42 protein-coding genes, 1 pseudogene and 2 riboswitches (1 of these 45 running past the window's edge) are annotated in these 57,671 nt (G+C 55.6%); of the genes and pseudogenes, 9 read left to right on the top strand and 34 right to left on the bottom strand.

All coding sequences use genetic code 11. From position 1 onward, the window contains the following. The 14 genes from PV407_RS09875 to PV407_RS09940 form a co-directional block, all read right to left on the bottom strand. Nucleotides 1-1,417, bottom strand: a 1,417-nt coding sequence (locus PV407_RS09875; protein ID WP_332089752.1) for an isopeptide-forming domain-containing fimbrial protein, incomplete at its 3' end; no start/stop codon positions are given. Nucleotides 1,418-1,862: 445 nt separating this feature from the next. After that, nucleotides 1,863-2,978: a M14 family zinc carboxypeptidase gene (locus PV407_RS09880; protein ID WP_332089753.1), complete on the bottom strand. Its 1,116-nt coding sequence runs from the start codon at nt 2,976-2,978 to the stop codon at nt 1,863-1,865. A 34-nt stretch (nt 2,979-3,012) separates the two neighbouring features. Continuing rightward, complete coding sequence (locus tag PV407_RS09885; RefSeq protein ID WP_332089754.1) at nt 3,013-5,325, bottom strand: hypothetical protein; 2,313 nt, start codon at nt 5,323-5,325, stop codon at nt 3,013-3,015. 150 nt (nt 5,326-5,475) lie between these two features. Next, nucleotides 5,476-6,492, bottom strand: a complete 1,017-nt coding sequence (locus tag PV407_RS09890) for a hypothetical protein (protein WP_332089755.1) — start codon at nt 6,490-6,492, stop codon at nt 5,476-5,478. 16 nt (nt 6,493-6,508) lie between these two features. Next, nucleotides 6,509-8,437: a COG1470 family protein gene (locus tag PV407_RS09895; protein WP_332089756.1), complete on the bottom strand. Its 1,929-nt coding sequence runs from the start codon at nt 8,435-8,437 to the stop codon at nt 6,509-6,511. Nucleotides 8,438-8,485: 48 nt separating this feature from the next. Beyond that, nucleotides 8,486-10,000, bottom strand: coding sequence for an extracellular solute-binding protein (locus PV407_RS09900; RefSeq protein ID WP_332089757.1), 1,515 nt, complete (start codon nt 9,998-10,000; stop codon nt 8,486-8,488). Between the two features lie 13 nt (nt 10,001-10,013). Then, a complete protein-coding gene (locus PV407_RS09905) occupies nt 10,014-10,874 on the bottom strand; it encodes a carbohydrate ABC transporter permease (RefSeq protein ID WP_332089758.1) in 861 nt (286 codons plus the stop codon). Beyond that, the gene (locus PV407_RS09910) at nt 10,868-11,785 is read right to left on the bottom strand and encodes an ABC transporter permease (RefSeq protein WP_332089759.1); all 918 of its coding nucleotides are present in this window, start codon (nt 11,783-11,785) and stop codon (nt 10,868-10,870) included. Before PV407_RS09910 ends, PV407_RS09905 begins: the two co-directional genes overlap by 7 nt. Before the next feature lie 96 nt (nt 11,786-11,881). Further along, nucleotides 11,882-13,366, bottom strand: coding sequence for a response regulator transcription factor (locus tag PV407_RS09915; protein ID WP_332089760.1), 1,485 nt, complete (start codon nt 13,364-13,366; stop codon nt 11,882-11,884). Continuing rightward, complete coding sequence (locus PV407_RS09920) at nt 13,338-15,140, bottom strand: sensor histidine kinase (RefSeq protein WP_332089761.1); 1,803 nt, start codon at nt 15,138-15,140, stop codon at nt 13,338-13,340. Before PV407_RS09920 ends, PV407_RS09915 begins: the two co-directional genes overlap by 29 nt. Nucleotides 15,141-15,641: 501 nt before the next feature. Further along, nucleotides 15,642-16,508, bottom strand: coding sequence for an amidohydrolase family protein (locus PV407_RS09925; RefSeq protein WP_332089762.1), 867 nt, complete (start codon nt 16,506-16,508; stop codon nt 15,642-15,644). Nucleotides 16,509-16,618: 110 nt separating this feature from the next. Next, nucleotides 16,619-17,947, bottom strand: a complete 1,329-nt coding sequence (locus PV407_RS09930; RefSeq protein ID WP_332089763.1) for an ABC transporter substrate-binding protein — start codon at nt 17,945-17,947, stop codon at nt 16,619-16,621. Between the two features lie 71 nt (nt 17,948-18,018). Then, the gene (locus PV407_RS09935) at nt 18,019-20,802 is read right to left on the bottom strand and encodes a hypothetical protein (protein ID WP_332089764.1); all 2,784 of its coding nucleotides are present in this window, start codon (nt 20,800-20,802) and stop codon (nt 18,019-18,021) included. A 28-nt stretch (nt 20,803-20,830) separates the two neighbouring features. Next, nucleotides 20,831-22,135 (bottom strand): extracellular solute-binding protein, encoded by a 1,305-nt coding sequence (locus PV407_RS09940; RefSeq protein ID WP_332089765.1) that lies wholly within the window; start codon nt 22,133-22,135, stop codon nt 20,831-20,833. A gap of 296 nt (nt 22,136-22,431) precedes the next feature. Here PV407_RS09940 and PV407_RS09945 point away from each other — a divergent pair, with 296 nt between their 5' ends. After that, nucleotides 22,432-23,334, top strand: a complete 903-nt coding sequence (locus tag PV407_RS09945) for a helix-turn-helix domain-containing protein (protein WP_332089766.1) — start codon at nt 22,432-22,434, stop codon at nt 23,332-23,334. Nucleotides 23,335-23,518: 184 nt separating this feature from the next. On the opposite strand, the gene PV407_RS09950 is transcribed toward PV407_RS09945, so the two are convergent. The 3 genes from PV407_RS09950 to PV407_RS09960 form a co-directional block, all read right to left on the bottom strand. Next, complete coding sequence (locus PV407_RS09950) at nt 23,519-24,703, bottom strand: pyridoxal phosphate-dependent aminotransferase (RefSeq protein ID WP_332089767.1); 1,185 nt, start codon at nt 24,701-24,703, stop codon at nt 23,519-23,521. Nucleotides 24,704-24,712: 9 nt separating this feature from the next. After that, complete coding sequence (locus tag PV407_RS09955) at nt 24,713-26,170, bottom strand: aminotransferase-like domain-containing protein (protein WP_332089768.1); 1,458 nt, start codon at nt 26,168-26,170, stop codon at nt 24,713-24,715. A gap of 291 nt (nt 26,171-26,461) precedes the next feature. Further along, a complete protein-coding gene (locus tag PV407_RS09960; protein WP_332089769.1) occupies nt 26,462-27,748 on the bottom strand; it encodes a hypothetical protein in 1,287 nt (428 codons plus the stop codon). 131 nt (nt 27,749-27,879) lie between these two features. Between PV407_RS09960 and PV407_RS09965 the strand changes: the two genes are divergently transcribed. Continuing rightward, entirely contained in the window at nt 27,880-29,460 is a 1,581-nt protein-coding gene (locus PV407_RS09965) for a DUF5050 domain-containing protein (RefSeq protein WP_332089770.1), read from the top strand. A gap of 267 nt (nt 29,461-29,727) precedes the next feature. Then, nucleotides 29,728-30,318, top strand: a pseudogene (locus PV407_RS09970) (transposase); the annotation flags it as partial. 210 nt (nt 30,319-30,528) lie between these two features. Here the strand turns inward: PV407_RS09970 and PV407_RS09975 are convergent. The 6 genes from PV407_RS09975 to PV407_RS10000 all read right to left on the bottom strand — a co-directional run bounded on the left by PV407_RS09975 (nt 30,529) and on the right by PV407_RS10000 (nt 37,125). Then, complete coding sequence (locus PV407_RS09975; protein ID WP_332089771.1) at nt 30,529-30,984, bottom strand: VOC family protein; 456 nt, start codon at nt 30,982-30,984, stop codon at nt 30,529-30,531. 151 nt (nt 30,985-31,135) lie between these two features. Beyond that, a complete protein-coding gene (locus PV407_RS09980) occupies nt 31,136-31,759 on the bottom strand; it encodes a hypothetical protein (RefSeq protein WP_332089772.1) in 624 nt (207 codons plus the stop codon). 159 nt (nt 31,760-31,918) lie between these two features. Further along, entirely contained in the window at nt 31,919-32,527 is a 609-nt protein-coding gene (locus PV407_RS09985) for a DJ-1/PfpI family protein (RefSeq protein ID WP_332089773.1), read from the bottom strand. Between the two features lie 58 nt (nt 32,528-32,585). After that, a riboswitch (ZMP/ZTP riboswitch) is annotated at nt 32,586-32,663 on the bottom strand. Between the two features lie 255 nt (nt 32,664-32,918). Next, nucleotides 32,919-33,512: a GNAT family N-acetyltransferase gene (locus tag PV407_RS09990; RefSeq protein ID WP_332089774.1), complete on the bottom strand. Its 594-nt coding sequence runs from the start codon at nt 33,510-33,512 to the stop codon at nt 32,919-32,921. Between the two features lie 6 nt (nt 33,513-33,518). After that, nucleotides 33,519-34,130, bottom strand: a complete 612-nt coding sequence (locus PV407_RS09995) for a TetR/AcrR family transcriptional regulator (protein ID WP_332089775.1) — start codon at nt 34,128-34,130, stop codon at nt 33,519-33,521. A 466-nt stretch (nt 34,131-34,596) separates the two neighbouring features. Further along, nucleotides 34,597-37,125 (bottom strand): adenosylcobalamin-dependent ribonucleoside-diphosphate reductase, encoded by a 2,529-nt coding sequence (locus PV407_RS10000; protein WP_442951641.1) that lies wholly within the window; start codon nt 37,123-37,125, stop codon nt 34,597-34,599. A 502-nt stretch (nt 37,126-37,627) separates the two neighbouring features. Between PV407_RS10000 and dat the strand changes: the two genes are divergently transcribed. Continuing rightward, a complete protein-coding gene (dat, locus tag PV407_RS10005) occupies nt 37,628-38,488 on the top strand; it encodes a D-amino-acid transaminase (RefSeq protein ID WP_332089777.1) in 861 nt (286 codons plus the stop codon). After that, nucleotides 38,485-38,847: an MmcQ/YjbR family DNA-binding protein gene (locus tag PV407_RS10010; RefSeq protein ID WP_332089778.1), complete on the top strand. Its 363-nt coding sequence runs from the start codon at nt 38,485-38,487 to the stop codon at nt 38,845-38,847. The genes dat and PV407_RS10010 overlap by 4 nt, the downstream gene beginning before the upstream one ends. A 146-nt stretch (nt 38,848-38,993) precedes the next feature. Here PV407_RS10010 and PV407_RS10015 read toward each other — a convergent pair whose 3' ends face one another. From PV407_RS10015 to PV407_RS10025, 3 genes are all read right to left on the bottom strand, one after another. Next, nucleotides 38,994-39,893, bottom strand: a complete 900-nt coding sequence (locus PV407_RS10015; RefSeq protein ID WP_332089779.1) for an amidohydrolase family protein — start codon at nt 39,891-39,893, stop codon at nt 38,994-38,996. 128 nt (nt 39,894-40,021) lie between these two features. Further along, nucleotides 40,022-41,347 carry an ABC transporter substrate-binding protein gene (locus PV407_RS10020; RefSeq protein WP_332089780.1) on the bottom strand — a complete coding sequence of 442 codons (1,326 nt, stop codon included), beginning with the start codon at nt 41,345-41,347 and terminating at the stop codon, nt 40,022-40,024. A gap of 155 nt (nt 41,348-41,502) precedes the next feature. After that, nucleotides 41,503-43,956 carry a glycosyl hydrolase family 95 catalytic domain-containing protein gene (locus tag PV407_RS10025; RefSeq protein WP_332089781.1) on the bottom strand — a complete coding sequence of 818 codons (2,454 nt, stop codon included), beginning with the start codon at nt 43,954-43,956 and terminating at the stop codon, nt 41,503-41,505. A gap of 200 nt (nt 43,957-44,156) precedes the next feature. On the opposite strand from PV407_RS10025, the gene PV407_RS10030 reads away from it, so the two are divergent. Then, nucleotides 44,157-45,158: a LacI family DNA-binding transcriptional regulator gene (locus PV407_RS10030; RefSeq protein WP_332089782.1), complete on the top strand. Its 1,002-nt coding sequence runs from the start codon at nt 44,157-44,159 to the stop codon at nt 45,156-45,158. A gap of 183 nt (nt 45,159-45,341) precedes the next feature. Here PV407_RS10030 and PV407_RS10035 read toward each other — a convergent pair whose 3' ends face one another. From PV407_RS10035 to gcvT, 6 genes are all read right to left on the bottom strand, one after another. After that, nucleotides 45,342-45,770: a hypothetical protein gene (locus PV407_RS10035; protein WP_332089783.1), complete on the bottom strand. Its 429-nt coding sequence runs from the start codon at nt 45,768-45,770 to the stop codon at nt 45,342-45,344. 147 nt (nt 45,771-45,917) lie between these two features. Beyond that, the gene (locus PV407_RS10040; RefSeq protein WP_332089784.1) at nt 45,918-46,769 is read right to left on the bottom strand and encodes a lipoate--protein ligase family protein; all 852 of its coding nucleotides are present in this window, start codon (nt 46,767-46,769) and stop codon (nt 45,918-45,920) included. Between the two features lie 328 nt (nt 46,770-47,097). After that, entirely contained in the window at nt 47,098-47,703 is a 606-nt protein-coding gene (locus tag PV407_RS10045; protein WP_332089785.1) for a pentapeptide repeat-containing protein, read from the bottom strand. Between the two features lie 154 nt (nt 47,704-47,857). Beyond that, the gene (gene gcvPB / locus PV407_RS10050; RefSeq protein WP_332089806.1) at nt 47,858-49,345 is read right to left on the bottom strand and encodes an aminomethyl-transferring glycine dehydrogenase subunit GcvPB; all 1,488 of its coding nucleotides are present in this window, start codon (nt 49,343-49,345) and stop codon (nt 47,858-47,860) included. A gap of 44 nt (nt 49,346-49,389) precedes the next feature. Next, nucleotides 49,390-50,742, bottom strand: a complete 1,353-nt coding sequence (gene gcvPA, locus PV407_RS10055; protein ID WP_332089786.1) for an aminomethyl-transferring glycine dehydrogenase subunit GcvPA — start codon at nt 50,740-50,742, stop codon at nt 49,390-49,392. Between the two features lie 356 nt (nt 50,743-51,098). After that, a complete protein-coding gene (gcvT, locus tag PV407_RS10060; protein WP_332089787.1) occupies nt 51,099-52,205 on the bottom strand; it encodes a glycine cleavage system aminomethyltransferase GcvT in 1,107 nt (368 codons plus the stop codon). 315 nt (nt 52,206-52,520) lie between these two features. Further along, nucleotides 52,521-52,649: riboswitch (glycine riboswitch) on the bottom strand. Between the two features lie 289 nt (nt 52,650-52,938). Between gcvT and PV407_RS10065 the strand changes: the two genes are divergently transcribed. The 3 genes from PV407_RS10065 to PV407_RS10075 all read left to right on the top strand — a co-directional run bounded on the left by PV407_RS10065 (nt 52,939) and on the right by PV407_RS10075 (nt 56,896). Further along, a complete protein-coding gene (locus tag PV407_RS10065) occupies nt 52,939-54,735 on the top strand; it encodes a DEAD/DEAH box helicase (protein WP_332089788.1) in 1,797 nt (598 codons plus the stop codon). Continuing rightward, nucleotides 54,732-55,742 (top strand): YqhG family protein, encoded by a 1,011-nt coding sequence (locus PV407_RS10070; protein ID WP_332089789.1) that lies wholly within the window; start codon nt 54,732-54,734, stop codon nt 55,740-55,742. Before PV407_RS10065 ends, PV407_RS10070 begins: the two co-directional genes overlap by 4 nt. A gap of 161 nt (nt 55,743-55,903) precedes the next feature. Then, nucleotides 55,904-56,896 carry a hypothetical protein gene (locus PV407_RS10075; protein WP_332089790.1) on the top strand — a complete coding sequence of 331 codons (993 nt, stop codon included), beginning with the start codon at nt 55,904-55,906 and terminating at the stop codon, nt 56,894-56,896. 51 nt (nt 56,897-56,947) lie between these two features. Here the strand turns inward: PV407_RS10075 and PV407_RS10080 are convergent, their stop codons facing one another. Together PV407_RS10080 and PV407_RS10085 are read right to left on the bottom strand one after the other, a co-directional pair. Beyond that, a complete protein-coding gene (locus PV407_RS10080) occupies nt 56,948-57,157 on the bottom strand; it encodes a YqzE family protein (protein WP_332089791.1) in 210 nt (69 codons plus the stop codon). 238 nt (nt 57,158-57,395) lie between these two features. Beyond that, on the bottom strand, nt 57,396-57,671 hold the final stretch of the coding sequence (locus PV407_RS10085; RefSeq protein WP_332089792.1) for an ABC transporter ATP-binding protein. The gene runs 1,941 nt beyond the window's last position; the window shows 276 of its 2,217 coding nt (coding positions 1,942-2,217); its start codon lies off the right edge, out of view — the gene reads right to left on this strand; its stop codon occupies nt 57,396-57,398.

The raw sequence follows: 57,671 nt of genomic DNA on the forward strand, positions 1-57,671 counted from the left end.
CGCTTTTTACAGTAGCAGCATTCTTAATGGTATTGCCCGCTTGAGTATCCAAAATTTTGGCTTCAAACGTAACGGTACGTTCGTCAGTGTCGGATACATGGCCGAAATTCGCCATGATTTTTCCGTTACTATATTCGGGAACGGCATGATGACTAGCCTTTAAAGTTCCTTCTGCAATTTGCAGCCCTTCGGGTACGTCATCCTCTATTTTTACATTCTTCGCCACGGTCTCATTTACTGTATTTTTAGTCACAATCGAATAGACAACCGTGTCACCGACTTCATAATAAGGCTTGCCTTCTTTATTTTTTACACTCTTGCTAATCTCTAAATTAGGAGGAATGACTTCTAACGCTACCCCCCAAAAATGTGGTTCGTATCCATCTACGCTGCCATTATCGTTTACGGGTTGTACTTTGAAAGTTTGATCGATACGATCTAACCCGGCGGGGAAATACGGAGAACCGGTAAAATCAAAGTTATAGATATCCGTATTGGCCGGAGTCCGATCGGGATTTCTTGTACTTACATTTTGTCCGTTTTTTGTAATGCTTCCATTCCAAAAATTATTTTGGTCTCTAGTACTATCACTCATAAATGAGTCAATAAGAACTTGATTGTTCTTATACGCGGTAATTCTATATTGATCGTTGTTTATATTTTGATTTCCGCCATATACGCTTGCCACCATACTCCCCTTTAAACTGCCGGCTTGCTTCGTCAAAAAAGGCTGGTCGGATAACGTTGCCGTAAAATTTGGATAGGTCCCGGTATGAATGCCGCTATAATAATTTAATTTTGTCATCATTGGTGGTAAATTTTCATTTTTTTCGACAAATACGATATCCCAATTTGCTAAAGCATCGTTGCCCCAAGGAATAGCCAATGGATTTTGCAGCCACAAGTTTTTCCCCCAGTAATGTCCAGCGCCTTCTTTTTTAATAAACTCTGTAACATCATATACACCATCAATGCTTTTATCAAAATAGAACCTTCCGTCTTTTGGTCCTTGGATAAAAGTTTCAGTCGAACTTTTTATATTATCAGGGGAAACAAAAAGAAACGCTGCTTCAACTTCTCCATTAGGCACATATTCCATTGAGCTGCTACTGAAAGTTGATGGATCATTGTCTGCATCAATGTATCTGCCTTTTATTTTGGGGTCATTTGATACGTCATAGCCGTATACATTACTACCGCCTATAGCTTGAAGATGATAGAATCCTATTTTATTGAATACTGTAATTTCATTTTCTCCATTAAAAGAATAGGATGGGACTTGGCTTGAAAACATAACTCCTTCTGCTTTTGCAACGCGGGTCATTGAAGGGAATATACCGCTGGACACTGCTAGCACTACCATAAAGCATGTGAATATGTAATTAATCCTTTCCCTCATTTTTCTTTTTAACTTCAAGTTTTTTCCTCCTCTTTTTTTTACTGATCTTTAGCCCCGTTTTAATCACCTCCTATTCCCACCGTTTGACAATTTTCTGCACGATATGAGAAATCCCTTCGTATTTCGATTAAAATAATCTATTAATACCAATTATTCGCAACTAAGTAACTAGAAATGAAACTGCAAATCGTACATACAGTAAAATAGAATGAAGAACATTACAATTTTCGACTTTCGCGGCTGCCTTTTCGATAAGTTCCCATATAAAAATGCAAGCATGTATCTCCCTGAACGGGAACATGCTTGCATGTTCAATTTGGCGTCAAGCTTTGCGTTTTCTTCTCAGAAGAACCCAGTCCGCGAACAAAGCGGCCAATCCTGCAATATTAAAAATTGGAGGCCCTAGCGTTGCCCGCGCGCAACAGCGGCAGTCGACATGGAGCCGACCCTGTTACTTGACGTTTCACCCCTGCGCGCCTGTAGCATCGTTCTGGATATGGGCCTGCAGTGCCATAGCCAAAACGCCTCCAAACCGGCGAAGAGAGTCGGCGGTAACCCGCATCCCGCTCACGCCGAAATACGGAATTTCCATGGAGAAGGCCATGGGAACGCGCTGACCGAGCATAAAGGCAGCGCAGGTGGGATTGGGCTGGTTCCAGTCCTCTCCTTTTTCGATATTATGTTTGGGATCGTGGACGATGCCCCCGGCTTCTTGCGAATGCCTCTGCAGGAGCAGGCTGAGTCGTTCGATTCTCCGATCGGCCTCCGTACCGGTCTTTACGATAAAAACATGGTCGTTCCGGTCCCCCCATTTGTAAGGACAATGGAAATCGACAGCGATGTCCGGCCGCAAAGCGCTCGCGTACTGCATAATCGCCCCGGTCGAGGCGTAAATCGGTTTATCGATATAATCCCGGTTATGATCGTGCGGCGCCCGGCCCTTGCCCTGATCTCCGTTCTCCACGCCGTCGATATCCGCAAACGGGACAACATGAATGCACCACTCATGAAGCCATTCGGCCGAAGCGGTATGTCCGAGCCACTCCTCCAGCAAGCCTTCCAGTACATAGCTGGCGGCAGCCTCGCAAGCATGATGGCGCGAGGAGAAGAACATATGGCGTCGAGCGGTGTCCGGGCTGCCGAGCAAGAGCAGAGGCACTTCCCTCTGCTGCTCGGAGAGGCACAAGGTTTCCAACCGTACGAACGGACGGGTGCCGATTCGGCCGATCCAATGCTCGAAATGGGAGAGCTGGTAAGGAAGCGCAAAGGCGAAATAGACTTCGGGACGGTCCGCCCCGAAGCGATAAACAAACGATTGCCGCCCCCGCATGCTTTGCTCTCCAAGCCACGTCCAGTTCAATCCGTCAAAGCTGCACGCCGGCCCCCACGGACCGATCACTTCTCCGTTCGTAAATTCGAAAACGACCTCCCGTCCCTCCTCGCAGCGGGCGCAAAAATTCCAGTAAAACCACCATCCCGCGGAATCCCGCATATCCTGCTCCAGCTTTACGACGGATCCTTCATAGGCGGAGGCCGCTTTTATATTTCCGCCTGGGTAGTCCGAGCGAATGCCGATCATATCGATCCCTCCGAATTTTTCGCTTGCGATCGTTTCACGTTGCGGAACTTCCCTCTGCCCGTCTATCCCCGCATCCATCCGAGTCCGGATTTCGGATAGCCGCGCCGATGACGGACCGGTAACGGACTATGCACCCGTACAGCTCGCCGGAAGCGACGCAGAGCCAATCGTCTTCGGGCGAGTACGCCAGGCAAGAGATATAGTGGATGTTGGCCCATTCCGTATCGATGTCGCGAAGCCGGTCGTTATCCTTGATGACCCTCGGTCGTCCCAAATCGACGAAGCCGGCTTCTCTGGAAAAATGGAACGCATGCCCCGCATCCTTGGTCCCGCCGTAGATCCCCCATACGTCATTTCCGTTTCGATGGATAAAATTTCGCAGCTCCCCGCTGGAATACAGCCGGCCGTAAGTCGTCGTTCGCAGCAGATCCGGCGACACGCTGAACAGCAGGCCGTCCTGCGTGCCGGCGACGATGGTGCCGTCGGACAGAACGGCGCCTCCCGTGACAGCCGACTTGAACGCTCTCCCCCGGATCGACGGAGTGCGGATGTCCAGCTTGCGGGACCGCCCTTCGGCCATATGGTAGATCACGAGCTCATCGTTCTTGCCGGACAGGAGCAGCCGGTTCTCGTCCAGTTTGACGATAACGGAATCCTCCGTCTCGACACGTATGTTTTCCAACGCCCGGAACGTTCCTCCGCCCAAATCGCAAGCATACACATCGCCTTCGCCGGTGCTTGCCAGCACGATTCCCGGCTTCAGCATACCATGGAGCTTATGAAGCCTCGCGGAAGACGGAGCGGAAATGATCGCAGCGCACCGGCCTTCCTCCAGATCGACCGTGACGATTTTGTTGTCCGAAGCAAGCATCGCTACCGTGCTATCGCCCATATCCAGACAAGCGACGGGGGCGCCCGCGGCATACACCTCCCGGATACGCAGCGGTGCATCCTCCGAATGAGAAGTCTCGGTCAAGTATGCGCTCGTATTCCCGCTTATCGCATACAGCTTGCCTTTTTCCGCACGCATGTGCCGGACCGCCGTATGCTTCCAGTCCATATACCGGTGCAGCGGCAGCGTCCGGATGAGCTCCGCCTCGATATGCATAAAGGCAGGTGCACCGACGCCGTTGTAGTCCGGCTCCGTATAGGGGTGCAGCTCCGCTGCCGGAGCTCGTTCGTCGGGAGGTTGCAGCCGCTTGACATCGACGGCCAAAATGTAAGGAGAGAACTGTCCGCAGACGTCCGCCATGTGCAGCCGCCCGTTGTCGTCGAAAATCATTTCGCAAACATACTGGGAGTCCTTCCCCCCGGGGCTTACGAGGCCGAGGTTTTCGGGCTCCCCGCCGTTCAGAATATCCCAGCGAACGAGCCGGATGGGGCTATATTCTTCGCCATATGTCTTCAAACCGTAGTAAATGACGAAGTTCTCATCCGCAGCCAAGCCCCCGATCCCGTACGTCCCCGAGGGCACATTGTCGCGGAGGCGGATCGGGCCGTGACGAGTCACCTCGAGCGTTTCCGGGTGAAGCTCGATCATTTCGCCGTCCATATTGTCGCACATCAGGATCGTGTTCCGAGGCGTGTGAAGCGCGAAAATAAACTGCCTTCGGTGCTTCGTCCCGTTCGGCGATTCGAATTGAAGTTTCAAATCCTCGACTTCTTCCTTCTCCGGGTCAAATCTCCAGATGCTGCCGGTGTAGGAGCTTCCGTAAAATCGTCCCTTCGCATCTTTCACCAGCCGGCAGGACGAGAATTCGGACACCTTGCCGTAATCCCTCACTTCATTCGTCTCCAGATCGAGCCGGTACAAGTGCCCTCTCATGTACCCGAGAAAAAAGTAGTACCGCGGGTCGTTGCCCAGCATCCCGCCATAGATGCTCTCTCTCGGCACGGGAATGCCTTTGACCTGAACCGCATTCGTGTCGGGATCGACGATCATCAGGATGGATCCGGGGTACCCTTCCCACGGGTGCTCGTAATGCTGTTCGTACATCCACTGCTTATGGCTCCGCGCGGGAGCGGTGTTGTGGGTCGCCATGATCAGCTTCCCGTCAGGCAAAAAGTCGATGCTCGTATGAATTTTGCTCGGCGGCATCTGCTCCGGATGGACGATCCAGATGTCGGCCACGTCGAACATGAGCCGCAGATTCCCTGTTTCCGGATCGTATTCATAGAGCAGGGCGGTCAGCGGCTTTTCATTTTCCCCGCATACGCTGATAAAAAAACGGCCGTTCGGCGAACGGACAAAATCCCATACCGCGTTATGACCGTTTTCGTTAGGCAGCTGCACGAATTTCACGAGATGCTCCGGTATTCCGGCAAGCAAATTCGGCCGTGTTGACAAGGTGTTTTGCTCCCTTCTTCCGCCAGTAAGCGATAGCAAGCTCAGGCTTCTCCGGTTTTTTCCATAATTGCGAAAATCCATGGCACGGCAGATGCCGCAATACCGGGAAAGCCTTCGGGATTGCGGCATCCGTGAACCTGAACCATCAGGTTAGTCTATGCTCTCCGCCATCAGCATTTTTTTGACATAGATCAAGCGCTTATCGTCGACGTTGTAGCGAAGCTCCATCCAATCCGGTACATTCCGGTACATGCTCCCGGTCTCGGTCTCATCCATCCGATCCAGCTTATGCATTTGCGTCCCGGGCACCGAGCCTTTGGCGATCAGAGGAAGGACGTGGCGCGTATAGAAACGGATGTCCCGGGTCGCCGGATCTTGAAGCCAATGCTCGGTCAGTTCCGCGGACACCGATTGGAACTTGCTCCACGCTTTGCCCAGCAAATATTTCTGGATGGCCATGCGCTGCTTCGGAGTCGGCTGCCGGAAGCGAAGCAGATTGAATTTCCCCGGCTGGTGTACCTGGCCTCCCCAAGTCTGGGCGTCCGACGGCGACCAACGGATGAGGTTGAACTGCCAATACCCGCCGTCAAGCGGAATGCTGTCGTACACAGCTTCCCACGGGATTACAACCAAGGTCCCCCAGGCACCCGGTATTGCGGCCGACTCCACCCTGACGCTTCCTTTCAACGGCCGGTGATCGCGGTGTTCGGTCTGCCACTCGTGATATTCGATGTCCGTGCCGGAGGTCGGCACAATCAATTGCGAATAAGGGATGTCGCCTTCGCCGGCCGCCACAAACAGCTCCAGCGAGCTTTGCAGGGGCTTGCCGTCGGCGCCGGTTTCCGGCTCGTTGGACTGGAGGAACAAATATACGCCGTCCTCCCGATAAACCATATAGAAAGACGTCTCGCGCGTGCCGCCCGGCGGAATCGGGGCGCCGTTGTTGTAATTCTCAAAGCGCGTCTCCTTAAACTGCGGGTTATTGAAGTAGGTGCTCCCCGCCCATTTCATCGGCGTAGACAAATCTTCGTCTGTCCAGGTGACCTCGTATACCTTCTTGGCTTCTTCGGCGGCAGCCGCGGAGTCCTCGGCCAGAGCCCGGCCGGAGCCCGAAGCGGCAATCGCAAGCGTCAGCAGCAATGCAAAGTATCGCATAACGGCTTTCAACAGCTTGACCCCCTTCCTATTGTTTATTCTCGAGTTCGAGCAAGAGCATAATATGGCGAATCATCTCAAGTCTCAGCAAATCCTGGTTTACGGAGCGTTCGTCGACCTGCTCCAGCCAGACGAGCGCCTGATTCGCGGCAGCCGCTCTGTCGCGCCGACCGGAGGCGATGGCGTCGGCCGCTGCTTGCTTGAGCTTCGTGGCGTATCGGATATCGTCGATTCCCTCGCGAAAGCCTTCCCATGCGATCGTATCGATCAAATCCGTTCGGGTCGGGTAAACCAGGTTAAACGCACGGTAGTACGGAGACACGTTGTCGTTCCAAATGTTCTTCGGGCTCTCGTAAAAAATATAGTTGTAGGTCGCATCATAATTGGCCTTGTAGAGCCACATTCCGTGCCGCTGACGGATCAGGTCCGGGTTTTCCGGACCGGTATGCGGGTACGCATAGCTGGTTATGATCCTATCGGGGCCGAGCGCATGCCACTGGTCGGCTTTCTCGCGAGTCGGCTCCCCGGCCCAGTTCAGGAAGTTTTCTTTCGTTTCCAGCTCCAGGTGGGTTCCGTTGCCGGTGGCGTACACTTTCGCCCCCAGGCGGTTCTGAACGTACCGCCAAATTTCCTGCTGAAACCGGAGCATGCCCATGCCCGCTTCATCCCAGCCGTCAAAATAAAAATTCGTGTGGCCGATTTTACCCGAGGCGATCCGATACGCTTCGTCGAGTGTCGGCAAATAATCGTCGATGCCCTTGCGCCATGCGTTGTAGGAAGTATCCATAATTTGCTTGTTGGCATCCGTCGGATTCTTTTCGTACGCTTCTTTCGCTTTCAGGTAGTTATTGTACTGCACGTAGTAGCTGTAGTTCGGGAACGTTTGTTTGACGCCGAAGAGCGGATTCAGATCGAGTCCGGCCTGCTGCATCAACTCAAGCTGGCGAAGGAAGGTTGCCTTGTCGTTCGTCGAATAATACGGACCGGGAATGTTGACCGCATTGTGTTCGGCCATGTTGCGGTATTCGTTCAGAAGCTTTTTCTCGACCAGTTCGACGTTGCCTTTGGCTGCCGCAAGGGATTCCTTTAACCGGCTTTGATTGTAAAGCATGACGTAAAAATCTTTATTGAGGTCGTAGTAGGTCTTCGGGGCCGGCAGCTCGAAAGGCAGCACCCGCACATTCATCCGGATTTGCCCGGCCGGGGCGCCGTCCGCCCGGATATCGATCATCCCGGCATACGTCCCGGCGGGAGCATCGCTTGGCACCTTCAGAGTCAGCCACAATTGCTTGCTCTCCCCGAGCCTGAGGGAAACGGGAAGCAGCGTGTCGCTATCCTCGACCGGTTCGGCGAAATGATCGAAGACGGCGGCCGGCGTACCGGAAATATCCACGTATCTCGACCCGCTTGGGTAATCGATCCGAAGCGAGTTCGTCTTCGTCACGGGATCGACCTTTATCAGATTTTCATCGTGCAGAAGCAGCTCCGGAACGAGCACCTTTTTGAAAGGGTCGGCAAAATAGCTGTACCATCCCGTCCCTCCTTGATACCAATTTTTTACGACGCGCAGGTCTACGCTGCCGGCGGGTATCGTTCCGCCGTCGCCGACGAGATCGTAAACCTCGAACGTAACGGAATTCACGTCGGCCTTCGGGTAAAGGACGAAGGAGGCGGCCTCGAACTCACCCTTCGCCGCAATGATCGAGAGCCGATCGCTGATCGTTCCGTCTTCCGGAATAGCGGAAGGGTCTCGCCGGATCGGGCTCAGCGCAGGTACGTCGTACACGATAAACGGGGAATCGGCCCAAAGACCGTCCGCGTCGCCCGGCTTTTTGCCCGTCGCCCGCTCCGGCTCTTGGGTTGCATCCATATCGGCCGGCATGGCGATCCCCGGCAAAGACGTCATCAGCAATGTGGAGAGCATGAGAACGACTGACAAGAAGCGCCGTTTCAACATATCGATGATCACTCCCGTTTTCGAATAATGGTGTAACCGTTTGCAACCTTATTTGGCAATCCCGAGCTCTTTGAGCTGCTTTTCCGCCGAGTCGATCATCAGTTTATATTTAAACGTGGTTTGCAGCCTTTCCAGGAAATGATCGTACTCGCTTAAAGGCCGCTTTCCGTAAGCGAATTTGGCGATCTCCTCTTCCATGAAGCGATAGGCGTCCGCCGGATTGTACCCGTCCGGCAAATACAGATATCCGTTATAGATGTCTATGCGGGGAGTTTTGGCGGAAAACTCGATCGCGGCTTTCGGATACCCGGATTCCAGATATTCCATTTCTTCCCTTCCGAGCAGCTGATACATGAACGCATGCTCTTTGGCCCGCAATTCGGTGCGGACAATTTTGCCGTTTTCCCGATTCCAGTGCCTTCCTTCTTCTCCATGAGCGACAAGCGTATTTCCTTCCGGGCTGGCCACGTAATTCAGAAGGTCGAATATCCGCTGCAGCTTCACCGGATCTTTCTCGACGGCCTTCGGAATCGCGTGCATCCCCGGGGCCGTTCCGACATCCCAGCTTCCCGCGAACTGCCCGCCCGGACCTTTCAAGGCAGGCACCTGCACCCATTCCGCGTTAGGATTAACCGCTTTATACTCATTTACGGCCGTCGGGGACGTCATTCGCGGAAAGCCGTGCCAGATCATGCCGGCTTTGCCCTGGAAAGCTTTCTTCTCATGCTGCGTACCGGTATTCGCCAATATATCCGGATCGACCACTCCGGCGTCGATCATTCCCTTTATGAAGGCCAGAGCCTCCTTCATGCCGGGGTCGACGAGGGAGTTCATAACCTTCCCGTTCTTTAAGTAGAAGGAGTCGGGCACCCCTACGCCATAAGCGCTCAGAATCGGATCGAAGGTGCTCAATTTTTGTCCCGTGATCCCGTACGTATCCGCTTTCCCGTTGCCGTCCGGGTCTTTTTCCGTAAAGGCTTTCGCTACGGCGAGCAGCTCGTCTAACGTGGCGGGGATTTGCAGGCCCAGTTTGTCCAGCCAATCCTTCCTGATCCATAGGTTGTAGAACGAGATGGACGGCTTTTTGGCGAGCGCATAAATTTTGCCGTCGACGGTTCCCTTCCTCAAGCTGTCTTCCCCGATAAATGTTCGGGCTTGCTCCAGCTTGCCCATATACGGAGTCAGATCCAGCAGGAGCCCTTTCTTGACGTATTCCTGCATTTGCAATCGGCTTACCGCGATCAGATCCGGGTAATCGGCCGACGCCATGCGCAGGTTGAGCTGGTTGCCGCCGTCCCCGCCGAGAAGCGTCATTTGAATATCCGTATTCAGTTTTTCGTCCAGCTTGATTTTAACCCGGTTGTTCTCGCCTTCCGGAAGCTTCGAACCGCCGCTGTCGGTCATGATCTCGATCTTGACTTTCTCCGCAGGTTTATCCGTCGGTTGTACGGGGGGAATGCCGCTGTCGCCCGCAGCCGGATTGCCGCCTCCTCCGCAGCCGGCCAAAACCGCGCCAAGCGATATCGTGATGGATCCAACGGTCAATAATAGCTTTTTGTTCACGACGATCTTCCTCTCAGCCTTTAATGGAACCGATCAGCATGCCCTTTGTAAAATGCTTCTGTACGAAAGGATAAACGGCGATAACGGGAAAGCACGCCACGACGACCGCCGCCATTTGCACGGCTTCCGTGGGAACGGGCACATCGATGTTTTCCACGGGATTTTGCGCCATTGTTAGAACATTTCGGACGATTACTTGGATCGGATGAAGCTTCGGATCGGTGATAAACATTATTGCGCTGAAGAACGAATTCCAGTGCCCGACGGTGTAGAACAAGCCGATCGTGATCATCACGGGCAGAGAAAGAGGGATGACGATATGCAGCAAAATGCGCCACTCCTTCGCCCCGTCGATCCGGACCGACTCGATGAGCTCCTCCGGAATGTTCTCGAAGAAGCTTTTCATGACCAGCACGTTAAAAGCTCCGATGGCCCCGGGAATAATCATCGCCCAGACCGAATTCAACAATCCGGTCGCCTTTACCGTTAAATAAAGCGGAATCAGCCCCCCGCTGAACAGCATGGAGAATAGGATGAGCAGCAGAAAAAAGCTTCGTCCCGGCAGCGATTTCCGGCTGAGCGGATAAGCCATAAGGAGCGTGAGCGCCATGTTGATCGCCGTCCCCACAACCGTTATAAACAGAGTGACCATGAACGCCCGCGGAATGGCCGGGTCGCCCAGCAGCTCCCGGTACGCCGTAAAGGAGATTCTGCTCGGAAAGACGATGTATCCCCCGTTTTTCAACACTTCGGCCATCGGAGTAACGGATACGGACAGCACGAAGAAAAGAGGGAAGAGGACGGTAAGCCCTACGAGAGCCAGAATGGTGTAATTGATCGCATTGAAAATCGTATCCTCGGTTCCCCTTACCAAATGCCTTCCCCCCATTTCTTCGCGATCTTGTTCGCTCCCAGGACGAGCACGAGCCCTACGACGGATTTAAACAAGCCGACCGCCGAAGCCAGGCTGAAGTTCATTTGCTGCAGCCCGGTGCGGAACACCCAGGTGTCGATAATATCGGCTACGGGATAAACCTGAATGTTGTATAGGATGTAGATTTGATCGAAGCCTGCGTCCAGCATATAGCCGAGTCTTACTATAAGCAGCAGGACAATGACGCTGCGTATGCCGGGCAGCGTGATGTGCCAGATCATGCGCAGCCGGCTTGCTCCGTCTACCCGGGCGGCCTCGTACTGCGTAGGGTCGATCCCCGCCATCGCGGCCAAATAAATGATCGCGCTCCACCCGGCGTTTTGCCAAATGTCCGAGCCGACCAATATGCTGCGAAACCAGTCCGTCGATTGCAGGAAAGGAATCGCCTCTCCCCCCGCGTCGACCAGCCATCGGTTTAGAAGTCCGGTGGATTGGGAGAGGAACGCGAGCAGAATCCCGTAAATAATAACCCACGACAGAAAATGCGGCATGTAGCTTATCGTCTGGATGACATGTTTGAACCAGCGCGACCGGCATTCGCCCAGCATGATGGCCATCAGGATCGGCGGAACCGTGCCGAACGCCATTTTATAGAAGCTGATGATGAACGTATTGCGGAGAAGCTCGGTGAAATAAGGCGAATCGTAAAAAAATTGAAAATGCTTATACCACGGATCCGCCCATGGACTTGCCAGTATTCCCCCTAACATGTCGTAATCTTTGAACGCAATTACGGCCCCGTACATCGGAACGTATCTGTAAATGACAAACCAGGTTACGCCGGGAAGCAGCATCAAGTAAAAAACGCGATGCCTCCATACGTTTCTGACAACGGGACGGCCGCCATGCATGTACTCGCCTCCTGCTTTTGATTGACCTACATGCCGATTGTATCACCGCGGCCGTTCGGGTTTGATTCACATCGGTTTGATCTTCATAGAACGATATTAAGGGGTTTCGTCTTCTTTCGAGCCCCTGTACATTTTCGGCGTCATATTGACGAAGCGCTTGAAAATTTTGATAAAGTAGTTGTCATTCGGGAAGCCGACCCTTCTCCCCACCTCGGAGACGGTCAGCTCCGAGCCATCCAGCAACTGTTTGGCCCGCTCGATTCGGACCGCGTGCAAATAATCGATGAAATTGGAGCCTGTTTTTTTCTTGAACAGGCTGCTTAAATAATGTTCCTCCAAAGCGGCGTGCCGGGCCATCGTTTTCAGCGAAATGTTTTGGTCGTAATGCTCGTGAACGAATTCCAGCACTTTGTTGATCTCGTCGTGGTCGGTCAGCAATTCCCGGGCTTTCGGGCCGTTACCGATTCCCCGCCTCAGCCGGGACAGCAGCATGTCCAACAGCTCCCGATGATGGGCGCAGTCCAGGAGATTGTCCGATTCCCGGACCGGATAATCGGAGATGCGGTGCAGCAATTGGTCAAACCGATTCGCGGTGTACTTGACCGCAGGCATGGGGAATCCATCTCGCTCCATTCGGTTCCACAGGTCATGGAGCCAGGCTACGCATTCGTTCGTCTGGGCACGCTCGACGTATCGCACCCATTGGCGCTCCGCTTTCCATGACACCGTGGGATAATGCCTATCCATCCGTTCCCCGATGTGGGAAAATTGAAGCGCCTTCAACCCGCTGTACCATGCTTCGTCGAGCTTCCTCAATGCGCTTCTCCACGCTTCAACCCATCGAGAGCCCGGCACCGGGGAGCAGGCGGCCATAGGAAACGGCGTTTCCTTGCCGTGGAGCGGATTTACCTGAATCTCCTTGCCGCTCCAGTAGAAAACGGTCGTTTGCCCCAAACCTGGAAAGAGATGAATGACGGCATGGTTATCCGGCGGTATCAACCGCATCGACATCAAATCATCCGCCGAAAAAGGCGCCTTCCCGTTCAGTACGGAGCACACCCATACATGCGGCATCATTTCCACTCCCGGATGCTCGAAAGGCTCCGCTGCTCCGTCCCGGCTCGCATCGGTAAGTCTGGCCCATACTTTTTCGTAGAGCGGCTGATAGTCGAACAGCCGCTGAAGCGATGCCTGCTTCGCCCTTCTCCGCAGCTCCTCGTCGACTTTCCGTAACGCATCGCGCAGTATGGACGCGTCCATGGACAGCTTCAACATGTAATCGAATGCGCCGTTCTTCAAAGCCGCTCGCGCGTATTCAAATTCGTTCATGCACGTCAGCATGACAAAAACGCTCTGCAGGCCCGCTTCCTTCGCCTCCTTAAGCAGATCGATTCCGTTCATGATCGGCATGGCGATATCGCACAGGACGAGATCCGGTTGATTGGTTTTCATAAATTCCAGCGCAGCCCGGCCGTTGCTCGCCTCGCCGATCACTTCGAAGCCGCTCTCGTTCCAGCCGACATTTTTCCTTAAATACTTTCTGACATAAGCTTCATCTTCCACGATCAGAATGCTCCACATGACCGAACCCTCCCAGCCCATACGGAATGGAAACCAGCAACGGAAACGACAGCTTGACTTTCGTGCCCGGATCGAGCGGAATTAGATGCATTTCCGCCTCCTCTCGGAACAAGAGGCGATACCTTTCACGCAGGTTTTCGAGCCCGATGCCCTTGCGGCTGCGCCTGGTAAGGAATTGCTTCGAACGTTCGATTCCGATTCCGTTATCGATGACTTCCAGATGCAGCGTCTTGTGTTCCGCATAGGCACGTATGATGATTTTCCCCCCGGATTCCATCTGCGAGAAACCGTGATGGATCGCGTTTTCGACGAGCGTTTGAAGGCCCAGCTTGGGGACGAGGGCATAATCGTACGCCTGATCGATCTCGTACGCGATGTCAAAGAGCTGATCGTAGCGATAGTTTTGTATATAGACATAGGCGCGAATCAATTCGATCTCCTCTTTCAGATGAATCAGCTCGACCTCCGAATTAAGACCGGATTCCAGCAATTTTCCGAGAGAAACGCATATTTGCGCGATCTCTTCGTTTTGTTGATCCAGAGCGATCCATTTGATCGAATTCAACGTGTTTAACAAAAAATGAGGATTGATTTGATTAAGCAGCATCTGGAAATGAAGCGCCTCCTTTTGCCGTTCCTCCAGTTTCAATCGGCGCACCAAATGATGAATATCCAGAACCATCCGATTGAACGCCTGATTGAGGCCGAGTATTTCTCCTTTATAGCCGTCCACCGGAATGGATGTTTTTAAATTTTGTTCGACCATTCCCGCCATCTTCCTTTGAAGCCGCTGCAAGGGACGGGTGATGGAGTCTGATATAAGCAGGGTGACGGCCGTGAAGATGCCGAGCGTGATATACAGCGTCACCAGAACTTGATCCTGAGTGGCTTTCAGATCCCCCAGAAACACATCCATCGGAAAAAGATCGAAAATGTACCAATCCAGGGAGGGGGCATACCGGATGTTGATCAAGGAGTTGGTGGAATTGTCGATGGTATAGACCGGCGAGCCGTTATCCGCTTGCCTGGAAATAAGCTCTTGAACGATACCGGGCCGAAGGGAGATGCCGCTCTTGGTCTGCGCGATCACTTTGCCCGCAGCGTCGGAAATAAAGTACAGCTGGCCTGTGGATATTTCCTTGGCGACGGATTTGAACCACTCCCGGAAATCGACGCGGATTCGCAGACGGCCTATCGGCTCGTTATTCGAATCTTTGACTACCGAGTATAAAGTGAAGAGGGGGGAATGATTCCACAGCTCGTCGCTGTCCGTTTCGCCGAGAAGCAATTTGTACGAAACATCGCCGTTCAGCAGACTGGCCAGCCCCTTTTCCGGGATAATGCTGCCGCCGGTTTCCTCCGACTTGAATGACCGGTACTGGTTTCCGTAATGATCGGTTAAGGAATATTGCACATACGAGCTGTAGGTGTACGTTTGCAGCGTTTGGAATCTTACCTCGAGGAGGGCGGATCTTTCCGATCGTTCGTATCGATCCGGATTTTGCAAAATCGAGATGACGCTCGGGTCTTTCTCCAAGGTCAGCATAGACATAACGATTTTGGATTTCATCTCTTCCAGCGATTGCGCGACCTGCTCCAGCTGGTTATGGTTCACTTCGCTGATCCGGTATTCGATAATCGTTTTAATCCTGCTGTACTGGTACATTTGGATAGCCGCAATCGGAATCAGCACGAACAGAATAAAGGCGAAAAAGAAACGGTATTTTAACTTGGCGGGGGTTATCCGATTCATGAGCTGCTTGGCAAGCTTCATAGTTTCACCCGATTTTATTAAAATTGGACTGCAGCTTCGTTATAACCGACTTCGCGGACGGCCGCTTCTCCATCTGCGGAAAAGCCGCTTCCCTATAGGGAAGCGGCTCCTCTCATGGAATGGCCCCAAATAGGCGCATCGATATCCAGGGTCTGGTCTCCGATCCGTTTCACGGTTGGCCAAGCTCAAGATTTCCCGTCACTCTCCCTTGAGCGGTCTCACCTTTTCATTGTATTACACCTTCCTGTCCGTTCAAGAGTCACATCGGTTTGATCTTCGTAGAACAAAATTATGAAATTCCGGCGGAAAGAAAGGGGCGGTCCCGATCGTTAACGACCGGCTTTTCGCATTTTTTTCCATTGACACAAACATACCTAAAAAATGGGAAAGTTAAAAGGGCATTTTAAGAAAAGGAATCGGCGCGGGTCTGGACGATCCGTGGTTGAGCGGAACAAAAAAAGCCCGGGCGCATGCCCGAGCGATAGGGGTTTCCGTATTGCTTCAGGATAACGGAACGAGCTTCAAGGCGTTGCCCGAGTATAGTTTGGCAAGAACATCGTCCGGCAGACGAAGCGATCCCAGCACTTCCTGGTGAACGTTATCGAAATAGTCGCGGCCGTACAAGATGCGGTCCTGGAATTCGAGTATGAACTCTCTCGCGAATTCCGGGTCGCGGCTGAACGCTCTCGCTCCCGAGCCTGCGGATATATCGCAGTACAGGTTCCGGTATTTGCGCAGCATTTCGCCAACCTTGCCGCCTGGCCGGACTTTTCCTGTCGGATAGGCGACTTTGTCGTACTGGTCGTCTCCGGATAGATGTGCCCAGAAACCGGGAGCATGACCGAGGAAATACGTGTCCGGACAAGCTTTGACAGCACGCTCGAAGGCTTCGATGCCGCCGCCGTACCACCAGTTCGGACGGGGATACGCCGACCCTGTAGCGAACTCGTAGTCGATATGTACCGTAACCGGCAGCCCTTTCTCCCCGCAGAAACGGAATAGCCGGATCGCATCCGGATTGTCGTACATCATGCGCAGCTTGATCTCGCCATACACGCGGACGCCGTACAGCCGGATCGCATGATCGAGCTTGTCGATCGCATCGGGACGGCGCGGATCGGGCGCGTAGCCTAAAATGAATTTGTCCGGATACCGCTCCGCATACCGGACGCAGCGGCGGAACGAGATCGGGCCGTCCGGCAGCGATGCGTCGGGGACGATTTTTTTGTACGACGGGTTGTATTCGTCATCCGGGCATTCCCAGCTAAGCAGCCACGTTTTGTCGATATTGTATTGCTTCATGTTGTCCAAATACCGTTCGATATTGTACCCATACCAGTCCGGATGATTATGGCAGTCGATAATCATGGATCGTAACCTCGCTTTATCGGTGTTGGTGTTCCTTACCCACAAGATGCGGTACCGTGAGAGAAGCGCGCTGACGCTTTTGACCGCTCGCTTCCCCTTATTTGGCTGGCCTACTTTTGCTGTGCTTCGATAAATTTGTTTACTTCTTCCTCGGCGGAACGCAATGCGGAATTGATGTCCGTTTGGCCCAAAGCCACGTTATGGATATGCTTCGGTATGATCGTTGCGGATGCCTGATGCGTGTACAGATCATAGGCGGCCGCCGGAGCGTATTTTGCCGGGCTCATGGCCCTTACGTTTTTGCCTCGGAACAAATCGGAGTCTTGGCCGAACGCCGCCTTGATCTGGCTGTTTTTCAGAGGCGTGGTCCAGCCTTTCTTGGAAAGCTCCAGCTGGAACGAATCCGATGTAAAGAAATCCATCGTCAGCACGGCTAGCTCCTTATGCTTGCTTATACGGGACAAGTACATATAATCCGGATAAGGCTGTACGCTGACGTCCCCTCGTTCGGGCAATATCGGGATCGGCGCCAAATCCCACTCCAGACCCTTATACCGTTCCGGCGTATTGTAAGCGGAGCCGAGCCCCATCCACATCGCCAAAGTCCGGTCTTCGAAAAACAGTTTATCCCCGTACGGAGTAAGTCCTTTCGTGTCCGAAAGCTCATATTGCCGAAGGAATATCCCGGATACGGTCTTGCCCAGATCGCTGTTGAACTGTACTTTGTGTGTGGTCGGATGGACAAATTCCAGCGAATGCGGATTTCTTCTGAAGAAGGTAGGATGGATCCGCACACCGTAATAGAAGGTGTCTCCGTCCATACGAGTCAGCTTTTGGGCGACTGTAAACATTTCATCCCAAGTCCACCGGTCATGGGGCGGATAAGGAACGCCCATTTTATCGAAGATCGACTTGTTGTACAGCACTTGTGTCGGACTGTCCTGCAGAGGAAGACCTATCAGCTTCCCTCCGCCCAAGCTTCTGTTCAGATCGAGAAATTCCGGGACGAATCGATTCAAATCCACCTGCGCCTGTTTGAGATACGGCTCGATATCCTCGGATAAGCCGTAAGGCTGCACTAATGAGAGGTAGCTATAATTGGCCGCAAGAATGACGTCCATCGGCTGCTTCGTCGCGATAAGTCCTTCCATCTCTTTGGCATTCATTGCCGTAAGCTTCACGGTTTTGGGGACGATGTTGGGGAATTTTTTCTTGAGCGGTTCACCGAAGTCCCTCATAAACGCCTCTTCATCCCACCAGTAGTTGCTCGTACTCAGAAAATACAGCTCTGTCGGCTCCGTAGGAATTGGCCGCTGCTTCTCCGGCGTCGCCTCCGGTCCTTCATTCGGCTTGCCGCCCTGACATCCACCCAGCAGTGCCATACCGATCGCGGCAGCGGTACAACCGAACACAAGCGGCTTCCCGACTCTTTTGTCCATTGTGTTGCCCCCCTTTATATATCACGTAAAGATTCGTTCGAGCGGAAAAGTTCCAGTTCAACTAAAACAGATTAAACAATTTTTAAAGACAATATTGCGTTTGTTACCGTAATCTCAGAGTCGGTCAGGTTTTGATGATAAACCCTGACACTTCCGGTAGATATTACTTCCGCCCAAACTCTTGAGCTTACCCCAAGCGGCGGTGAAACAGCTGCATGCACAGGCGCACCGAGATAAGCGTGATCCATTGTCGTGTCCGTTGCGGCTATAGAATTCGCAGGAATTGTCTTGGTATACGATATTGATCTTCTAGCATAACCGTTTACGTCTCTAAACGCAGGGGATTGCATATAACCGACTGGAACGGTAACCGAACCGGCGGCAATGCTGGCAGAAGCATGTGAAACGATTAGCTTTTTAGAGTAGCTCCCATTCTCAAATACGCGCCCAACAACCGCAAATGTATTCGTAGATCCTTGAGTTAGCGAGAGATGACTACCGACACCAACACGCGAAATCACAGATGACGTTGACGTATCTATCACGTTAGTGTCTGCAGCAGTTAGCGTTGCTTGACTGGCAATCGTATAGCGGCTCGTGTGTGTTCTGCCTGCTGCTGTTATGTATCCATCTGACGCAAAAGTACCGTTAGCATCATATAATGCTCGAAATACGTCATGAAGTGCAAACGTGCCGCCCGTCACATTGGAAAGGTACGATGTATTGATCCACTCTGTGTTAAGGGCGTTAATTCGCGGCTCGTAGTCGGCATACTGCGGCATCATGGGCACACCGCCTGCGTAAGCTCCAATGTGCTCGATTTCGACTTGTGAATGTGCGGGGATCGAAATGGTTACGTTGCCTTCTCTTGCATGTTCCGATATAACTTCACAAGCCGCCATTTTCCAGCCGTTACCGTAATCGTACATCGACTCGCCCAACGATATGCGATCGTTAGAAGAGTTAACCCATACGTTTGATTTCAATTTGGCATAATCGAAAGAACCTGCTATGGTTCTGTATAGCATACAGACTTTTGCTTGTACCGTTTGCGTATTGATCGGAAGAATGATATCGATCTGGGAATCCGTCGGATTGATGAAGCGAATCCCGTACTTGGTTGTAAATCCCGTATGCACAGATTCGAACCGTTTCACATCATAGATTAAATCATTGCTTGCTGTGTAAGCTCCGTACATACCAAACTTAAAATCATACTGGGGGCAAAATGTAAAGAAGTTCGTGATAAGACTTGCACCCGCGCCAAATTCAAACCCCGTATGATTTAAATACTCGTTATGTTGCCTGCCGTTTTCAAAATGTCTGCTCGGTGTGCGAATGCCGGTAGCGGGGTCGTAAGTGCTGTAAGTATCCGCAATAAATCTTACGCAAGTATCTTGAGGTCTTTTAAACAAGTGACTTGCGTCAAACTTGAATCCGTCAAAACGTTTTTGCATTTCCAATTCAAATAACGTATTAAACCATTCCGAGTAACCGCCGCCATAATACGAACCGTGACAAGCATCATAAATCAAAGCTTTTGACGACCCTTGATCCGATGCCGGGGCAATATTAAAACCATTGAAGCTGCAGCCGGCACCTGTGTTGATCAATAGGTAGTCGAATTTATTGGCATATCGTTTATCTACTACTGTGCCGCCTCCTATAGTTAAGTTTGTTGCTTGTAACGCATTGGATGTGTTGTAAAATCCCTGTATGCATTCATGAATGGCTACACCATCCACAACGTTCTCGTAGAAATTTCCGATGCGTTTTCCATTTGTCCAAGCTGACGTATCCAGCCCGTAAAGCGAAATACCGTTATGAAACCGTTCAATAAGCAAATTCTCCAGTCGCCACTTGTACGCATTCGCGCCATCGATACATTTTCGTGCATGAACGGTCGATGTTCGCGTTACATTTCCAAGAAGCACCAAATTTGAAATTGCAACCATGGAAATAGTTTGCGTATTCCAACCTGTACTCAACTGATAAGCCGCTGCCATTTCGTCGCGCGGCGTACTAAACATATCGATAGCTGTCGGCGGGTCAAAGAATAGCGTCGAATTATTCCCCTCAATCTTCGTATTCGTTCTAATCGGCAGCGTGTCTGTGATGTAATAAGAGCCGTGCGGTATTTCAAACGTATACTTGCTGTAAACTTGTGATGAAATTGCTTTGCTGATATTGGTATGGATGACATACTTGTTCATATTCAGCATGTCTTTAAATGCTTGAGTATCATCATGCCCGGATGCGTAATCAAGCACCTCCGGAATCGTGAATACCAAATCGCCATACGCTCCAAACATGAACGGATTTAACACATTGTTTTGCAATTGACGTACCCATCCGTTTAATACGACACCGCGATCGTTTACGGATGCTTTTGTCGAGTCATAAACAAAGTGTCCGCCACCTTTGTTTAAACCGGCGTGATACGATTTTACAAATACTCGGCTGCCGTTTTGCGGATTTGCAATCGAAAGCAGATCAGCCACGCTCTCTAAACCATGATCCTCCGTCAAAAAATCGGGCTGCCCCTTGCGGCCGTATACTTCCCCGCTCACCGGTCCCCCGGCCGCGAACGACGTGCCTACCGTCCCTCCGATCACGCTGCCCGCGGCCAAGGCCGCCCCGGCTATGCCGAGCGACGACAGCATCGCCCTTCTCGTGAGCAAGGTCGGCTTGCCGCCGGCATCCAAACCTTTATTTTCTTGCATTTCATCCATTTCCCGCCGTTCCATCCAGTATGCCGCCTCCCGCTTCAATTGGATTTTGCATGCAGTTTCGATCCCCGAACCGGAGCGCACCGCGATCCCTTCGGGCATGCTTGCTTTCGCTTTCCGTTCCAACCTTTTCCGCCGGCCTTCAGCTCCGCGGCTACTTGTTTTTATCCGCCTCGATCGCCTTCTTGACCGCTTCCTCGGCATTCCGCAGCGCCGTATTGACGTCCTTGCCCTCGTACAAAATGCCGCGCAAGGCGTTCGTCAGCTGCGCCGTCGCCGCCGAGTAATATTTGCTCTGGGGCGACGGCTTCGCCATATTTTTCAGCGGGATCGCGGCGACATTGCGCCCTTTGTACAGCGGGGCGTCCTGGCCGAACACTTTCGGAATGTTCGGGCTGCTCAGCGCCGGGATGAACGTCGCCGCCTTCGCCTTCTCCGTCAGAAACGTCTCGGTGGACAAAAAGTCCATCACCTGGTACGCGTCGTCCTTGTATTTGCTGCCGACGTTCAGGAACATGAAGACCGGATAAGGCTGCGGCCCGAAGCCGTTCATCGTCGGGTACGAGACGATATCCCAATTGAGCGGGGCCAGGTCTTTCTCGACGTGCAGACCGGCCACCGGCGTCCACATCGCCGACACTTGATCCTGGAAAAACATTTTGACCAAGCTGTCCATCTTTGCCTTATCCGGATTGAAGCCGGGAATTTGGTAAAAGCGGGCGATGTTGTCCATGAGGCTTTTGACGCTGTCGTTCGTCAGCGACACCTGCAGCGTTTGCGGATCGACGAAGTTGAGCGACATTTGGTTGCGCAAAAAGTAATGGTTCGGCGAAATCGTGAAGCCGTAATATTGGACGTCGCCTTCCTTGCGCGTCAGCTTGACCGACAAGCTGTACAGCTCGTCCCAGGTGATGCCGTCCTTCGGGTAGGCGACGCCGAACTTGTCGAACAAGTTTTTGTTGTAGTAAATGACGGAAGCTGCGGTGTCGAACGGCAGCGCGTACAGCTTGCCGCCGCTCATTTGCCGGATCATCTCGAGCGTCTGCGGCTCGAAGCGGCTTAGATCGGTCTTGTATTTTTTGACGAGCGGTTCGATATCGTACTGCGTGTTGTTCAGAAAGACGCTGTTGTAGGCGAGGCCGACCGAGCCGAAAATGACGTCGATCGGCTGGCCCGACGCGATCTGCTTGTCGAGCGCCCCGCTCGTGGTAGGGATCAACACCGGAGTAATGTGCGGGAATTTCTCCTTGATCGCCTTGCCGAACTTTTCTTCGAAGTAGCCTTCGGCGTCGAAGTTGGCGCCGACGTTGTAAAAGTAAAGCGTGATCGGCTCTTTTTTCTCGGGCTGGGCCGGAGCCTCCCCCGCCCCTTTGCCGACATCCGGCGTGCCCGCCCCGGAACAGGCGGCGAGTACGAGCAGCAGTCCCGCCGCTCCGATCGTAATGGATGGCTTCAACATGAATGACCCCCTCTTTGTTATTTGGTTTAAACGCACTTCAAGTTCGGTAATCGCATCTGTACCGGTTTGCGAAATGTATGCGATTACAGTCATAATTACCGAATCCCAGTAAAGGGCGTTTGCCTTCATCATAAGCCGGATTTGCGCCCTGGACCATGCGCAAAGCGTCCGTTTTTTTTAGCATTTGTGCCACTACCGTTAGGGATGTTCCAAATATGATAATATGAAAAAAAGGAAACAAGCACGGCCTGCAGCACCGACCGAAGGGACTGTCTCCAGTAGAACGGAGGAAGCGAATGGATATCGAGGTGATCTTTCCGAGTATGACCAGCACGCTGCAAATCAGGGGATGCGGATTTTTCGTCAAGCCGCCGGGTTGGTCGTATCCGCCGCATCATCATCATTTGTTTGAAATATTGCACTGCTTCAGCGGCGAAGTTGTGCAGTTGGTGGGAGCAAGCGAACGGACGATGCGCGCGGGAGACTGGATGCTGCTGAAAGCCGGGGTGCGCCATCGGCTGGAGAACCTCGCCGCCGAGCCGTATTCGTTTTTGAACATCCACTTTGATGTGGACGATCCTGGCTTGCGCAGGCGGCTCATCGCCGCCGACTGCTTTCTGCTGAAAGGCGCCGATGCGGCTGCGGGCGGACTGGCGGAAATCGTTGCGCGCATTGAGCGGCTGATGTCGCTGAGCCTGACGGACGACCCCTCCTCCGGTCCGTCCGCCAAGCTCGTGACTCTGGATATCGATCCGCTGCGCAAGCTTGAACTGCAAGCCGCGATTTTACAGATCGTCGCTTCGTTGACTGCGCAATTCGCCGCTTCTCAAGCGCCCGCCAGGAAAGCCCGGCCTTCCGTCGCTTCCTTTCTGGAAATCGAAACGGCGCATGCGATCGAAGAACGGCTTCGGCGGATGGTAACGGCCGATTCCGACGAATCCGTCGCCCGGATCGCCCGAGACTTGCACTTAAGCCGCAGCCAATGCTCGAAGCTGTTCACCAAAGTATACGGCGTCTCGCCGCGCCGCTACGTCAGCGAGCTGGTCCTTAAACGGGCAAAACGGCTGCTGGTGACAACCAACCGTCCGATCGAGGACATTGCCCTGGAGCTCGGCTTCCAATCGCTCAGCCACTTTTCCAGCCAGTTCCGTCGATGGACCGGCGTATCGCCCATGCAGTACCGGCCGAAGTATGAGTGAGCGCCTTCTCTCAGGCCCGCTGCCGTATGCAACGTTTGCCGGTCAGGTCCGACGAGAATCTTGATGGCAGCGTCGGATGTGCTCAACAACGGGCTGGTCGAGAGGTTCGCGCTGGATCTGGAGGTTTCCGGCGAGAGGCTTGTCGTGGCCGGGGATGAGAAACTGCTGCTGCGCGCCGCGGCCGTCACCCCGGCAGCTCGCAGCCGGTCTTCAGCTGCGCGTTGACAAACCGGTCCAACCGCTCCAACGCCTCCGTCAGACGGCTCTCCGACACGGCGTAGGAGCAGCGGACATGCCCTTCGCCTCCGGAGCCGAAGACGTGGCCGGGTACGGCGGCGACCCCGCCCTCCTGCAGCAGCCGATGCGCGAACCGTTCGGCGCTCAGCCCCGTATGCGCGACGGAAGGAAACGCATAGAAAGCTCCATCCGGTTCGCGGCACGGCAGTCCGATTTCCCGCAATCCTTGCACGACGAGATGTCTGCGCCGGGCGAACGCCGACTTCATCTCCTCCATCGCCTCCATGCCGTGACGAAGCGACTCGATTGCGGCAATTTGGCCAAGGACGGGCGCGCACATCGCCGTATATTGATGAATTTTGAGCATTCCGGAAATCAGTTCCCGGTCGCCGCAAGCATAGCCGATGCGCCAGCCTGTCATGGCGAACGCTTTGGAGAAGCTGTTGATGACGATCGTCCGTTCCTTCATCCCCGGCAGCGAAGCCGGGCTGACATGCCGCCGGCCGTACGTCAGCTCGGCGTACACTTCGTCGGAGACGACAATCAGATCGTGGGCGACCGCCAATTCGGCTATCGGCCGCCAGTCGTTCTCGGTCATGATCGCCCCGGTCGGGTTGCACGGGTAATTGACCATCAGCACTTTGGAGCGGGGAGACAGTTTTTTCCGCAGCGCTTCGGCCGTCAGCTTGAAGTTTTGCTCGGCCGTCGTCTCCACTTCCGTTACGCGGCCTCCGTGAAGATACGCGATGGGCGCATAGGCGATATAGCTCGGAGCCGGAATGAGCACTTCGTCGCCGGGGTCGATGGAGGCGCGCAGCGCCAGATCGACCGCCTCGCTGCTGCCGACGGTTACCAGAATTTCCTGGGACGGCTCGTAACCCAGCCCGAAACGCTCCCATTGATAGCGCGCGATCTCCTCCCGCAGTTCGGGCAGACCGGCGTTGGACGTATAGCGGGTTTGGCCTTCGCGAAGCGCCTGAACGCATGACTCCCGTATAGGTTCCGGCGTGACAAAATCCGGCTCCCCCACGCCAAGCGAAATAACGTCGCGACTGCCTGCCGCAATATCGAAAAAAGCCCGAATGCCCGAGGGAGGAATTTCCCTCACCCGTTTAGACAAATAGTTCCTCATCCGCACACCTCAGTTCGTCAATTGTTTGGCGGTTTCGCCGATAATCCGGATCCCTTTGCCGATCTCCTCGTCATTCACCCGCGAGAAGCCGATCCGCATCGTATGCCGACCCTCGCCTTCCCCGGTGTAAAACATTTCTCCCGGGGTAAAAATAACGCCCTGACGCGAACAAGCGGCCAGCAGTTCCCGCGTATCGAAGCCCTCTTCAAAAGCGACGAACAAATGCAAGCCTCCGTCGCCCGTCATCCGCACGTACGGCACGTGCGCCTCGATGCATTGTTTCGTCCATTCATACTTCCGCTTGTATTCCGCGCGGGCTTTCTTCAAATATTTCTCCAAGTTGCCGTTATGCAAATATTGATACAACAGCGACTGATCCAACGTTGACGTATGGATCGTCCGCGCCCGCTTGATGCTCTCCAAATAGTCGATCAACTCCCGGTCCGCCAACACCCAGCCGACCCGCAAGCCGGGAAACAGCACTTTTGAAAAGCTGCCCAGATAAATAACGCCGTTGCCGTCCCCCGCCGTCGCCATGAGCGGCGCCACATGGGACCCCGAATAGCGCAGCTCTTCGTTGAAGCCGTCCTCGATGATGGGAATTCGCCGTTCGGCCATCCGTTTCATCAGCGCCAGTCGCTTCTCCGGCGACGTTACGATGCCGGTCGGGTTATGGTACGACGGTACGAAATAAGCGCAATCGTACGTCCGCTCCGCCAGCGCGCGATCCAGTTCGTGCAGGTCGATACCGTCGCGCTCCATCGGAATGCCTTTGACCTCGAACCCGTGCAGCTTCAGCAGCTTGAGCGCCGTGTTATGCGTCGGATTCTCGCACAGCACCGCGCCGTCCGGGCGGCGCAACGCCGACAGCACCATATCGAGCCCTTCGGTAAAGCCGTTCGTAATAAGCATGTCTTTGCCTTTTATATTGACGCCTTTATGGTCCATGTAGCGCAGCAAATAATCGATCAACGGCTTATAGCCTTTCGCGTAACCGTAATTCAGCAGCACGTTGCCTTCAATCGCCATCCGGTCGAGGAAAGCCCGCCGGACGTTGTCGAGATCGAACAGCTTCTCGTCGGGCGCGATGCTGGTAAACGAGATCGTCCCCCGCTCCGCAAGGATGCCGCGTTTCATCCGGTCAAGCTTGACGGCCGACTTTGCATGCCCGTTCGTGCGCGCGTGCCAATCCGGCTGCCAGGAAGGAGCCGTTGTACTGCCGCCGCCGGAAATCGCAGCGACGTAGCTGCCTTTGCCCCGAACCGTATAAGATAACCCGTCGTCTTCCAGCCCTTCGTAGGCGGCAATGATGGCGTTGCGGCTCACGTTCAGCAGCAGGCTGAGCTCGCGCGTGGACGGAAGCTTCTGATCCGCCTGCAGCGCGCCTTTAATAATCAACCGTTTCATATGGTCCTTCACCTGAACGGCTACCGGACGGTCATCCGTAAGCTTGAAATCGTGAAACATCCCATCGCCCCCACACTCATTGTGGCACAGTCGGACGAACAACAAAAGAACCACATCACGGGATTTTTCATCCCTTCGTGGTTCTGCCAGGCACCTATGGAGCCCGCCGGACCGGCTGTAAAGCCCGCACCGCTTGTTGACCCGGCGGCGGCACTATTACGGCTGCGCGGGTTATCGTCTTCGGCTGCATACGGCGAAAAAGCGCCCCTCTCAAGGGCGCTTTTATTCCGGACAAATGGGCTGCTCCCACACATCGGCAAGGGGAATTTTTCCTACAATCTTTTCGCTTGCTTACGGCTCGAAGGCGGACTCGACATATTCTACACCAAATCGCCAAGGGTGTCTTGTGTCCGTTCGAACCTGGTAGGTTTGCGCCTCCATGTCGCCTTCCCTAGTAAACGATATCGTATCCGGCCGAGAAAGCTGTAAGATGTAACGTCCTGCGGGAAGAGGCTGTCGGTCGCCATCGCTTTGTTTCCATGGAACCGTTAACGAGTAGCCCGTTTTCGTCTCGATCGTCCCGCGAATTACGGGCAATTTGTAGCTGTAAACCAGGTCTAGCTGCTCATTTTGCTCATTCGACCGATAAACGTTGAATTCCATCTCGATCGGTTCCACGGTTAACGTTTTTTGGGAAGTGTTGTACAGCGATACGGTAAAAGGATGAAAGTCGCCGATCGATAACTTGCCCGAAAACCCGGAGGGGGGGCCGAAAGTGAGACTGATCGGATCGCCGTACATCGTTCGGATATAATCATCGTAACGGATTTCCCGAAACAGCTCCTCGATAACGACACGGTAGCCCGCCGTCTTCTCGATTACGGATAGATCGGTCTCAAAGCTGCGGATATCCCCGGGCTCGGGCGGAGCCGTATCCTGATCGGCAATAAAAACAAAGCGTGATGTGCCGACTGTTTTCCCGTCCTGTCCGATCGCCAAAAGCCGTATCGACTTGCCGGCGATGTCTTTATGGATTTGAACGACGCCGCTCTTGATGCGCACGTTTCCATGGATGGCCGACTTCTCCTCTTGCAGATCCGATACGGTCACGTATCCGTCTTCGTCCTGTTCGATAAGCGGCTTCTCGGCCGATTCGATCGGATACCGGGCCAATACCCACTTCTCTCCGAGCCATGTGTTGATTTTCATCCATGGACCCAGCACGGCAACGACGTCAACCGTTTGCGGGCCTATATAGGCGCCGGTCGGATACCCGGCCAACGGATATTGGTATAAATCCAAATCGTAGTGAGTTGTGATCTTTGTCGAGACCGCCGTTTCTTCGCCGGGATAAGCAACCTTGGGCCGGATCCACTTATCCCCGAGCCAGGTGCCGATACGAACCCAGGGATGGTCCTTCATGATCCATCCCGGCTCCATCCCGGTGACAAATACCGTTTGCGGCGATATCGTTGCTACGGGTCCGGACCTTTCATCAGCCTTGTCGTATAGGTCGGTGTCTTCGAATAAGGTCAGCGCTTTAGGTGCCGAATCGTACGAGTTGGCCGAAGCCGGGTGAACGTAAATAACGAAAAACAGGATAAAGGTCAGAAGCGACAAACAAACCTGTTTGATCAAATCCTTCTCTACTCCTCTACATTTATTTACAGTGATAGACGCCGATTCCCATAATTTAGTTGCGCCGCATCGCAATTAGCAACTTTTCCCAACCGCTCACGTTTAATTCAAAGAGAGGGGATGACAAAACGATGAGGAAAACATGGATCGGATATATGGTCGTTCTTTCATTTTGCTTTAGCTTGTTAGCGCCTGCCGGGCACAGTCGAGCCGCAGATGCGAGCGTAAAGGTTACGCTGCCGGATTTTACCGTGAAGCTGAACGGCCACTCGGTCGATAACCGGTACCGCGATTACCCGCTTCTGGTTTACCGGGATATCACCTATTTTCCGATGACGTGGTACGACAGCAGATTGCTCGGTTTGGAGGCGACTTGGTCGCCGGACGACGGTTTGTCTATCAACCAACATTCTGTAACCTCCTCGTATGTCCCATACAAAACCGAGCGTCGCAATGCATCCGCCTACGCGGCGAAAATTCTCGGATCGGCCGTCACGATCAACGGCAGAACGATCGACAATACAAACGAAGAGTACCCGTTGTTAAACTTCCGGGACGTCACGTATTTCCCATTGACATGGCGGTTTGCGCACGACGCGTTCGGATGGGATTACGAATGGAGCGATACTGACGGTCTTCGCATCACGTCCCGTAATCCACGGCTGCAAACGGTCGACCTTCCAGCATATGCCGGGGAGAACGACATCGCCCTTTTTAACGGGTACTATTACTTCGTCGAAACGATAGACACGACGAACCATGTTTATCGAGCTCCCGTGCAGCAGCCGTCCGACAAGGAAGAGATTTATTCCTACAACGTCAAAACCCCATACGGACTACAAAACCGGCTGTCTTTTCAAATCCGCGACAACTCGCTGTGGTTTACCTATTACTTGGGGGGAGCCACTATGGGGCGCGACGGGTTTGTGAAAATCGGCGGCGACGGCAAGGCGGAGCTATTCCATCAAGGGAAGCTGGACTTCCGTGAAACCCCTTACGGCACGTTGATCATCCATTTCGGTGTTCCCCCTAGAAGCGGCAACCTTTATTTGTCGCCACCGGGGCAGGAGGGGACAACCCGCAAAGCTGTTGGCGATCCGGACCTGATGTATGGCTGGCATGCCGCATACGGCAACGGTTTCGGGGCGGGCCGCGACGATTCCTCTATTGCCGTCATCGGGGATGATGTTTATGTATTGGCCTCGCGAGGCCAAACCGATCCGAATAAAATCTACAAAATCAACCTGAAGACGGGTGAAACCGGCATGATCGTGAATGCCGAAGTAAGCCGGTTTCGAATCATCGACAACGCGCTTTATTATGTCAAAGATGCCGACAACGCACTGTACGCATCCGATCTGGACGGAAAGGGCGAAACGAAACGGTCCGACCATGCCGTGTCATGGTTTGACGGCATCGACGGACACGTATTTTATACAACCAAGAAGGAGACGGACCGATTCGAGCTGTACCGGGCCGATCCGAACGGGGAAGATCCGCTCGTCTGGAAAGCGCCGGTCGTCGGCGTTCAAGTGTCGAACAATCGGCTCGTATGCCGGCTTGGCGAAAACGATGATTACGGCGCCGTACTGCTGGACGGTTCCGGCCGCCTGCTGCTGCAAGTGGCCGATCCGATCTCCCGCGTGCTTACGTCCGACGATGGGATTTTACTCCAATCTGCCCGAGACTCCTCGGTCGTACTCGTTCGTTGAACGAAATGCATGTCTCCGTTAAAGGGCTGCCGAATGGCAGCCCCGTGTTTTGATCGGGGAAATCAGAGCACATTTCCCCATTCGAACACAAAAGCCGCCGATCATCCGCCGGCAGCCTCGTCGTTATCCGTTAGCCCTCCATGCCCTGCCGGTTACCACAGATAATGAAAATTGGGGCTTTGCGTTCTATACTGATCCAGATGGCCGACTGGATCAAACGTCAACGTTGCACCCACGTCGCGATGGAAAGCACCGGCGTCTACTGGAAAGGACGACCTTGAGCGTGCGTTACGGGGCCTGATCGGTTCGCATCAGAAGCTCATGCTTGAGGCACAGTTGAAGCATAGTGACTTCCTCGACGAACAAATCGCCAAACTGGACGAAGAAGTAAAGGACCGTATGCTCCCTTTTGAGAAAGACCTGGAGCGCTTGGATACGATTCCCGGTATCGGCCGACGAAATGCAGAGCAAATCTTGGCGGAAATCGGTACCGACGCGAAGAATCAATTCCATCTGCTGCCCATTTGTGTTCGTGGGCGGGGATGTCTCCAGGTAACCACGAAAGCGCCGGAAAACGAAAGTCCGGACAAACACCAGTATCGTCGGATTGCCGCTCGGAGAGGAGCCAATCGCGCGGCGGTTGCCGTCGGTCATACCATTCTCACGATCATTTATCATCTTTTAACTCGGGAACAAGACGATATTGAACTGGGAGCCGATTTTTACGACCAACGTCGAAAAGATTTTGTCATCAAACAGTCGATCAAACGATTAGAGTCTCTAGGGATCAAGAATAAATATGCGGTGAAATACTTCACCGTCGAAGTAATCGACGGCCTAGCTGGTGATTTTTCTTGATAATTCTTTCCAGCAAACCAACAGCTATCTTGTTCATCATCCGGTGTAAAAGTGTAATTACATGCTGTGGGGCAAGTTGCAAGTCAGCCACTCCTGAGATGGGGGCTATTAATTTGCATCCAAGATTTTTTTCATACCATTCTACTGACATTACCCCCGTAATATGGATTAATTGTCCTGGCAGCCGATCGACTCGCCGACTGCTTTTTTTTATGGCTGCCATACTTCCCACATATTCCCGTCAGGATCATAAAACTGAAGGTTTGGTCCACATGTTATCCGAATGTCCCCTTCGATGTTCACTCCGTTTTCCTTAAAACGGTTGAAAAGGTCTTGGATGCGTGGAGTTATGAAACACCCAACTGCTTTGCGTTTACCATCATTGCCGGTAAAGCCTAACCGGCCACCTTCCGGCCTTGATTCGAGAAGGAATATGGCAGGAACCGGCCCTGTTGGACCGTGAGGCTTGCCATTACGATCAGGAAATCTCAGGATCGCACCAGTCATATCAGGTTCCAACTTATCGCCTGCTCTGAGTTTGCAACCTAAATTTGCTTCATACCACTGAACAGCCTTGTAGACATCACTGACCGGGACATATATACAAGTCATGCCTATAATGTCCTCTATGTTTTCCTTTGACTTTGTTTCTTCGTGAATCTGCATTTCCCATTTCTCCCTTCTCGTTTCAATTCGTGCAATAGAAGCAGTCACCCAATTTTTGTGACTTACAGTTATTTTGATGCCACAGAATGTCGCAAACCTGACTAGTTTCGTGTTGTTTTTCTAGGGGTATGCGTTATGAGTTATTTTCAGGCTAGGTTAATTCCAGGAGTATATGTTTTGCATAAGAATCCCAGTCTGCTTCTTCCGTGTTTATTTCTAAAGTGGGAATTAGCGATTGTTTAGCACACATACGAAGCTTCTCCTGATCGTCTAAAAACTTCTGACATGCCTCTGTTACCGTTGGGTGGTTTTCCATCACATACGATTTCCAAGCTTCGCCCCGGCTTTCAATAAATCTAGGCTCTACAGCTTCTTGGGATAAGGTTAGGAGTACACATGGTGCATTCAGCCTCGATAGACGTTTTTCCAGCATTTCAATTTTTGCAGAATTTATAAAGGCCGCTCGATGATTTATACTGAACCTCTCCAACAAATAAAATATACCGTTTGATGGTTTCGTATGACCAAGTGACTCAAACCATTCGAATTGTTGTTCGAGATAATCAACATGACGATTTAAAAGCTGAATATGTTCATCCTTGTCCATGGTTCTCAAGACACCCTTGTATGAATGCAGAACTTGCGAGTAGCGTTCACTTATTGCAATTATCGTCTTTTCGCTATTGTGTATTTGGCTGTGTAATCTCTTTATTGCAGAAAATACCGATGTTTTTCCTGCGGTAGACAACCCTTCAATAATGACTCCTCGAATCATCCTTCACCTCTTCATCTTGTTTCCGTATCCACGCAACAAGAACGCCGGTAAACCGCGCGCATTAGCTTTTTTCACTTTCGGCTCTTTTTTATTCAAACTCCAAACGATTCGTTCCACCTTGGCACGGTTCTATACTGTCTGAAATAGCTGTGCAAAGCTTTATATCGGTTTATCGTTGGGCATGAACACAGTAGTCAAATTTCCGGTCCGATAATACGGATAATCCATCATCTTTTGAACCTTTTTCGCCACATCCGCATTCGTTAAAGATTCAACAAAATATAAACCTAAATCAATAGACGCTGAGACACCGCCTCCCGTTAAAGTATCTCCATCCCGTACAATACGGGCTTTAACAACCTCTGAGCAATAAGGAGTCAACAATTCATAAGCGGAGGGATTCGTTGTCGCCATTTTCCCATGTAAGAATCCTGCAGCTCCCAAAAGCAATGCACCTGTACAGACAGATACTTTGTACTGTACAGCGCTCCCACTTTTGATCCATGAAACAAATTCCGTATCATATCTCAGTTCTCTTGCGGGCATTCCACCGGGAATAAATAATAAGTCATATCCGGATAGGTCTGGGCAAACATGCTTTATTTTTATTGTCATACCCCGATCGTCTGTAATCTCTTCTTTGTTTGCACAAAGATCCCATGTTACTCCTTCTTTGACTTTTAAAATTTTTAACCAAGATACAGCATCGTAAAATCCAACAAAATCTAACGTTGTCATCTTGTCAAACAGAATGAAAGCTATCTTCAATCCCTAAGCACCTGACCTTTCATCAATTGAAATAAAAAAAGCATCTGATTTAAGATCAGATACTTGCCCAGGCGTACGGCTTATGAATATGTGCTTCCTCGTAGTTACCTACGTTACGCCAGTTACACATACTTGAATACAAATTAATAATATCAGTCAATTCCAAAAACTTCAATGCGATTTATAGTATTGTAACCGGTTTAAGTTCATAACTTAAATGTCGTATTTTCCAATTTTGACACTATTCTGCCCGTTCGTAGCGAGGCCGCCGATCGAGCCGACGGCAGCTTCGTCATGTTTATTGAGCTCTTGTACCCGTTTAGTTCAATGGTTTTCAACACTTTCAGTCCAAGGAACGATCGGACTTCGAATCTTTCCCAAAGACCTATCGCTATTTCGTATACCTCAACGATACAATGTGATGGATCCCGATTTTCTTTGCCCGGTTCATTGGTATTTGCCTGCGTTTGTATTCTTCAAAACCTAATTTATTATAGAGTTTCATGGCCGGAATATTGGTATCGGCGACTTCTTCAATCAAGTAAACCTTGTAAGGAGTATGCTCAAGGATATGACGAATCAATTGCGAAGCAACGCCTTGCCCCCTGAATGCGGAGGCCGTCCCTACAAATTCGATGGAGCCTACACCGGTTGACGGATGAGCAAAGGCGGTTTCAAATTCCTTTTTCAAAAAAATACCGGCCAAAGTGCCTTTATAAAAGCCTAAATGCTTGCGAAGTTCCGTTATATCCAGTTTAACCGAATGTGATGTTGCATCCGTGCAGGCAGCCATTCCGACCACTTGCCCCTTGTATAAAGCCACATAAAATTGATCCGGAACGAACATATGGGCGAACGCCGCAGCGATTTTTTTCGGATCCTTGGAGAAAAAACCAAGCCATTGTGCGAAACCCTCCGCGAATATTTCTGACATTCCTCGCCTCACATCAAATTCGGCTTGATCGGCTCTAACCAAGTTAAGCATGATGGGTCACTCCCTTTCTTTAAATAGAAACGCGGTGAGGATCGAGGGCGAGGGCATGGTAAAGCTGCTCTTTAGCAATACTTTCATCTCAGCCAAACCTTGAATCGATGCAAAAAAATAGACGGCCATCTCCCGCGCATCACCGGGGTGAAATTCCCCGAGCTGCTGACCCTTACGAATGAGCTGTGCCGTAGAATCAAGCAGCCTGGCATTTACCCGGAGGATCTCGTCATACGGTTCGGAGTCTGCGGCAGCTCCGGCTAATAGCGATTGATTGAGAAGGATCAGCAGATTGGCCAGTTCTTCCCCATCGATCAAGTCGGTGTACACTTCGTCGACGAACTGTGCGATTACCTTTTTGGGGGATTGATCGGATTCGAAGCGAGTACTATGGCGTTTCAATCCTTCAACCGCGTAGGCAACCAATTCGTGAAACAACTGATCCTTCGTTTTGTAATGACGATACAGCAGCCCAATACTAATGCCGGCCGCATCCGCGATATTTTGAACATTCGTCGAGCCGAAGCCTTGACGAACAAATAACCGCATCGCAGCGGAATGGATTTTTTCCCTGGTGGCATTGCGCATGGCTTCGAACTGTTCCTTGCTCCGCGGCAAACGATCTCCCCCTTTATTATGAATGAACTTTTACTCATTATAAAATAAGGAAAGCGGAATCGCAACACTCAATTCCGCTTGCGGATACGGCTCGTTAGCGTAAGAAACACGGTCCGCGAAAAACGTCCGGACGATTATTCGACGCGCAGACCGATACGCTTGATCATGGGAGAAGGAACGGAAAATAGGCTCCAACGGCTAACGAACCGAACGATCGTTATCGGAGCCGAATGCGGCGGTTTGAATTTTTAACGAACCCCGGTAACGTTATTACCGGCGAATCGGCTCGTTTTCTTCGATTTTGGGCTTGATAGCGATATCCGGATTCGTTAGCCTGAAAAAACGTTCGTTTTTCCTCCGATAAGCATCTTACGATTCGTTCGCCATCATCACCCCGATTCCGCCCGATTGCCGCGGATATCATGTACGAAAAGAAAAAGCCCGGGGAACCCCGGGCTTTTTTTCGTTACGAGCATTTGCTGTAGCCGCAATTGGTGCAGTTTTTGCAGCCTTCGCTGTTGACGAGCGAGGCGGTGCCGCACGACGGGCACAAGTCGGTCGAGACGGAGCCGGAATGGACATGAGGCTTCGCGTTCTCGGCTTCGGCCGTCGCCGTAATTTCCTTCGTCGCGGTGATGTACGGCTCGGACTCGTCGCCGCTGTGCATTTCGAGCGCCTTCGCGACGGCGTCGGCGATCGATTCGACGCGGTTCGCGCCGAAGCCGATGGCGCCGGAGCCGCCGATCCCTTTCAGATGCTTCACGAGCAGCTGCACTTTGTCGCCGTGGTCGCCGTAGCGCAGGAACAACGAGCAGACGCGCCCGAGCGCCTCGGACATGGCGAACACGTCGGAGCCGGCTTTGCCGACGTTCAGGAAAATTTCGCTCGGCGAGCCGTCCATGTCGTTGATCGTAATGTACGCCATGCCGAACGGCGTGTTGAATTTATATGTCGCGCCGCGCAGCGTTTGCGGGCGTTTTTTGTACTGCTTGTCGAACACTTGCTTCGTTTGCGCATCGATTCCGCCGGTCAGCGTATCGGACAGCTTCGTCAGCGCGGTTGCGTCTTCGGCCGCCGGCTTCTCCGCCGCCGCCTGTACAGGCTCCGCTTTCGCCTCTTCCTTCTTGTCTTCCTTCTTCTCGGTCGAAAGCACCTGAACGTCGCGGCTGCCGTCGCGGTAAATCGTCACGCCTTTGCAGCCGAGGTCGAACGCGAGCTCGTACAGCTTCTTCGTCTCTTCGACGGTGAAATCGGACGGGCAGTTCGCCGTCTTGGAAATCGAGCTGTCGACCCATGTTTGGATCGCCGCCTGCACGCGGATATGGTCTTCCGCCGACAGGCTCATCGCCGTGACGAAGTAGTCCGGCAGCTCCTCGTTCGGATGCTTGTCCTTATACTCCTGCGCGATCGGCACGTACTGCTTGTCGTAGCCGAGACGGCTTTGGCGGAAATATTCGAAGGCGAAGTACGGCTCGATGCCGGTCGACGTGCCGACCATCGTGCCGGTGCTGCCCGTCGGCGCCTGCGTAATGACGGTGACGTTGCGCATGCCTTTTTTGCGGATCGCGGTGCCGACTTCCGGGAACGTCTTCGTCATATGTTTCATGAAGCCGCTCTGCAGAAACTTGTCGGCGTCGAACTGCGTGAACGAGCCTTTCTCCCCGGCGATTTCCGCCGAAGACAAGTACGCTTCCTTTGCCATGAACCCGTACAGCTTATCCAGAAAGACGAGCGATTCCGGGCTGCCGTAGCGGATTTTCAGCTTGATCATCAGCTCGGCGAGACCCATCGTGCCGAGGCCGACGCGGCGCTCGCTCTTTTGGTTTTTCTCGTTTTCCTCGAAATGGTACGGCGTCTTGTCGATGACGTTGTCGAGGAACCGGACGGAGTAGCGGACCGTCTTGCCGAGATCGTCCCAGGCGACGTCCTGCTTCGCTTCGTCGTAAAACTTCGACAGGTTGATCGCGGACAGGTTGCATACGCCCCAGGCCGGCAGCCCCTGCTCCCCGCACGGATTCGTGCAGATGATCGGGTTGAAGTACCAGCTGTTGGACATCTGGTTGTAATATTCCATGAACACGACGCCCGGTTCGGCGGAACGCCATGCGGATTCGATGATCGTATGCCATACTTCGCGCGCCTTGACGGTCCGGTAATGCTTCACCGCTTTGCCGAGCGATTTCCATTTCTCGAGGTTGCCGTCCCAAATGTCGTTATACTCGCTGTCCGTCGTGTCCGGGAACACGAGCTCCCACTCCGCGTCTTCCTTGACCGCTTTCATGAACGCGTTGCTGACGCAAACCGACAGGTTGGCGTTCGTAATTTGACCCATCGTCGATTTGACGGTAATGAAGTCGAGCAAATCCGGGTGCCAGTCGTTGATCATGAGCATGAGCGCGCCGCGGCGGCTTCCGCCCTGCTCGATCAGTCCGGTCGTATAGCTGAACAGGCCGCCCCACGAAACGGCGCCGCTCGAAGAGCCGTTGACGCCTTTGACGACGGAACGCCGCGGACGGAGCGAAGACAGGTTGATGCCGACGCCGCCGCCGCGCGACATGATTTCGGTCATTTCCGACAAAGTGGCCATTATGCCCCCGCGGCTGTCGTGCGGCGAAGGAATGACGTAGCAGTTGAACAGCGTCAGCTCGTCGCTCGCGCCGGCTCCGGCCGCGATCCGTCCGCCCGGAACGAGACGCCAGTCGTCCAAAATGTACCGGAACTTCTCCTTCCATTCCTTCTGCTTCTCCGGCGCTTCGACGGACGCCATCGCCGTGGCGAGCCGGTCCCACAGCTGCTCCGGCGTTTTCTCCTTCGTCAGCGTCAGTTTATCTATGGTCGATTCGAACAGCTCGCCGCTGCGAAGCCGTATCGTCACTTGTTTGCCTTTGCGTTCGACGACTTCCCCGACTTCCTTGCTCGGAAATTTCGGATCGTCCTTCGTCAGGACGAGCACGACGTCGCCGACGGCGGTATTTTCCGTATCGGCATCCTTCATCGCATACCGATCGAGAAATATTTTTTCACTGAGTCCTTCGAGTCGTTTCACTTGAACCGTCTCCAATGATAGCCCTCCCGGATCTAATATTCAGGCGCAAACAGATCAGAGCGTCTAGAAACATAGTATGTAAAAACGCCCCCGATTTGCGGGCCTCCTCCACAATATATGGGTGAGGTCTCCATTATACAATACTATATGTTGTGCATCTATCGCGTGACGAACGGAATAGGGCGGAATAGAAGGACTAGCTTCGCAAAATCTGCGTTTTTCTCCGCGAATCTCCTTATTTCAGATCGACCCGGGCCGGAAATTGTCGACAAATTCCGATTATTTATCCGACCTCGGCGAAGGCGGGCCGACGCGAAAACGAGCCTCCGGACGGATGCGGAAACCGTTTTCATCGGCATCGGCATTTTGACATCGATACCGGCTATGTTACTATATTTCATAGCATGCCTAACATTTTCTGTACTATTCCGTACATCAGGGGGGAATCGCCTTGATATGGTTCGACGACCGTTTCGTCCCCGAATCGGAATCGAAAGTATCCTACTTGGACCGGGGGTACTGCTTCGGAGACGGAGTTTATGAAGTGTTCCGCGTCTATGCGGGACAAGTGTACGAAGGCGCCGCGCATTACGAACGGCTCGTTCGAAGCGCGCGGGAAATCAAGCTGCGGCTTCCCTATCCGCTTGAGGAAATCGAGCGGATCGTGCTGGAGCTGATCGAGCGGGAACGGCTGCGGGACGGCAGCGTCTATTTGCAAATTACGCGCGGCGTCGCCCCCCGGGCGCACAGCTTCCCGCCGGCGGATACGCAGCCGGTGCTGCTCGTCTACGCCAGCCCGGCGAAACGGCGCGTCGAGTCGATGCGCGGCGGCATCGCCGCGATTACCCGTCCCGACGAGCGCTGGCTTCGCTGCGACATCAAGTCGCTGAACCTGCTCGGCAGCGTGCTGGCGAAGCAGGAAGCGGAGGAAGCCGGCGCGGACGACGTCATTTTGCACCGGGACGGCATCGTCACCGAATGCAGCGCCTCGAACGTCATGATCGTCAAGGACGGAGTGCTGCTGACCCATCCGGCGAACCGCCTCATTTTGCACGGCGTGACGCGGGCGGTCGTGCTGCGGCTGGCGAGGGAGCTCGGCATTCCGGCCGAGGAACGGCCGTTTTCACTGGAGACGCTGCGGCGGGCGGACGAAGCGTTTTTGACCAGCACGATTATGGAAGTGATGCCGATCGTCGCAATCGACGGAGCGCGGGTCGGCGACGGCGCGCCGGGGCCGGTTACGCGCCGGCTGCAGCAGGCGTATGAGGCGACGATTCCCGCGTCGGCTTTATCGGGAGGCGGCGGGCAGTGACGAAGGCGGAGCTTGTCCGGTACTGTTTGTCCAAAAAGGGCGTACGGGAGGACTACCCGTTCGGCCCCGAGCCGCTCGTCCTGAAAGTCGGCTCGAAAATGTTCGCGCTGGTCGCGGACGATCCCGGGCGGCTCGTCGTTTCGCTCAAATGCGAGCCGGAACTCGCCTATTTGCTTCGCCAGCAATACGAGGCGGTGAAGCCGGGCTATCATCTGAACAAGCGGCACTGGAATTCGGTCGAGGTGGACGGAACGATTCCGGAGGACGAACTGTTCGGGATGATCGACGTTTCGTACGCGCTCGTCGCCCGCAAGCTGACGAGGGCGGAGAAGGAACGGCTCGGTCTGACGGCCGTTTGACGAAATGTGGAGGCTCGGGAAGCTCCTAACGCCGGTCCTGCTTGCGCGGACGATCGGGCGCTTCGGGCTCCGAGCCTCTTTTTCCCTTGTACGCAGCTTCCTCCTGCTCCCTCTCCCATCCCGCTATCCCGTTTCCCGGCTCCCCGTTAATGCAGCCCGAACAGCTTCATCGCGTTTTCCCTGGCGATTTTGCGAAAGACGGTTTCGCTGATTTTGTTCGCATCGCGCCACTCGATCAGCAGATCGACGAGCGGAACCGGCATGTCGACCGTGCATATGTCGGTGCCGAAAAACAGACGGTCTTGAAATTCCTCCAAAAATGCCGGGCCGTATACGGGGTCGCGCGCCAGCGCGTTATGCGCCGTATAATCGGAAAGATCGCCGTACAGGTTCGGATAGCGGCGGAACAAGATCGGCACGACGCCCTCCTCCTTGATCGGTCCGCTCGGCAGCCGCCCCACCTGCCCGCCTTTCAAATCGAAGACGATCGCCCGCTCCCCCGGCGTTTCGAGACGCCCGATTTCGGCCCAAAACACGGGCCCGTGCCCGAAAACGATCAAGTTCGGAAACCGCTGCAGCGTATGCTCCAGCTGCGGCAGGCCGGGGTCGTCGTACAGCCCGAAATCGCCGCCGATCTGGTCGGAGCCGTCGAACACGACGGGAAGGCCGACGCGCTCCGCGTGCCGAAACAGGTTTTGCACCATCGGATGCATAAGCGGGACGTTCAGCATGACCTCGCCGAGCCCTTTGCAGCCCCGATCCTTATAATAGGAAAGCAGCCGGTCGAGCGGCGCTTCCGGCGAATTGGACAAGGCGCGCGGATCGATGTTGCAGTACGGGATGAACCGGTCCGGATACCGCTCGGCCATATCCAATATGTCCTCGTTCGCCTGCGGCAAATACACTTCCGGACTGACGATCGGAAGCAAAACGCCTTTCTCGATCCCGAGCTCGTCGTAGCGCGCGATCAGTTGCTCCGCGGTGCAAAACTGCACGACGAACGGCACCGGCTTTCGGTACGCATGGGCATGAATGTCGATGAACATCGCAGCGGCCTCCCCAGGTAATAGATTATGCATAATATACGATATATACGAAAACGCGGTCAACAGCCTTATCGCAAAAAAAAGCCCCCGCTGCGCATGCAAGGAGGCTGTCCCGCGAATCGATCCCGTTATTTGGGCGATTCGGCGATTTTTTTATTGATCAATTCGTCCGCTTCGCGCAAAATCGTGTTGACGTCGGTTTGCGTGACGATCATTTTTTTGAACTGCGACCGGATGATCGAATACGCGTCCGCGTCGTACTTCGTGATCGAGGCCGGCGGCTTCGCCGGCTGGTTTTTCACGAAGCCGAGCCGGTTGCGGTTGTTCAGGATTTCGACGTTTTTGCCGAACTCCTCGTTGATCTTGCTGTCCTTCAGCACCGACGTGTTGCCGTTCATCGCGATCAGCTTCTGGGCCTCGTCGCTCAGCATCGCGGACAAAGCCGCGAAGGCGGCGTCCTTCCGCTTGCTCGTCGACGCGACCATGCGGACGCCCCCGTCGACCTGGGTCGTCGTGTTCGGCGCTTCGGCGAACGAAGGAAGCGTTACCATATCGAAGCTGAGCCCGCCGTTCACGGCGTCGGGCAGCCGGGAAAACATCGAGCTCGTCACGTACATGGCGAGCGTTTTGTCCTTCAGAAACTGGTCCATCCCTTTGCCGTACGTTTTATCGTCGACCTCGTTGCCGGGAATTTGCAAAAACCGGGCGTAGTTGGCGAATATTTTTTTCCACGGTTCGCCGTTCACGAGCGATTTGTTCGTCTTGTCGTCGACGACCGACAGCGACAGCTGGTTGGCCGAAAACTGGAACGAATCCTGGAAATCGAAGCCCCGGTATTTGACGCCGCCGTCGGTTTTGGTCACTTTTTTCGCGAGCTCGTACGCCTCGTCCCAACTCATGCCGTCCTTCGGATACGGGACGCCGAACTTGTCGAAGATGTCCTTGTTGTAATACAGCATGACGACGTTGCCGGAGATCGGCAGGCCGAGCAATTGATTGGTTCCGGAAGCTTTTTGCACCGTTTCGAGGACGACCGGGTTGATCCGCCCGAGATCCATGCCGAACTTTTTCACGTACGGGGTCAGTTCTTCGATGATGGCCAAATCTTTGTATTTGACGATCGAGCCGATCGTGTCGGTAATGATGTCCGGCACTTCGCCGGCGGCGATCAGATCGGGAATTTTTTTGTCGACGCCGACCATCGTCATCGTAATGTTCGGATATTTCAGCTTGACGGGCTGAACGACAAGCTTCTGGAACAAATCGTCGGACATGTTCACCCAAATTTTCAGCTCGATCGGCTCGGTGCCGATATCGGCGGCTTTCGCGTTCTCCTTGCCGGTTTCGCCGCCGTCCCCGGGCTGCGCCGTATTCCCTTGCGAGCATCCCTGCATGGCGATTGCGGCCGCGATCGCCGTCGCCGCGAAGCCGAACCGTTTCATTTTGCGGGCCATCCCAAACGTCCCCCTTCGGATCATTGTCATCGGTCCCTCTCCCGTGTTTCCCGTATTCCGTGTGCGCTTCCGTCGGATAAAGCGCTTTCGCTTTCGCCTTCGTTCATCCCCGGGCAGGCTCGCGGCGGCGCCGCAAGCTTTCCGGGGATACGGTTCTACGGCTCGTTTCGATACGGCGCAAACCGGACCGTCCACGTCGTCTTCCGGCCGGCCGTCAGCTCCGCCGTCCGGCAATGCCGTCCTCGGCTCGAATCGGCGATTCGCGCGCCGCCGTCATGCTCGATCGTCTCGATCGCCCGGTGAAAATGAACGTCGACCGTCTGCGACCGGTCCGCCTCCATCGTCAGCTCCGCGATGCCTTCGCGCATATCCCAGCGCAGCGAAACGGCAACGCCGCCGCGGCACCGGAAATTGCGGAACGCGCCCCGCTCCCATTTACCCGGCAGCGCCGGCAGCAGCTTGATCCGGCCCGGCGCGGAAAACAGCAGCATCTCCTGCATCGCCGCCGTCCAGCCGAAGTTGGCGTCGATCTGGAACGGCGCCCTGCGGGCGTTCAGCGTGACGCCCTGCCGGCGCCAGTCGTTATGGTACGTGAACAAATTGTCGCCGAGACACGACCGGGCGAGCAGCTCCAAACATTCGAGCGCCCGGTCGCCGTCGCCGAGACGGGCGTACAAGTTCGCCATATGGGCGAGCGACCAGCCGGTTTGCTGGCCGAGGCCGACGACGAGACGCTTTTCGACCGCGATCCGGCACGCCTCGAACAGCTCGGGATTCGTTTCCCCGGTAATTTCGAAGCCGGGAAAGAGCGGGTACAGATGCGACAAATGGCGATGATGGTAATTGTCCTCGAAATCCGGATGCAGCCATTCCTTCATCGCTCCGTCCGCATTCGTCTCGTAATCCGGCAGCTTCTCCAGCAGGCGGCGCCAGCGGGCGACCGAATCGGGCTCGAGCCCGCGCTCCTCGCAAACGCGGCACAGGTTGCCGAGCAGCTCCTTCGCCACCGCCGCATCCATCGTCGCGTTGACGCAGACGGACAGCGTTCCGGCGCCTTCGAAGCGTCCGTTCGCATAGTTTTCCGGCGAGTTCGACGGCGAGAACAGCCACCTGCCGTCCGGACCTTCGATCAAAAAATCTTCGTAAAACGCGGCGACCTCCTTCATGAACGGAATGGCCCGCGTTTCCAAAAACCGCTCGTCCCCGGTATACAGCCAGTAGTCGTAATAATGCTGCGCGAGCCAGCCGGCGCCGGCCGTCCAATAGACGACATGGGGCTGCACATTTTTTTTGCGGCCCGATTCCGGCGAGGCGAACAGCGGACTGAGTATCCCCCGGCAGCCGTAAAACGACCGCGCATTGAGCCGCATGTCCGGGAGCAGCGAATCGACGAAGTCGTACAGCGGCCGCGCCGCCTCCGGCATATTCCCGGTTAGCGCCTGCCAGTAGTTCATCTGGATGTTTTCGTTCATGAAAAAGGCGCCGCTCCAGGCCGGCTGGTAGTCCCCGTTCCAGATGCCCTGCAAATTCGCGGGCAAGCCGCCCGGACGCGAGCTGGCGACCAGCAAATAGCGCCCGTAATCGTACATGCGCTCCGGCAGCGCCGTGCCGATCTCGCCTTCGTACGCGTCCAGCAGAAGCCGTTCGTTCGTTTCGCCGCGCCCTTCGCCGTCCCCGAGATCGAGCCCCGCCCGCATAAACAAGTCGCGATGCTCCGCGGCGTGACGCCCGAGAAGCGTCTCGTAGTCGGCCGCGATGCCGGCCAATTCGCGCTTCAGCCGCTCGCGCTCGTCCGCCTCTCCCGAGACGGCGCTTACTTTCAGCAGCACGACGATTGGCCCGGCGCCGCGGACGTCGATCCGGCCGTTTTCCGCGGCAGCGACGGCTTGCCCCGGGCCCGCGTATCCGCTCGAGGCGACGATTCGCGCGACGGCGCAAAACGAGCCTGCTGCATCGGCGTGCTTTCCCCAGGCCGTCAAATAGTCGCCCGCTGCGTCGCTTCCGAACGCGAAGCCGTGCGACTCGGCCTCGGCCGGATCGTGAACGGTTAGCTGCAGGGCGGTTCGCGGGGAAAGCGTTTCGCCGGCCGCGATGCGCAGCACGACCATATCGTCCGGCCGCGATACGAAGGCGCGCCGTTCCATCCGCACGCCGTTCTCCGTCCAGCGGACGGACAGCTCGCCCGTTTCCATATCGAGCGACCGCCTGTACGCCCGGAACGCCCCGGCCGTTTCCGTAAACAGCTTCAAGTCGAAGCCCGGCTGGTATTTCGACGTAGCGGCTTTGTAGTTCGCCTCCCGCATTTTGTCCGGAAAAAAACGGTTCGCTTCCGCGTATTTGCCGGAGCCGAGCAGTTCGCGAAGCTGCGGCAGGTGGACGGACAAGTCCGGCGGCTCCTTCGTCGTCCCCCCGTACCACAGCGCCTCGTGGTTGATCAGGATCGTATCCTCCGCGATGCTGCCGTACATCATCGCCCCGAGGGCGCCGTTTCCGCTCGGCAGCGCATCCTGCCAGCGGACCGCCGGCTTCGCCATGACGAGAAGATGGTCGCGTCCCCGCCGCCGTTCCTGTTCGCGTTTCGTCGGATCTTCGTGATCGGTGCTTATCATCGGTTCGCCTCACCCAGTCTGCTTGTTGGTTTCGTGTGCGCACCGTTGCGGTGCGTCGTCGTTGTTGCTGTGTAACGTTTCAGAAACGTTTCACAAAAATGATACAATGAATCCGCTTCCAATTGCAACCGAAAATTTGACAACGCGCGATTTTCCTTCTAGAATAACGGAATCAGATGATGAAACGGGATGTGTCGAACGTGTCCAAGCTTCTGGAAGTGGCCAAGCTGGCCGGCGTCTCCAAAGCGACGGTATCGCGCGTCATCAACAACAGCGATACGGTTTCCCCGGCGGCGAAGCAAAGAGTGCTCGAGGCGATGGAATCGCTGCAGGTTCAGCCCCGCCATTTGAAACGGGCCCCGGAAAGCAGCTCGATGCTCGGCGTCGTGCTTCCGTTCGGCAAACAAATATGGAGCCATTCGTTCGGCATCGATATTTTGGCCGGGGCGGAAGAAAAAGCGTACGAGTACGACTATATGATTTTGCTCGGCAATTCGAACGGCGGCCGCGAAACCGTCCTGACCGCCAATATGACGAGCCGCGGCGTCGACGGCCTGATCGTCCAAAGCGCGGAGCGCGGACAAGCCGACCATTTGCGGCAAGCGCAGTCGCACGGAATTCCGCTCGTGCTCGTCGACCAGAAGGTCGAAGGGTTCGAAGCCCATCTCGTGCGCGGGGACAATTTTCAAGGCGCCGTCACGCTCATGACGCATTTGTTCGAGCACGGACATACGCGCATCGGGCTCGTCTCGCCGAACAAACATTTTACGTACAAGGAACGGGTGAAAGGGTACCGGTTCGCTTTGCTGGAGCGCGGCATCCGGCTGCCGGACGGGTACGAGGCGCTGGACGGCGGAGACGTTCCGGTTGCCGAGCGGCTCGGCCGGATGCTTTCGCGGAGCGACCGGCCTACGGCGCTGTTCGTCGCGTCGACGGGGATGCTCGGGGAAGCGGTCGCGATCGCGCGCGAACGCGGGCTTCGCGTGCCGGACGACATCAGCGTCGTCACGTTCGACGAGCATTACGCCGTTTTGCCGGAAGGCTATCAGGAGTTTTTCACCTCGATCAACCAGTCGGGCAAGCTGATGGGCAGCATGGCGGTCGAGCTTCTGTTCCGGCAGCTGCGCGATCCCGCGATGGAGCCGCAGGAAATCGTGCTTCCGGGACGGTTCGTCGAGCGGCGGTCGGTGCGCAGGCTGTAAGCGAAGCATTGCCGATGAGAGCGGATTACGGCGGGCGGAGCGAGCGTACCGTATCGAAACCGGCAAACCGAGGCCTCGTTTCGCACGAAGCCGCTATCGGCACCTCGCATCGAGGTTCCAGGCAGCTTCCGGCCGCATCGTTGCGGGAAGAAAAAAGCACCCGTTCCGGGTGCTATCGCGCCGTCAATCTTTGTCGGCGATTTTTTGCAGCAGCCTGATGACCTCCGCCAGTCCGACGACCAGCATGCCGACGGTAAACGAAGCGGCCGCGAGCAGGAAAAGCTGGGGCAGGCGGCCGTCGCTTTCGACAATGGCGTATAGGAGCCCGAAGATGAAAATCCATGCCCCGAGGTTGAACAAAATGACGGACACCGGATTCGAGCGGCGCAACCCCGCCTGCCGCCCTTTTTCCGCGTTTACGTACGCCTTGCTTTGCGCATCCCAGTAAAAGACGCCCTCCTCGACCTCCACCCACGTCAGAAACGGACTGCTGCCGTCCCGCACGTCCGCCTCCAAATGCCGGATCGACGCCAGCCGGCTGGGCTCCGACGGGGTTAGGGATAAAATCCAATCGCCGTCCCGTTCGTCGACGTATACTTTCGTCGCCTCCATTTCGCGATCGCTTCCCTTCTGCGGAATCGTTTCCGTTTCCCCATAGAATAACCGGAAACGGCTTCCATTCCAACCTTTTTTCTGATACGATCCGCAAATAAAGAAAAGCCCCCGAAGCGGGGACTCAAAAGAGCGATTTACCGGATCTCATCGCCGCAAATTCCACTCGTCGCTGCCGTATTTTTCCGCGCTGAGCTGCGCGGCCAGCTCCCGCTCGTACGGCGTCAGCTCGCTTTCCTCCAGCCGCACGCCGAGCCCTTGGGCGATCCCTTCGCGAAACGCCGTCTCCGCCTGCGCAATGGTCACGGCATCCCGCCCCATCGCCCGGCAAATGTCGCCGATCGCCACCGCTTTCGTATGGAACGACTGCTTGAGCCGCTCCTTGACGCGCTCGTTCGAAAACCGCAGCAGCGTAAACAGCTGGTCGACGTCCATCTCGAGCAAAATCGAGCCGTGCTGCAAAATGACGCCCCGCGACCGGGTTTGGGCGCTGCCGGCGATTTTCCGCCCTTCCACGACGAGCTCGTACCACGACGGCGAATCGAAGCAGGCGGCGGAACCGGCCGTCGACGCGTATTTGGCCTTTTCCTCCGGCGCCCCGAGATTGACCATCTCGGCCTGCAGCCCGAGCCGGCGAAAGCCGTAAACGAGCCCTTCGCTCAAAACGCGGTACGCTTCGTTCACCGTCGACGGCATGTCCGGATATTCCTCCGAGACAATCATGCTGTACGTCAGCTCCTTGTCGTGAAGCACCGCGCGCCCGCCCGTCGGACGCCGCACGAAGCCGAGCCCTTGCCGGCGCAGCTCGCCGAACTCGATTTCGTCCTCCGCCTTCTGGAAGTAGCCGATCGACAGCGTCGCCGGATTCCATCCGTAAAACCGCACCGTCGGCGGCGTCAGCCCTTCGCTGTGCGCGATGAGCATCGCCTCGTCGATCGCCATGTTGTCGGCCGGCGTTCCCGCGCCCGACTTTATAAATCTCCATACCGTTTCCGGCATCGTCAGTCCCCCCATCCGCCATTTCGTCGATCGCAAAAAAGGGCCGGCTGCGTTCGCAGCGGCACCCTCCGCTTGTCTGCAACGTTTCCGAACCGTTTCCGCAACAAGCCGATCCGAACGCGGCCGTTGTGCCTATAGATCGTCGAACGTACTCGCCTTATTATCGTACTACGTTTCGGAGGCAAATTCAAAAAAGCGTCCAGGGGGAGCAAGCCTCTCGCCACTGCCGCGACGGGGTTAACCCCCGGCCGAAAACGGCATGGATACCGGCCGGTCGTTTCGGCGATACGGGCCGACCGTATGACCGCCAGCTCGCTTCGTCCCCTCGCTAGTCGACCTTCGCGCCGTACGACCGGACGAACGAAACCGCCTGCAGCGCGTCCATGCGCACGCCTCTCACGTCGACCGTGCGGAAATCGACTCCGTCCACGACGGCGCCGCGCACGTCCGCTCCTTTCAGCTTCGCGCCCGCGAGCTGGGCCCGGCTCAGGTCGGCCTTGCGAAGATCGGCTTTCTCCAAAACGGCGCCGGTAAAATCGGCTTCGACAAACCGGACGCCGCGCAAATTTTGCCCCGTCAGCTTCGCCATTTTCAAATTCGTATAAGACCAGTCGCCCTGCTGCACGGTCAAACCGTCCATTTGCGCTTTGGAAAAATCCGAGCCGGTCATTTTGCAGGCCGCGAACTTGGCGACGAACAAATTCGCCTCGAGAAAGCGGCAGTTTTCAAAGGCGGACTCCGTATGGATCGAGCCGTTCAACGGAACGCCGTGGAAGTCGCACTCCACGAACCGGCAGCCGGTCGTGGACAGCTCCGCCAGCGACGCGCCGACGAACCGGCAGCGGACGAACGTGCACCGCACCAGCTCCGCTTCCTTCCACTCTTCCCCCTTGAAATCGACCCGCTCGTAATGCTGCTCGACGTTTCGAACCAACGCGCTCTCCCCTATCCTGTTTGCTTGCGACTCGCATCATCGCCGCGTGTGCCCAACCTGTTTTCTTATCGTACACGATCGTCGGGCGCTGCGCAAAGAAGCAAAAAACTTCCGTGCCCGCCTTCGGCGGTCCGGAAGTTTTTCGGGTTGCGGCTCAGCCGCACGTACAGTTCAGCACCGGCTTGCGGGCCGCTTGCGTTTCGTCGAGACGTTTGACGACGGTCGTATACGGCGCGTTCACGACAAGCTCCGGATTTTGCTCCGCTTCCTGCGCGATTTGAATCATCGTATCGATAAAGCCGTCGAGCGTTTCCTTGCTTTCGGTTTCGGTCGGCTCGATCATGATGCACTCCTCGACGTTGAGCGGGAAGTAGATCGTCGGCGGATGGTAGCCGAAATCGAGCAGCCGTTTGGCGATGTCGAGCGTGCGGACGCCGAGCTTTTTTTGCCGCTTGCCGGACATGACGAATTCGTGCTTGCACGGCCGGTTGAACGGCACGTCGTAGTACGGCGCGAGCCGCTTCATCATGTAGTTCGCGTTCAGAACGGCGTTTTCGGACACTTGCCGCAGCCCTTCGCCTCCGAGCGTGCGGATGTACGTATAGGCGCGCACGAGAATGCCGAAGTTGCCGTAAAACGCCTTGACGCGGCCGATCGATTGCGGATAATCGGCGTCCAAATAGTACGTGCCGTCCGCTCTGCGCGCGACGTTCGGCGCCGGGAGAAACGGGACGAGCTTCTCCTTCACGCCTACCGGGCCGGCTCCGGGGCCGCCTCCGCCGTGCGGCGTGCTCATCGTTTTGTGCAGGTTGAGGTGGACGACGTCGAAGCCCATGTCGCCCGGACGCGCGATGCCGAGAATGGCGTTCGAGTTGGCGCCGTCATAGTAAAGCAGACCGCCCGCTTCGTGAACGATGCGCGAAATTTCGACGATTTGCTCCTCGAACAGGCCGAGCGTGTTCGGATTCGTCAGCATGAGCGCCGCCGTGTCGGGGCCGACCGCCGCGCGGAGCGCGTCCAGGTCGACGAGGCCCCTGTCGTCGGATTTGATCGTAATCGTTTCGAAGCCGGCAACCGTCGCGCTGGCCGGGTTCGTGCCGTGCGACGAGTCGGGAACGATCACCTTCGTTCTCGTTTCGCCGCGGCTTTCGTGATAGGCGCGGATCATCATAAGGCCGGTCCATTCGCCGTGGGCGCCCGCGGCCGGCTGCAGCGTCACCCGATCCATGCCGGTAATTTCGGCGAGATCGTTTTGCAGCGTGTACAGCAGCTCGAGCGCGCCTTGAACCGACTCCTCCGGCTGGTACGGGTGAATTTTCGCGAAGCCCGGAAAACGGGCGACGTCCTCGTTGATTTTCGGATTATATTTCATCGTGCACGAGCCGAGCGGGTAGAAGCCGTTGTCGATGCCGAAATTGCGTCTCGACAGCGCCGTGTAGTGGCGCATGACGTCCACCTCGTATACTTCCGGCAGCTCGGCGGGAGCGGTTCGCAGCAGCTTTTGCGGAATGAGCTCGGCGATCGGCGTTTCCGGCACGTCGCATTCCGGCAGCGAATACGCGACGCGGCCCGGCTTGCTCAGCTCGAAAATGAGCGCCTTGTCGTGCTTCGCGGCTTGCGTTTCGGCCGTTTGCCCGGTCATGACCGTCTCGGCGGGTTGCGTTTGCGTTTGGTTCGTCGTCGTGCTCACAGCAGCTCCTCCAATCGTTTGGCAAACTGTTCGATATCTTCCTTCGTGCGCTGTTCCGTTACGGCGACCAGCATATGGCCGGCAAGCTCCGGATAATCGCGGGCGAGATCGTAGCCGCCGATAAAGCCGCTGTCCAGCAGCTTCGAATTGACGGCTCCCACGTCGACGCCGTCGCCCAGCTTCACGACGAACTCGTTGAAAAACGGCGAGGCGAACGCGACGCCAAGCTTGCCGCCCGAAGCGAACGTTTTGGCCGCGTAGTGGGCTTTTTGCACGTTCAGGTTCGCCACGTCGCGAATCCCCTGTTTCCCCATCGTCGACAAGTAAACCGATGCGCACAGGGCAAGCAGCGCCTGGTTCGAGCAAATGTTCGAGGTCGCCTTTTCGCGGCGAATATGCTGCTCCCGCGCCTGCAGCGTCAGCACGAAGCCGCGCTTCCCGTCGCGGTCGACCGTCTGGCCGACGATGCGGCCCGGCATGCGGCGCATCCACGCTTCGGCGACGGCGAAGTAGCCGCAGGACGGCCCGCCGAACGACGACGGGATGCCGAACGGCTGCGTGTCGCCGACGACGATGTCGGCGCCGAGCTTGCCGGGCGGCTCGAGCAGGCCGAGCGACAGCGGGTTGCAGCTGACGACGAGCAGGCCGCCGGCGCCGTGGATGATCGGCTCGATCGCGGCGACGTCCTCGATGCAGCCGAAGAAGTTCGGCGACTGCACGATGACCGCGGCCGTATCGGCGCCGACGGCGGAGGCGAGCTCGTCGAGCTTCGTTACGCCGTCCGCGAAGCCGACTTCGATCACGTCGAGGTTGAGGCCGCGCGCCGTCGTTTTCAAGATCGCCCGCGCTTCGGGATGAACCGCGCGCGATACGACGATTTGGCGGCGCTTCGTCGCGCCGTGCGCCAATGCGCCCGCTTCGGCGAGCGCCGTCGCGCCGTCGTACATCGACGCGTTCGCGACTTTCATCCCCGTCAGCTCGCAAATGTACGATTGGAATTCGAAAATCGCCTGCAGCTCGCCCTGCGAAATTTCCGGCTGATACGGCGTGTAGGCCGTGTAAAATTCGGAGCGGGAGATGACATGGTTGACGACGACCGGCAAATGATGGTCGTACATGCCGGCGCCGAGAAAGCTGGCGTACCGGTCGAAGTCGGCGTTGCGGCCGGACAGCGCGCGCATATGGCGCAGCATCGCCTGCTCGTTCAGCGGCTCGGATATGTTCAGCGTGCCTTGGAACCGGACGGAGGCCGGAATGTCGGCGAACAGCTCGTCGACGGAGGCGACGCCGACGGTTTCGAGCATCTCTTTGCGGTCCTGCTCGGTCATCGGCAAATAGCGGTGTTTCATGTATGATGGCTCCTTTCGGATAATGAAGGCTGCAGGTACTGTCGTGATTAATGAGAAACGGCATGAGTTCGTGTATATGAAAATGGAATTGTTGACGTATTCGGCCTCTGCGGGGGCACCGCGGATCGGATTCGGCGCTCATAGTGTTCTTTTGAACACTATCCCGCCCGCTAGCGCCGCTCACGGCGGGCTATAGTGTTCTTTCGATCACTATCCCCGCCTCTGCGGCCTTCCGCGGCTCGGATTCGGCGCTCATACTGTTCTTTTGAACACTATCCCGCCCGCTAGCGCCGCTCACGGCGGGCTATAGTGTTCTTTCGAACACTATTCCGCCCGCCGGCGCCGCGCACGTCGGCCTAACCTTTCGGCCGCTTGTAAAACGGCGTGGGCACCACTTTCGCCCGCAGCTTTTTGCCGCGGATCTCGACGAGCAGCTCGGTATCCGGCGCCGTATACTCGGCGTCGAGCAGCGCGAGCCCGACGTTCCGCTTGAACGTCGGCGACTGCGTCCCTGTCGTCACTTCGCCGATGCGCCGCTCGTCCGTCGCCGCATAAACCGGATAGTGCGACCGCGGTATGCCGCGATCGATCATTTCGATGCCGACCAGCTTGCGCGGCACCCCTTGCGCCTTTTGCGCCGCAAGCGCCTCCCGGCCGATAAAATCGCCCTTGTCCAGCTTGACGAAAAAGCCGAGTCCGGCTTCCAGCGGGCTGATGTCCGCCGACAGCTCCTGGCCGTACAGCGGCAGCCGCGCCTCGAAGCGCAGCGTGTCGCGCGCGCCCAGACCGACCGGCTCCAAGCCGTCGTCCCGGCCCGCTTCGAGCAGCAAGTCCCACAGCCGCACGACCTGCTTCGCGCTGACGTACAGCTCGAACCCGTCTTCGCCGGTATAGCCCGTCCGCGATACCATGGCGTTAACGCCGCCGATATCGGCATCCGGCAAAAAGTGGAAGCTTTTCAGCCCGCCGACCGGCGCTTCGGTCAATTTCGCCAAGATGGCGGCCGCCCGCGGGCCTTGCAGCGCCAGCAGCGACGTATCGTCCGAGACGTTTTCCAGCTTCACGCCGCCTTCCGCATGCTCCTTCAGCCAGGCGAAATCTTTGTCGATGTTCGACGCGTTGACGACGAGCATGAACCGGTCGCCGGCCAGCTTGTAAACGAGCAGATCGTCGACGACGCCGCCGCTCGGATAACAGAGCAGGCTGTACTGCGCCTGATTCGTCGCCAGCTTCGAAACGTCGTTCGTCGTCATGCGCTGCAAAAACGATTCGGCGTCCGCGCCCGTCACCCAAAATTCGCCCATATGGGACACGTCGAACAAGCCGGCCCGTTCGCGAACCGCTTCGTGCTCGCTTTGGATGCCGCCGAACTGCACCGGCAAATCCCAGCCGCCGAAATCGATCGTTTTGGCGCCGTACTTCGCGTAAACCGGATAAAGCGGAGTTTGTTTCAAAGACGACATACGCTCACCTCGATTGGCATAATTCCTGCTTTCGCCCCGGCAAACGGGGGTTTTGGTCTAGTTTTCCTCGGCGCCGTTCGTTTCACTCCAGGGGGGGGGGGGCCGTCCGCATGCAAAAAAGGACAGGTCAAAACGAAGCATGCCCGCCGCTAACGGCAAGCCCTGCGTCCTTTTGCCCTGTCCTTGTACCTGAGAGTTCCCTAAGCGCCGAGTCCGATCGACCGTCGCCGCAAAGTTACCCCTTGGGTGGTTCGTTCCGTAAATCCCGCAGCCTTCATTCGATCGGGCCGGGGGGACGAACGCTCTCCAGAGTCGCGTCCGGATCAAGTCCTTTTGCCTGAGAGATTCATCGCCTGCAACAGCGACTTACTCCTTCGGCGCCGCCGCTCCCCCGTCCGTCCGTTTGGTCCGGTAGGGGCCGGCAATCTCTCCTTGAGCCTTCATCCGCCGTATTCCGTTGTCGATTACCTACATCATTTTACATGATTCGCGGCCCCGGGGAAAGGGGAAATTTGCAAATAACGCGCAAATGGGCAAAAGCCCGACGACCGAACCGCCGAAACCACGCGGCACTCCGCAGGTCCGCCCTGAACAAGCCGCGTCCGTTCCGTCCCGCCTTCGGACGAACCGTTATGTTTCCTCTTCTTTTGGTTAATACTAGCCTATTATACCCATGTACCGTGGAAGCGGGTACTAAACCGGAACGTCCGGCGACGCAAGGAGGAGACGCGAAATGAATTCGACACCGACCGAACACGTGCGCAGCTTGAACGAGCATGTCAGCATCCATTTCGACCGATCGTGGTACGACGAATTCGAGGCGCGCGTCCGCAAAAACGGCCCGTGGGACGACTGGACGATGTATCAGCTCGCCTACGAGGCCGAGCAGGCCGAATTGATATCGAGCTTCGACGATTTGCTCTGTTTGCCGCATATTCGCCAGCTGAAACCGCTGTCGCATCAAATCGACACCGCTAAAAAAGTGCTGCACGAAATGCGCGGCCGGGCGATTCTCGCCGACGAGGTCGGTCTCGGCAAAACAATCGAGGCGGGGCTGATCATCAAAGAATATTTGATCCGCGGCCTCGTGCGGAAAGTGCTCATCCTCGTTCCCGCGTCGCTCGTCCTGCAATGGGTACGCGAGCTGAACCAGAAGTTCGGCATCCCGGCCGTCGCGCAAAAAAAAGAGTACATGTGGACCCAGTACGACGTCATCGTCGCTTCGATGGACACCGCCAAGCGCGATCCGCACCGCGAAATCGTGCTCGGGCAGGAATACGACATGCTGATCGTCGACGAAGCGCACAAGCTGAAAAACAAAAAGACGACAAACTACAAATTCGTCCAGGAGCTGCGCAAAAAATATTGCCTGCTGCTGACGGCGACGCCGGTCCAAAACGATCTCGGCGAGCTGTACAATCTCATCACGCTGCTGAAGCCGGGGCAGCTCGGCGGCGTCGGCCAATTCGCCGCCAACTTCGTCGTCGACAAACGGCTGCCGAAAAACGAAGACAAGCTGCAGGAGGAGCTCGCCAAGGTGATGATCCGCAACCGGCGGGGCGACGGCGATCTCGAGTTTACGAAGCGGATCGTCAAAAACATTCCGCTCGCCCTGTCGCCCGAAGAGCAGGCGCTGTACGACGGTGTCAGCGACTTTGTGCGCGGCCGGTACGAGGATGCGAAAGGCGACATCGGCAGCATGCTGTCGCTCGTCACGCTGCAGCGGGAAGTGTGCAGCAGCCGCGACGCCGTTTTCGTCACGCTCGTCAACATGTTCAAGAAGACGGCGGAGGATTCCCCGCTACGCCCGAAAATTTGGGAGCTCGTCGAGCTGATCCGCTCCATCAAAGCGAACACGAAGGCGGACAAAACGCTCGAGCTCATTCGGCAAATCGGCGACAAAACGATCATATTCACCGAGTACCGGGCGTCGCAGGAATATTTGCTCAACTTTTTGAAGCAGCACAACATCGTCGCCGTTCCGTACCGGGGCGGGATGAACCGCGGCAAAAAAGACTGGATGATGGACCTGTTCCGCGGACGCGCGCAAGTGATGGTCGCGACCGAGGCGGGCGGCGAAGGCATCAACCTGCAGTTTTGCCACAATATCGTCAACTTCGATTTGCCGTGGAACCCGATGCGCGTCGAGCAGCGGATCGGCCGCGTCCACCGTCTCGGCCAAACCGAAAACGTGCAAATTTTCAATCTGTCGACGGTCGGCACGATCGAGGAGCATATTTTGTCGCTGCTGCACGAGAAAATCAACATGTTCGAATTGGTCGTCGGCGGGCTGGACACCATTTTGGAACGGTTCGAGAAAAAAACGTCGCTCGAATCCAGCCTGTTCAAAATGTGGGCCGAAGCGAAATCCGAAGCCGAGATGAAGCGCCATCTCGACAAGCTCGGCGATACGTTCCGCACCGTCCGCGACGAAGTGGAGCACGAGCGAAGCGAAAAAGCCGGCATCGGCGCGATTTTGAACGCCGTCGGGCAGACGATCGCCCCGGCCGATAGGGAGGTGAACCGTTGAACAGCAAGCAAGTTCAAAAATTCGCGCTCCGGTATTTGGAACAGACCGGCTGCCACATTATCGAAAAGCATCCCGCCTACGTGACGGTCAAGCTTTCGCCCGAGGCGGACAAGCGGCTGACGAACCGCTCCTATTACTGGAGCTTCGTCGAGCGGACCGGCGCCCCGCCGGAGACGATGTCGTTCACGTTCGTCTTCGATCCGGACAAGCTGAAGGCCGAAACCGAAGCTTCGGCTTCGTCCCAGGGCGCGAACGCCGGAGCGGCCCCGAACGTGCTCGGCCCTTCGGGAGCGCCGCTGGCGCAAGGAAACGCGGATTCGATTCTCGGCCGCTATTTCGGAACGTCGTCCGCGCCGAATGCCGGCTCGTACGGTCCCGGGCGCATTCCGCGCGAAGAAGTGACGTTCGGCAGCAGGCGGCTTATGCAGCTTTTCGACGCGGCGCGGTCGAGCGGCAAGTACGTTCAGCTGTTCGAGGAGCCGGACGGCCTGTCGCGCGGCGCGGTGCCGGTCGCCGGTTCCTCCGGGTACAACTCGTATTTGGCGCTGAACGTGAAAATCGAGCTGGCCTGCGATATGAAGCGGGACGAGCTGCATTCGCTCGCCGTCGATTTGTCGACCGGGGAGCTGCTGGAGTCGTTTCAGGACAAAGTGTCGGGCAAGAAGCTGTCCCCCCGTCTTCCTCCAAACGTATACATCCCGAGGCCGGCGATTACGGTCGCCAAAGCCCGCGCGATCGTCGAGCAGCACGTGGAGCGAATGCTGAAACGCGGCGATCACGGCTGGGCGGCCAAGGCGCACGAGCGGCTTCGCGACGAATTGGAGCGTGTCGACGGCTATTACGAGGACGCGGTCAAAGGATTGGACGACGAGGCGAAACGGCAGGCCGAGGAGCAATGGAACAAACGGCGGGAGGAGCTGGACTGGCAGTTTCGTCCGCGCATCCGGGTCCTCGTCGTAAACGGCGGGCTGTTTCATTTGAAGCGTCCGTTTACCGGCACGAACTGACGAATCCCGCTAAAACTTCTCAAAAAAACAGGCGGCGCGCGTGACACGAAGCAACAACATTTTTCGGTCATATTCGGTACAATGGGGACATAAGTTAGGTATACACCGCCTTCGCTCGCGAACGACGCCCCCTAATCCCAACGAACGGCAGGTGACGCACGATGCATAGATGGCTGCTCGCAGCGACAGCTTTCGTACTCGGAGCCGGACTGCTCATAAGTCGCGTATCCGAGATCGCCGCATCCGAACAATTGGAAACGCATTCGCTCGCGCAAACCGGATTATCCGTCGAATCTTCCGTCTACGCCCCGGGCGTCCGCCCGGGTTCGGACAGCAGTACCCCGCCCGTTCCGGCCGATTTTGACGCCCAAATCAACGGCTGGATTGCCTCGCTTTCGGCGCAGGACCGGTTCAACGACTGGAACGGCGCCGCCTGGACCCGCTATCCGCTCGGAGCCGGCATGCACGGCTGGCTGATTCTGCTTCGCAAGGACGGAAGCGAAGTCGGCTACCTCGTCGTCGGCGCGGCCGAGGACGGCAGCTTGAAGCTGGTCGAATACGGCGCCGGCGAAAACCCGTTATTCAGCATGAAAACACTGTATCGCTCGTTGATACAGGGTGAACTGATACGTTCCGATATTACCGACACATCCGCAATTCCGCCGATTTCCGTCGAACGACTTTATTACAGTCCGCTGCATGCGGTATGGAAAGCGGTCCTTGACGGACAATCGATCTATATCGACGCCGTAACCGGCGAACAGTTGCCTTTGTCGGACGCCGTCTTCGAGCCGCTGCAGCCGTACCGCCCGAATGACTCGCTCGCGAGCCCGGCTTCGCGCATGAGACAATCGTCGGTTCAAGCTCCGTTCGATCCGTACGACAATACGTACTGGATTACGGATTCCCCGATGCCCGTCGCCGGCGCCCGGGAGCTGCTCGCCGACCTGCATTCGGCGGAGAGCCCCGTCCTGTACAAGGCCAATTTGTACGGCAAAAAGGTGCTGGCCCCGTTCGCCGTCACCGGGTATCACGATTGGGGGCCGTCCGGGTTATACGTCGGTCTGGAGCAGCAGGGCGCACGGTACGTTCCGTTCGACGTTTTGCCGGAGCACGGCACGTTCCATCGGCAGCGCGCAAGCGTCTCCCCTTAACCACGGTATTTCTCCTCCTCTTCCCATATAAAAACACCCCGAATCATCCGGTTACGGATGGGGGTGTTCTTTTTTTCGCCTTCGCTGCCTCCACCACAGAAGCACCGATACCGGAACCAAGCCGAACCAACGCACATGCCACGGCTCGCGGGCGCTGCGGTGCAGACTGCGCTGCTCCTTGCGCACCTCCGGCGGCGTATCCATGTAGTGGACTACTTTTTCGGTCAAATATTTGATATAGTCTTCCGTTTTGATCGGCATAGACGCACGTTCACCTCCCGGACATTCGCGGGAAACGGACTATTTTCCGAACTTCGTTCCGGAACCGCAAACGCCCGTATTCAGTATGCCCCGAACGCGCATGCGGCAAACCTTCCCAAAAATGCCGATCGGCTTCGCCTACGCGCGGTTCGCTTCTCGACCCGGATCGTTGTTTTAGCGAAAAAAAGCCGCCGGGGCCCGCCCCGGCGACTTCCTCTCCTCCATATTCGCGGCCCGCTTACACCGCGCTGCCCGTTTGCCCGGATTTTTTCGACATGCCGCGCTGGGCCGTCACGAGCTTGTAGTAAATGCCTTTTTTCTCCATCAGCTCGCTATGGCTGCCGATTTCGGCCAGCTTCCCTTTGTCGAGCACGATGAGCCGGTCGGCGTTGCGCAGCGTCGTGAGCCGGTGAGCGATCGCCAGCGTCGTGCGGTTTTTCGTCACCCGCTTCAGCGCCTCCTGAATCGCCGTTTCCGTCTCGATGTCGAGCGATGCCGTCGCTTCGTCCAGGAT

This window comes from Paenibacillus sp. GYB003 (assembly GCF_036577625.1).
GTDB lineage: Bacteria > Bacillota > Bacilli > Paenibacillales > NBRC-103111 > Paenibacillus_AB.

What these genes read in the sequence shown, in the direction of transcription:
- PV407_RS10080 (WP_332089791.1), bottom strand. Translation starts at nt 57,157, where the DNA reads ATGCCGATCAAAACGGAAGACTATATCAAATATTTGACCGAAAAAGTA.
- PV407_RS10065 (WP_332089788.1), top strand. Translation starts at nt 52,939, where the DNA reads ATGAATTCGACACCGACCGAACACGTGCGCAGCTTGAACGAGCATGTC.
- gcvPA (WP_332089786.1), bottom strand. Translation starts at nt 50,742, where the DNA reads ATGAAACACCGCTATTTGCCGATGACCGAGCAGGACCGCAAAGAGATG.
- PV407_RS09920 (WP_332089761.1), bottom strand. Translation starts at nt 15,140, where the DNA reads ATGAAGCTTGCCAAGCAGCTCATGAATCGGATAACCCCCGCCAAGTTA.
- PV407_RS09940 (WP_332089765.1), bottom strand. Translation starts at nt 22,135, where the DNA reads ATGTTGAAGCCATCCATTACGATCGGAGCGGCGGGACTGCTGCTCGTA.
- PV407_RS09950 (WP_332089767.1), bottom strand. Translation starts at nt 24,703, where the DNA reads ATGAGGAACTATTTGTCTAAACGGGTGAGGGAAATTCCTCCCTCGGGC.
- PV407_RS09975 (WP_332089771.1), bottom strand. Translation starts at nt 30,984, where the DNA reads ATGCAGATTCACGAAGAAACAAAGTCAAAGGAAAACATAGAGGACATT.
- PV407_RS09915 (WP_332089760.1), bottom strand. Translation starts at nt 13,366, where the DNA reads ATGTGGAGCATTCTGATCGTGGAAGATGAAGCTTATGTCAGAAAGTAT.
- PV407_RS09925 (WP_332089762.1), bottom strand. Translation starts at nt 16,508, where the DNA reads ATGATTATCGACTGCCATAATCATCCGGACTGGTATGGGTACAATATC.
- gcvPB (WP_332089806.1), bottom strand. Translation starts at nt 49,345, where the DNA reads ATGACCGGGCAAACGGCCGAAACGCAAGCCGCGAAGCACGACAAGGCG.
- PV407_RS09955 (WP_332089768.1), bottom strand. Translation starts at nt 26,170, where the DNA reads ATGTTTCACGATTTCAAGCTTACGGATGACCGTCCGGTAGCCGTTCAG.
- gcvT (WP_332089787.1), bottom strand. Translation starts at nt 52,205, where the DNA reads ATGTCGTCTTTGAAACAAACTCCGCTTTATCCGGTTTACGCGAAGTAC.
- PV407_RS09945 (WP_332089766.1), top strand. Translation starts at nt 22,432, where the DNA reads ATGGATATCGAGGTGATCTTTCCGAGTATGACCAGCACGCTGCAAATC.
- PV407_RS10035 (WP_332089783.1), bottom strand. Translation starts at nt 45,770, where the DNA reads ATGGAGGCGACGAAAGTATACGTCGACGAACGGGACGGCGATTGGATT.
- PV407_RS09910 (WP_332089759.1), bottom strand. Translation starts at nt 11,785, where the DNA reads ATGCATGGCGGCCGTCCCGTTGTCAGAAACGTATGGAGGCATCGCGTT.
- PV407_RS09930 (WP_332089763.1), bottom strand. Translation starts at nt 17,947, where the DNA reads ATGGACAAAAGAGTCGGGAAGCCGCTTGTGTTCGGTTGTACCGCTGCC.
- PV407_RS09980 (WP_332089772.1), bottom strand. Translation starts at nt 31,759, where the DNA reads ATGATTCGAGGAGTCATTATTGAAGGGTTGTCTACCGCAGGAAAAACA.
- PV407_RS10015 (WP_332089779.1), bottom strand. Translation starts at nt 39,893, where the DNA reads ATGTTCATCGACATTCATGCCCATGCGTACCGAAAGCCGGTGCCGTTC.
- PV407_RS10000 (WP_442951641.1), bottom strand. Translation starts at nt 37,125, where the DNA reads ATGAAGGATGCCGATACGGAAAATACCGCCGTCGGCGACGTCGTGCTC.
- PV407_RS10020 (WP_332089780.1), bottom strand. Translation starts at nt 41,347, where the DNA reads ATGGCCCGCAAAATGAAACGGTTCGGCTTCGCGGCGACGGCGATCGCG.
- PV407_RS09895 (WP_332089756.1), bottom strand. Translation starts at nt 8,437, where the DNA reads ATGTTGAAACGGCGCTTCTTGTCAGTCGTTCTCATGCTCTCCACATTG.
- PV407_RS10075 (WP_332089790.1), top strand. Translation starts at nt 55,904, where the DNA reads ATGCATAGATGGCTGCTCGCAGCGACAGCTTTCGTACTCGGAGCCGGA.
- PV407_RS09880 (WP_332089753.1), bottom strand. Translation starts at nt 2,978, where the DNA reads ATGATCGGCATTCGCTCGGACTACCCAGGCGGAAATATAAAAGCGGCC.
- PV407_RS09990 (WP_332089774.1), bottom strand. Translation starts at nt 33,512, where the DNA reads ATGCTTAACTTGGTTAGAGCCGATCAAGCCGAATTTGATGTGAGGCGA.
- PV407_RS09965 (WP_332089770.1), top strand. Translation starts at nt 27,880, where the DNA reads ATGAGGAAAACATGGATCGGATATATGGTCGTTCTTTCATTTTGCTTT.
- PV407_RS10025 (WP_332089781.1), bottom strand. Translation starts at nt 43,956, where the DNA reads ATGATAAGCACCGATCACGAAGATCCGACGAAACGCGAACAGGAACGG.
- PV407_RS10040 (WP_332089784.1), bottom strand. Translation starts at nt 46,769, where the DNA reads ATGCCGGAAACGGTATGGAGATTTATAAAGTCGGGCGCGGGAACGCCG.